Raw genomic sequence first — 57,671 nt, 5'->3', positions numbered from 1 at the left:
GTCAGGCTGCCAGAAGTGCACATAAGAGACTGCGCCAGGTGGAATACAGAACACAGGCACCGGATCACCCGATTCTCTGGGCATCTGATGAATCTTATTATCTGAAATTCTATATCTTCCAGGTATGCGATGAGAAATAGTCGGATGAACAGACAGAAAGAAGGACTTAAATGAGAGACAAATTTAATAAATTTATGCAGGGACGTTATGGAGTGGACGCATTTGCACGTTTCACAATGGGAGTTGCACTTGTAGCAATCATTATTTCTATCTTTTTCCCGGGTGGAAACAGAATTGGCGCGTTATTTGACACGATAGGGCTTTTGGTGCTTTTATATACATATTATCGAATGCTGTCCAGAGACATTCAGAAGCGATATGCAGAGAATGAAAAATATCTTGCAGCAACAGCAAAATTCAGACAGAGATTTAACCGGGAAAAAAATATGATGAACCAGAGAAAGACCCATCATATTTATTCATGTCCGGGATGCGGTCAGAAGATCCGTATTCCAAAAGGCAAAGGCAAGATTGAAATCGAATGTCCGAAATGTCATACGAAATTTGTCAAAAGAAGCTGATAAACTGACAGAGAGGTATCTGTATGTTTGGGTATGTGGTGCTGAATAAGCCGGAAATTAAATTTAAAGATTTTGATATGTACCGTTCTTTTTACTGCGGACTGTGCAGGGAGCTGAGAGAGCGTTACGGGATAAGCGGGCAGATCACACTGAGCTATGATATGACATTTGTGATCCTTCTGCTCAGTGCGTTGTATGAGCCACCGACCAGAAAAGGTACGACCAGATGTATTGTACATCCGGTACGTAAACAGACGGTACGGAAAAATGCCATAACAGAATACGGAGCCGATATGAATATCTTTCTGACTTACTATAAGTGTAAGGATGACTGGAATGACGAGAAAAAAATCTTAAGTCTTGCATATGGGAAGCTTCTGGAGAGTAAAGAGAAAAAAAGCGAACAGCAATGGAAGAAAAAAATCGATGTGATCATTTCCTGTTTGAATGAACTTTCAGAGATGGAACAGAAGGGAGAGACAGATATCGATCGTGTTTCGGGCTGTTTTGGAAGAATTATGGCAGAAATCTTTGCATACAGAGAAGATTTCTGGGAACCAACACTTCGCCGCATGGGATTCTATTTGGGTAAGTTTATTTACCTGATGGATGCCTACGATGATGTGGAATATGATGTAAAAAAAGGAAATTACAACCCTTTTGCAAAAGATTATATAATAAAAGGGTTTGATGACAGGATAAAAAATATGTTGCTGCTAATGATGGCAGAAACCTGTCGGGAATTTGAAAAACTTCCTATTATAAAATATGCAGACATCCTGCGGAATATTTTATATTCCGGAGTATGGTGCAGATTTGAGAGTATATCGCGAAAGCGCAGGGAAGAGCGGGAGAAAGAAGATGTTTGATCCATACAGTGTGCTGGGTGTTTCGAGAGATGCATCTGATGATGAAATAAAGAAGGCATATCGTAAGCTGAGTCGTAAATATCATCCGGATGCCAATATCAACAATCCGAACAAAGCACAGGCAGAAGAAAAATTTAAAGAAGTCCAGCAGGCATATGAACAGATCATGAAAGAACGGGAATATGGTTCTTCAGGAAACTATAATTCATATGGTGGTTTTGGAGGCTTTGGTACACAGGGCCAGAATACGTATCAGGATGAAGAGGCAGTGCGCCGACAGGCAGCGGCAAATTATATCAACAGCCGACATTACAAAGAGGCAATGAATGTACTCTCATCACTTCAGCAGAGAAACGGCCAGTGGTATTATTTGTCCGCGATGGCGAATATGGGACTGGGAAATAATGTAAATGCATTAAATGATGCACGAAGTGCAGTAAATATGGAACCGGATAATATGCAGTACCAGATGTTGCTGCAGAGACTGGAAGGCGGAGGAACCTGGTATCAGGAACAGCAGAATCCATTTGGAGGAATGCCAAGTGACGGAAGCGATTATTGTATGAAGCTTTGCCTGGCCAATCTGGCATGTAATCTTTGCTGCCCGGGTGGTGGAATGTTCTGCTGCTGAGAAGAATCGTCAATAATGAAAAGAAATAACAGACCTTCTGGAATATCAATAAAATATTTTAGAAGGTTTTTTATAAAAAAATTGACAATTGTCGATTGGGATATTATGATAATGGGTGTGCTGTCATGCTAAAGCGATGTAGCGGCAAAGAACAGCATATGGGAAGCTGCTGTGAACAGAGCAGTAACTACCGAAGTGAAATAACAGGAGGAAATCACAATGAGTATTCGTATTGGTATTTTAGGATATGGTAATCTTGGAAGAGGCGTAGAATGCGCAATTAAACATAATCCGGACATGGAACTGGTTGCAGTATTTACACGTCGTGATCCTGCAACTGTAAAAATTCTTACAGATTCAGCATCTGTTTACCATGTAGATGAAGCAGAAAAGATGAAAGATAAAATTGATGTTATGATTCTCTGCGGTGGAAGTGCAACAGATCTGCCGGTTCAGACACCGAAATATGCACAGTGGTTCAATGTGGTAGACAGTTTTGATACACATGCCAGAGTACCGGAACATTTCGCAAATGTTGACAAGGCAGCATCTGAAAGCAATCATGTAGGAATCATTTCTGTTGGCTGGGATCCGGGAATGTTCTCCCTGAACAGAATGTATGCAAACGCAATCCTTACAAATGGAAAGGATTATACATTCTGGGGCAAGGGTGTAAGCCAGGGACATTCCGATGCAATCCGTAGAATTGATGGAGTAAAAGATGGAAAACAGTACACAATTCCTGTAGAAGCTGCACTGGAAGCAGTCAGAAACGGAGAAAATCCGGAACTGACTACAAGACAGAAGCATACAAGAGAATGCTTCGTAGTAGCTGAGGAAGGTGCTGATCTTGCACGCATTGAAAATGAGATTAAGACAATGCCGAATTATTTTGATGAATATGATACAACAGTACATTTCATTTCTGAAGAAGAACTGAAACGTGATCACAGTGGAATTCCGCATGGTGGATTTGTGATCCGTACAGGCAAAACCGGCTGGAACGATGAGAACAGTCATGTGATTGAATACAGCCTGAAGCTGGATTCCAATCCGGAATTTACATCTTCCGTAATCGTTGCATATGCGAGAGCTGCATATCGCATGAGCCAGGAAGGACAGAAAGGATGCAAAACAGTATTTGATGTTGCACCGGCATATTTAAGTGCACTGGATGGCGCTGAACTGAGAAAACATCTTCTGTAATATATGAAATGAAATTGTAAAAAATAAGGATCGGGTTTTTGACCCGGTCCTTTTTGCACTCCAGGAGGGGAATATATTGGCAGGTTTTTACTTTTTTATTGACGTTGTTACAAACATGATATATAATACCTACATAATATTGTAACAAGATTGTAAAAAATACGAATATTTATACTCGTAGAAAGAGGTTGACCGTATGGGAAAGGTGTGCAAAAAGTCATGGATCGCAGCCATATTTTTAGGAGTGATGCTTTTTGCTGCAGGCTTTGCGTTTCAGGCGTCCACGGTAGATGCGCAGGCTGCTACAACTGGTTTTCGAACCGTAAAAGGAAAAACATACTATTATAAAAACGGAAAGAAAGTTAAGGGATGGCTTACTTTAAATGGAAAGAAATACTTCCTTAATACAAGGACAGGCGTCTTGCTGAAAGGCTGGCAGAGAAGTTCCAGAGGACCAAAGCGCTATTTTAATAAAAAAAATGGTGTTATGTATACCGGAATGAAAAAGATCGGCGGTAAATATTATTACTTCGATATCAAGACCGGCTACACGAAGAGGGGATTTGTAAGATCTGCCAATGGCGCAGTTGTCCGTTATTTCCAGCCATCGAATTATACGATGGCAAAAGGCTGGCTGAAAAATGCAAAGGGGCAGAAGTGGTATTTTGCCAGCGATGGTAAGATGTATATGGGACTGAAAAAAATCGGCAAATATTATTATTATTTCAATCCAAGTACAGGAATTGCAGCCAGCGGTTATGTGAATACCGGAAATGAGACGAGATATTTCAATGCCAAATACAAAAGAATGGTTAGCGGCTGGACAAAATCTGCCAAAGGAGAATTAAGATACTTTGGCAGCAACGGTGTTATGGCCAAGGGACTTACAAAGGTTGGCAGTGCTACATATTATTTTGATCCAAGTACGGGAATCGCAGCGGGCGGCTGGGTAACGATCAGTGGAAATAAATATTACTTTGACAAGAGTAGTTTCAAGATGGTTACAGGTACCAAGTCGATTGATGGTGTGACCTATACATTCAGCTCAACAGGTATTATGACCTATTCATCTGCAAATGACAGCAGTACGACAAGCAATACCTATTTTGCAAATGATCCGAAACCGGTTGAGCAGACCGGGATCAAAACGCTCAAGAATTATCTTGCCGGGGCATTGAAACCGGTTGGACAGGCATTGTATATTTGGGGCGGCGGTTGGTATGATTCCACAAGGATCGGTGTCAGCCCGACCTGGCAGAGCTTTTATCTCAGCCAGACAAGTAGTTATAACTATAATAATTATCGTGATCTGAGTACTGCAAACAGAGCAAAAGGACTTGACTGTTCCGGATTTGTAGGATGGGCAGCACAGCAGGTTATGAGAAATGGAAATAGTTATACGGTTGTATCAGGAGAAATCGGCAGTTATTATAAGAATACATTAAAATGGGGAACCTATGTAAATCAGAATTACTTGTCCCAGACAGGCTGGAAGGTATATCCGGGAGACATCGGATATGATGACGGTCATACATGGATCGTTCTTGGACAGTGTTCCGATAAGAGTGCCGTGATCGTTCATTCCACTCCGAATGCAGGATGCCAGATTGCAGGAACCTGTACACCGGATGGTGATTATGACAGCCAGGCAGTAGCTCTTGCAAATAAATACATGTCCAGATATGCAGGATTTAAGAAGTATACCTATCGTCCATCCTGCGGTAACTACATCCGAAGAGGAAATTATATGAGATGGTACAGCTCCACTCTTTCTGATCCGGATAACTTTAAGAACAAGACTGCAGATGTAATTCTTCAGGAATTGTTTGGATTTTAAATAAGAATGAAATGTTACGGAGAAGTTTCCAGACACGGGAACTTCTCCTTTCTTTTGCGGAGTTTTTAATAAATGTTACAAAATATTAAATTTTTTATCGATTTACTCTTGCAATCAAAAGAACCTTGTGTTAATATGTATAAGAACTTAAGAAAGATATTTCACAATTGTTACAAAATAGAGTTAAAATGATTATGAGGTGAGAAACATGAAAAAAAGAATTGTTTGCCTGACGTTAGCATTAATGATGACAGCAACTCAGGTTGTCAGTGTAAGCGCGTCAAGAGAAGACGAACTGAGAGAGGAACAGGCAGCTACAAGCGCACAGCTTGATGCTACATATGCTCAGATTGATCAGCTCTACTCCGCTAAGCAGCAGTTACAGGATGAGATCAACTCCTTGGACGCAAATCTTGTGAATGTCATGGTTTCCATTCAGACCCTGGAAGGGGATATCAGTAATAAAGAAGCAGACATTCAGCAGACACAGGCTGATCTGCAGAAGGCACAGAATGCCAAAGACAAACAGTACGCAGCAATGAAACAGCGTATCCAGTATCTGTACGAAAAAGGTGGAAATGAAGCCTGGTTCCAGATGATGATGAGTGCAGATAATCTTTCTGATCTTCTTACAAAAGCTGAGTATACTCAGAAAATGTATGATTATGACAGACAGAGCCTTGAAAAATATGCAAACACAATTACACAGGTAACAAACCTTGGAAATCAGTATCAGCAGGAAAAAGCTGAACTGGAAGGTATGAAACAGGAATATGAAGCACAGTCTGTAGATCTTCAGAATCAGATTGATACAAAGAAAGCAAATTCTGCAGATTGTGATAATGAAATTGCATATGCACAGGAAATGGCAAATGAATATGCAAACCTGATTCAGGAACAGCAGGCGGAGATTGAACAGCTTGAAGCAGAACGTATTGCAGCCGAAGAAGAGGCAAGACGTCAGGCAGAAGCTGAAGCAGCAGCTGCAGCTGCTGCAGCAGCCGAGGAAGAAGCTGCACAGCAGGAACAGGAAGATCAGACAGTATATGATGAAGACGGTAACGAAGTTGATGCTTCAGAAGCAGCAGAAAACGGAGATACTGTATATGACGAAGATGGAAACGAGGTTGATCCGAGCCAGACTACAACAGAAACAACTACAGAAGACAGTGGAAGCAGTGATGTAGAATATGATGAATATGGAAATGTGATTGACAGTGACAACACAGTTAATCCGGATACAGTAGATACTTCATCCAGCTCTTCAAGCTCCAGCAGTTCTTCATCCAGTGGTTCAGGATCTTCAATCGTAGATTATGCTACACAGTTTGTTGGAAACCCATATGTATGGGGTGGCACAAGTCTTACAGGTGGAGCTGACTGCTCTGGATTTACACAGAGTGTATATGCTCAGTTTGGCTACAGCCTTCCGAGAACATCTTATGAGCAGCAGAACTGGGGAACAGAAGTTTCTTATGCAGATGCACAGCCAGGAGACCTGATCTGCTATGGCGGACATGTTGCAATCTACATGGGTAACGGACAGATCGTACATGCATCCAACTCCAGAGATGGTATTAAGATCAGCAACAACGCTGCTTACAGAACAATCCTGTCTGTAAGAAGACCTTCATAAATATGATTTCAGGGCAGTTCCTTCGGGAGCTGCTTTTTTTTCTTGACTTTTAAAAGAAAAAGTATTAATATGACTTAAAGCGCAACGGAGCACTTCATACTTCCGTGCGCTCTTTTTTTGTTATGGATGAAAAAAATATATACATTTCAGGAGGAAACGAAAATGAGAAAGAGTAAAATGTGGAGAATGTTGACAGTGGCTGCTGTAGCAGCATCTATGACCTGTGGCATTGCAGGCGTTCAGAGCGTCAGTGCGGATGATAAGAAAACTCTGAAAGTTGCGATGGAATGCGGATATGCACCTTATAACTGGACACAGCCGGATGATTCCAACGGTGCAGTGCAGATTTCAGGAAGCTCCGATTACGCATATGGATATGATGTTATGATGGCAAAGAAAATTGCAGATGAATTAGGCTATGATCTTGAAATCGTAAAGCTTGACTGGGATTCTCTTGTACCGGCAGTACAGTCCGGTCAGGTTGACTGTGTTATTGCAGGACAGTCTATTACAAAAGAACGTCAGCAGATGGTTGATTTCACAGATCCATATTATTATGCATCCATCATCACTTTGGTTAAGAATGATGGAGATTACAAGGACGCAGCAAGCGTAGAAGACCTTAAAGGAGCTACAGTGACATCACAGCAGAATACGATCTGGTATGATTCCTGCCTGCCTCAGATTCCAGATGCTGATATCCTTCCGGCACAGGAAAGCGCACCGGCAATGCTGGTTGCTCTTGAATCTGGCAAATGTGATGCAGTTGTCACTGACATGCCTACAGGAAAGGCTGCATGTGTAGCATATCCGGATTTCAAACTGCTGGACTTCAGTGGAACAGACGGAGCATTTGAAGTATCTGATGAAGATATCAATATTGGTATTTCAGTACAGAAGGGCAACGATGAACTTAAGGATGCGATCAATGGCGTGCTTAAAGATATGACCGAAGATGATTATAATAAAATGATGGATGAGGCTATTTCCGTACAGCCACTTTCAGAATCATAAAGGAGGAGCGAAATGCTGCCTGAGAGTTTTGGAGGAAGAATTATATATCTTCTTCAGCAATATGGTCCTTCTTTCCTGAAGGGAGCTGGTGTCAGCATGTGGCTGGCGCTGGTAGGAACACTTTTTGGATGTATCATTGGTTTTCTGGTTGGTATCGTGCAGACGATCCCGGTGGACAAAAATGATTCAACAGCCAAAAAAGTAATTATCAAAGTTGTCAAATTTATTATGGCCTGCTATGTGGAGTTCTTTCGTGGGACTCCAATGATGGCCCAGGCAATGTTTATTTATTTCGGAAGTGCCTATCTATTTAACATCAATATGTCTATGTGGTTTGCAGCAATCTTTATTGTATCGATCAACACAGGGGCATACATGGCAGAGACAGTTCGAGGTGGTATTCTTTCCATCGATCCCGGACAGACAGAAGGCGCCAAGGCAATCGGCATGACACATGTTCAGACGATGATAAATGTAATACTTCCGCAGGCCCTGCGAAATATCATGCCGCAGATCGGAAATAACCTGATCATCAATATCAAAGATACCTGTGTACTTTCAATCATTGGTACAGTAGAGCTCTTTTACACGACTAAAGGTGTTGCAGGAGCACTGTATACATATTTTGAGTCCTTCACAATTGCAATGGTTATCTATTTTATCATGACATTTACCTGTTCCAGAATCCTGCGTGTGATCGAACACAAGATGGACGGACCGGATAATTATGATCTTGCAACCGCTGATACCCTGACACATACCAGCGGAATGTACTCTTATAAAGAAAGGAAGGACAGCAGAGAATGAGTGAGACAATTCTGAAAGTACAGCATCTGGGAAAATCTTTTGGAAATAATGAGATTCTGAAAGATATCGATTTCTCAGTGAAGCCGAAGGATGTTACCTGTATCATTGGCCCTTCCGGTTCCGGTAAATCCACGCTGCTGCGCTGCATGAATCTTCTGGAAACACCTTCCTCTGGAGAAATACGATATCATGGAACGAACATCATGGATAAGCATGTAAATGTGCCGGAATATCGTTCAAAGGTTGGTATGGTGTTTCAGAACTTCAACCTGTTTAATAATATGACAGTTCTTAAAAACTGTACGGTGGGCCAGGAGAAAGTCCTGAAAAAAAGCAAGGAAGAAGCCCGTAAAAACGCAATGATGTACCTTGAGAAGGTAGGGATGGCTCCATATATCAATGCAAAGCCGAAGCAGCTTTCCGGAGGTCAGAAGCAGAGGGTAGCAATTGCCAGAGCTCTTGCCATGGAGCCGGAGATCCTGCTCTTTGATGAGCCAACTTCAGCTCTTGATCCACAGATGGTCGGAGAAGTCCTTGAGGTTATGCGAACGCTTGCCAAAGACGGACTGACAATGATCATTGTCACACATGAGATGGCATTTGCCCGGGATGTGGCAAAGCATGTAATCTTTATGGGTAATGGAGTTATTGTAGAAGAGGGAACTTCACAGCAGATCTTTGAAGATCCACAAAATGAGATGACAAAAGACTTTTTAAGTCGTTTTAGAAATGCATGATGCCGGGAACTGTCCGGCGCCCGCCTGTTTGGCAAACAAAACGCTGCATTAAGTGAATTAAAATTCATTTTTTGCAGCGTTTTTGTTATGTATAAAAAATATCAGATTTCAATGAGAAGGCTCAGTTGTTTTTCGATTGATCAGGATCGGTGGAATGATCTTGTGAACCGGTTCAGAAGACAGAGCCGGTTTTCTTTTGTGTCTTTCTGTAATCTGTTCATGCAGGATTTCCATGGCAGATGCGGCAATCTTGTCAATCTGCTGTCCAACAGTACTGATCGGAACAATAGCTTCACTGGAAACTGGAGAATCATCAAAACCAATAATCTTGTAGTCATCTGGAAGCTGTCCATACTTTTGAATCAGATGATTGAGCATGATGTTGGCAAATGTATCATTTGGAAGAAAAATTCCCTTTGTTTTGCCTTGATATTTAGAATCAATTGTTTCCAGTAAATCTTTGAGAATCAGAGAACTTTCTTCATAACTGTGGCCGGTATCTGTGAGAATCAGTTCATGTGGAATCTGATATTCTTCACAGATATCAGAAAAGCCTTTTATACGTCCATAGGATGGAACCTGTGGAGATAATTCAACATTGATATGGATCAGAATATCTGCTCCGGTCTTTGCAAGGAGACTGGTTGCCTGCACCGCACCCATATAGTTATCCGTATTGACACTGCTCACAAACTGATCTTCACGCTCGATCGTTACAATTGGGAGATTGTAGGAGGCGAGCTCTCTGGAAGGAATGGTATGGCTTAAAATAACCATTCCTTCTATTTTATAAGAAAGAAGTTCCTGAATATACTCGCGTTCAGTTGATTTATGATCATCACCGGTAAAAACAAGAAATTTGTAGCCATAGGTATCATAAGTTTTCAGTATCTGGTTTAGCATTTCAGAATAGTAATGTAAATAAAGGTTTGGAATGATAACACCGATAAATTCGGTTTTCCCGTTTGCCAGGATCCTGGCAACTTTATTCTCCTGATAGTTTAGTTTATCAAGTGCATCCGAGATAATCTGCTGATTCTTCAATGTGAGGGAATCAGGATTGTTGAAATATCTGGAAACAGTGGTTTTTGAGAAACCAGTATATTTGGCAATGTCATTGAAGGTTATATTTTTTTTGCCCATGGTAGTTTCCTTTCAGTAAAACTCAGTAATAATTGTAATTTTAGTATAACAGAAAAAGAGAGTCAGAACAAGGTTAACCAGTAACAGAATTGGTAAAGTAACCGGTTCTGTACAGATTTTACAAAACTTATATATTAAAATTGTAAAAATCAATGAAATGCAAGAGAATACTTGACGTAAAAATGAGTATATGCTATTATCAATACATAAAGTAACCGGTTACTTTACCGGTCACGAAGAACGGAAAGATGGAAAAGGAGGAGAACATGAAAAAAGCAAAACTGATTCTTCTTGCCGGCCTGGCTATGGCAGTCAGCCTGACAGGATGTCAGAAAAAAGAAGTAAAGCCTGGCGATGTAGCAGGCTATGATGAAGGAGAACAATATCTTTCAATCTGGGTGCATAGTATTGAAGATACTCCGGAAGGACAGGTGTACAGAGAATCTGTAGACAGCTTTAATGAGAAATATAATGGTAAATATTTTGCAGATATTGAATTTATTCCTAGAAACGACAGTGGTGGCGGCTATTCAGATAAGGTAAATTCATCAGTGCTCTCAGGTGGCCTTCCGGATGTTCTTACTCTGGACGGACCTAATGTAGCAGCATATGCAGAGAACGGCATCATACAGCCGTTAGCAGATCTGACAGAAGATGAGAGAGGTGAATATCTCGAATCTATTCTTGAACAGGGAACTTATGATGATAAGCTGTATGCACTTGGAGTAATGGAATCCAGTGTAGGTCTTTATTACAATAAAGATATTCTTGAGGAAGCCGGAATTGAGGTGCCAGATGCCGATCATCCATGGACACAGACTGAATTTATGGATATTCTGAAAAAACTGAAGCCATTGATGGATGAGAAGAAAGGCTACCCGATCGACATGACATTCCCGGTAGGTGAATCAAGTATTTATTATTATGCCCCATTTATCTGGGCAAATGGTGGAGACCTGGTAAGCGAAGACGGACTGACAGTGGACGGATATTTCAATTCAGAAAAGAATGTTGAAGTTATGAATTATTTCCACCAGATCGTAGAGAACAAATACATGTCCGAAGCTCCGATCGAGAATTTGTTTGAAAGTGGAAGAGCAGCTTTCAAATTTGACGGTGCGTGGGAAGTCAACACAATCTACGAGAACTATCCGGATGTGAATCTTGGCGTTGCACCTTATGTAGTTGGTGATGACTGGGATGGTGAAAGATATACACCGACAGGCTCTTGGGCATTTGCAGCATCTTCAGAAACAGACAATATTGAAGGTGCAACAGAGCTGGTCAAATGGATGAGTGGTGTGGAAAGTGGTGTAAGGATCTGGAATGAAGCAAAATCACTTCCGTCTACATATAAAGCATTTGAACAGATCGATGTATTCCAGACAGACGAAAATTACAAAGCACTGTACGAGCAGCTGAGTAAATATGGACACCCAAGACCAAAGACTCCTGTATATCCACAGGTAAGTACATCTTTCCAGCAGGCACTTGAAAGTGTTGGACTGGGCGGTAAAGATGCGCAGGCAGAACTGGATAAATCTGTAGAAAGGATTAACGCGAAACTGGAACGTTATACGAGAGAATAATGAAGAAAAAAGAATCAATTTTAGGAATGGCTTTCTTTGGCCCGGCACTGGTACTTCTTACGTTGTTTTTATTTCTGCCGATGGTGCTGACACTGGTGTTCAGTTTTACCGATTACTTTGCACTGAATCCGGATATGACACACTTTGTAGGCCTGGAAAACTATATAAACATTTTTAAAGACGAATTATTTGTAAAATCATTTTTTAACACGGTAAAATTTGTACTTATTATTGTACCGTGTCAGTGCATCGGAGCACTTGTTCTGGCACTTGCGATAAACAAAGTCACACATTGTAAGAAATACTTCAAAGTGGCATTTTTTATTCCGGTTGTTATGTCGCTGGCGGTTGTATCCACACTCTGGATGGATATCTACAGTCCGGAAGGAATCCTGAATACACTGCTTGCTCATCTGGGGATCAGTGCACAGCCATTTATTCACAGTGCGAAACAGGCACTTCCATCCATCGCAGTTATGAGTGTATGGCAGGGTGTCGGATATCAGATGATCATTTTCCTTGGTGGACTCCAGAACATTAACCCGGCGCTTTATGAAGCAGCTGAGATGGATCATGCAAGCGCATGGCAGAAATTTAAAGATATCACACTTCCAGAATTGAAACCACTTTGTGTGTTTGTATTTATCACGGTTACAATCGGTGCGTTCCGTATGCTGGTACAGCCGATGGTCATGACAGGTGGAGGACCGGATCACTCAACATACACACTTGTATATGATATTTATGAAACCGGTACAATGAACTGGGAGATGGGACTTGCATCAACAATGGCAATTGTCTTCACTATATTTGTTGTCATACTGACAATTATACAGAATGTACTGACCAAAGGAAAGGAGGAGAAAAAACATGTTAACAAAAAAGCAAAAAACAATTAACTGGATACTGGCAGTTATTTTGCTGGTACTTTCCATATTCTTCCTGTTTCCGGTGATCTGGATGCTTGCAAATTCCTTTAAACCAGATGCAGCGATCACAGCAGATATGAATTCCATAGCAGCATTTATTCCTCCTGCTTTAAATGGAAATTATTTTGAAAACTATATTACGATTCTGACAGATACCAATTTCCTTCGTTACATGCTTAATACTCTGGGATATGCGGCACTGCTGATCGTACTTGGGGTTATTGTAAACGGACTTGCAGGCTATGCACTTGCAAAGATCAACTTTCCATTCCGTGACCAGTGGCTTTTGATCATCATGATGCTTCTGATCGTACCGACAGAAACCGTTATCACGATACACTTTCTGATCATTGCAAAAGCAGGACTACTGAATACCGTGATTGGATATGTACTTCCAATGATCGTGAATCCGTTTAATATCTTTCTGTTCCGACAGGTTTTCGTAAGTCTGCCGGATGATGTTTATGAGGCGGCACAGCTTGACTTCTGCAGTCCGGTAAAATATTTCTTTACCATGGTATTGCCAATGTCAAAGACAGTCGTTGCAACTGTTAGTGTGTTTACATTCCTTGGAGTATGGAATGACTATCTCTGGCCGTCACTTGTATTTACATCCAGTGATCTTCTGACCGCGCAGATTGGTCTGAACTCCATAACATCCAATGACAATACAACAATGGGACAGACACTTGCAGTAATCACACTGATCACAATCCCTGTTATTATTATTTATGCACTGTTCTCCAAACAGATTGTAGAAGGTGTAACATCAACTGGTTCCAAGGAGGGTTAATGAATTATGAGTTTTATAGAATTTAAACATATCGGAAAAAAATATGCAGGAGCAGAACACAAATCTGTAGATGATTTTAATCTTAATATAGAAGAAAAAGAATTTATCGCATTTGTAGGACCGTCTGGATGTGGAAAATCCACAACACTTCGTATGATTGCCGGATTCGAAGAGATTACAGAAGGAGATCTGTATATTGACGGCAAAAGAGTGAACGAGACAGCACCGAGAGACCGTGGTATTGCGATGGTATTCCAGAACTATGCCCTGTATCCTCATATGACCGTAGAAAAAAATATCGGATACGGGCTGAAGAACATGAAGATGCCAGCAGACCAAATCAAGAAAAAAGTAGACTGGGCAATTGATATCCTGGGACTGCAGGAATTCCGTTACAGAAAACCGAAGAATCTTTCTGGAGGTCAGAGACAGCGAGTGGCACTGGGGCGTGCAATCGTAAAAAATCAGAAGGTATTTCTGATGGATGAGCCACTGTCCAATCTGGATGCAAAACTTCGTGTCAGCATGAGAACAGAGATCAGCAAGCTGCATCGTGAAATGGGTGCAACGACGATCTATGTTACACATGACCAGGTTGAAGCCATGACTATGGCTGATCGTATCGTTATCATGAAAGAGGGCGTGATCCAGCAGGTTGGAAAACCAATGGAATTATATGATCATCCGGTAAACAAATTTGTTGCAGGATTTATAGGATCTCCTCAGATGAACTTCTTTGATGTTACCTTAAAAGGAAACGAAGTAACATTTGAAGACGGAAATAAACTGATGCTTCCGGAAGCTATTCTTAAGAAACTGAATGGTAAAGAAGGCGAGATGACACTTGGTATCCGTGGAGAGGATCTTAAAATGGATGCGCAGAACCTGGAACTTTATAAAGAAAATAAAATGAAAGCTGTGATCACAGATACAGAAGTCATGGGAAATGAGAATAACCTGTACTTCCAGTTCGGAGGCTGCCAGGCAGTTGCACGAGTTTCTAAATATGAGATCAGCCAGGTTGGAGATGAAATTGAATTTGTATTTATGCCATCCAAAATTCATTTCTTTGATAAAGAAACTGAGATGAATTATTTATAGGAGTGACGTTGATAATGAGAGAAGTAAAGATTTTTTTAGGAACAATAGAAAGAGTAAAAGATTTTGTCAATGCTGTGACACGTCTGGACTGTGATATGGATATTGTTTCCGGAAGATATGTGATTGACGCGAAATCAATCATGGGAATTTTCAGTGTGGATCTGTCAAAAGCGGTAGATCTGAGAATTCATGCAGAAGGTGCAGAAGCAGAAAAAGCGATGGAAGTAATTAATCCATTCATAGAAAAATAAGAAAGTGAGCAGAATATGCAGAAAATATATGTAAAAGCGAAAGACTACTGGATGAATGACCCGAATGGCTTTATATATTATAAAGGCATGTACCATCTGTTTTACCAGTGCTTCCCGTATGGGCCGCGCTGGGGACGGATGCACTGGGGACATGTTGTCAGCAGAGATCTGGTGAACTGGGAAGAACAGGGAATTGCACTGTTTCCGAGCAAAACGGATGATCGGAGCGGATGTTTTTCCGGAAGTGCGATTGAAGAAGACGGAAAAATGCAGCTGTATTATACAGGTGTGAATTATCTTACAGAAAATCCGGAGGATATCAATTTATGTGTGGATGAACATTTTGTATCTGCACAGCTCATGATCACTTCTGAGGATGGTATTCATTTTGATAACATCAAAGACAAAAAGACCGTGATTCCGGTTATTCACGATGCAGATATCGGAGATGCACGCCATACAAGAGATCCAAAAGTCTGGAAAGACGGGGACAGATGGTACATGGTACTTGGAAGTACCATCAATGATAAACAGGGAAAACTTTTGTTCTTCACAAGTACAGATGGAGAAGAATGGAAATTTGAAAATTCTGTAACCAGAGAAAACTTTGGCTGGATGTGGGAATGCCCGGATTATTTTGAAGTGGATAACAGCCAGGTAGTGATCTTTTCACCGATGCAGTTGTTTAAAGATGGTAAGGCAGACGATGCACAGACAGTATGCATGCAGGTAACATTTGATAAAGAAACCTGTGATATGAAACTGCCGGAAAAATACCAGTTCCTTGATTATGGAACAGACCTTTATGCACCACAGAGCACTCTGGATGAGAGTGGCAGAAGAATCCTGACAGCATGGCTCCGTATGCCGGAACCGGTAGATGGAAAATGGCAGGGAATGATGTGTATTCCGCGTGTTGTGGAAGTGCAGAAAGATCACATTTATTTCCGCGTTCATCCGAATGTACAGGCAGTATATACAAAGGAAATCTCTGAACCATCCGAGGCAGATGAAAGTGGATATCGTCTGCGCTTTTCTCTGGAGGATGGGGATAAAGTAAATGTCGGTGGATATGTGATTTCCAGAGAAGGGAATAAAATCTGTACCGACAGAAGTGCCTTTTTTGAAAAATTCCCGAATCACAGAGTGAAATTTGAGACACCGGAGCTGAAAGACGGGTTCGAGATTGAGGCATATGTGAACCCGAACCAGATCAGTGTTTTTGTAAACAATGGTGAAGCGGTGATCACGAATACAGTATATGATCTCAAAAAAGAAATAAATACAAATGTAAAAGTGAAAATAGAAACTCTGTAAAAATAAAGAACTCCGGTCATGAAGAAATTTGTGACCGGAGTAATTGTTTACAGGTAATATTCCGCAGTTTTTGACTATAACAAAGACTTTCATGTCACGAATCTGATATTTTCAGCTTGTATTTTGTATATTCAAAATATGATATAGGGTATAGTGTAAGAAAAATCAGGCGAAGAATAGCTGGAGCAGGAGATGAGAGATATGAGATATGGATATTTTGATGAAGTAAAAAAGGAATATGTGATCACACGTCCGGATACACCGGCACCGTGGGTAAACTATCTTGGCTCACCAGAGTATGGGGCAATCGTTTCAAATAACGCAGGGGGATACAGTTTTGCAAAATCCGGAGCAAATGGAAGAATCCTGAGATATATTTTCAATCAGTTTGATCAGCCGGGACGGTATATTTATCTTCGTGATAATGAAAGTAAGGATTACTGGTCTGCATCCTGGCAGCCGGTAGGCAAAGATCTGGAGACGTACAAAAGTGAATGTCATCATGGAACAGCATACACAAAAATGATGGCAGACTACAGTGAAATTCACTCAGAAGTAAGATATTATGTGCCGTTGGAGCAGTCTTATGAAGTATGGAGTCTGGCAGTAACAAACTGTTCTGAGAAAAAACGTGAACTCACAGTAACAGGATATGCGGAATTTACCAACAACAGTAACTATGAACAGGATCAGGTAAATCTTCAGTATTCTCAGTATATCACACAGACGGTTTTCAGAGGGAATCGTGTACGTCAGATGATCCACGCAAACCTGGATCGTCTGGAAGAAGGTGAAAACATTGATAACAAAAATGTATTCAACAGATTCTTCGGACTGGCAGGAGCTGACGTGAATTCCTGGTGCGGAGACAAAGAAAGCTTTCTCGGAAGATATCACGGATATAACAATCCAGAGGGCGTAATCACGGGAAAACTCAGCAATAAGGGAAATTATAATGAGAATAGCTGTGGAGCACTTTCAACAGTTTTAAGCCTTGCTCCGGGGGAAACAAAAGAAATCACATTTCTTGTTGGAATGAAAGGTGATGCAGAAGCGGGCGAGATCGTGGAGCATTACAAAAACTGCCAGGATGTATGTAAAAGAGAACTGGAAGAACTGATCGAATACTGGCATGGTCAGCTTTCTCACTTCCAGATAAGAACCCCAAGTCCGGAATTTAATACCATGATCAATACATGGAATGCATACAACTGTTTTATGACCTTTATCTGGTCACGGGCAGCTTCTTTTACCTACTGCGGACTCCGCAATGGATATGGATATCGCGATACAGTTCAGGATATTCAGGGAGTGATTCATCTGGCACCGGAGATGGCGGTGGAAAAAATCCGATTCATGCTTTCAGCACAGGTGGATAACGGCGGTGGACTTCCGCTTGTAAAATTCACACATAATCCGGGACATGAAGATACTCCGGACGATGCTTCCTATGTACAGGAAACAGGTCATCCGGCTTATCGTGCAGATGATGCACTGTGGCTCTTCCCTACAGTCTATAAATATGTTTCAGAAACAGGCAATGTGGCATTCATGGATGAAGTGATTCCGTTTGCAAACAAAGGTGAGGCAACCGTATATGAACATCTGAAACGTGCAATTGCATTTTCTGAAAATCATCTTGGAAAACATGGAATGCCGGCAGGTCTTTATGCAGACTGGAATGACTGTCTCAGACTTGGAAAAGATGGAGAATCAACTTTTGTAGCACTGCAGTATTATTACGCAATGACGATTCTCAGAGAATTTGCAGAATACAAAGAGGATAAAGAATATATTGAATATCTTAACGAAAGTCAGAAGAAACTTGGAAAACTGATCCAGGATCTCTGCTGGAATGAAGACCGCTTTATCCGTGGATTTACAGAAGATGGAGCTGTGATCGGAAAGCGCACAGATCCGGAAGCTAATATGTGGCTGAATCCGCAGAGCTGGGCGGTGATCAGTGGTCTTGCAGACAATGCACAGGCAGATCTTGCACTGGATATGGTTTATAAGAGACTGAATACGGAATATGGAGCAATCCTGATGGATCCTCCATACCATGCTCATGCATTTGAGGGTGCGCTGGCTGTGATCTATAATGCAGGAACCAAGGAAAATGCAGGGATTTTCTCACAGTCACAGGGATGGATCATTCTTGCAGAAGCTCTGAGAGGACATGGAGAGAGAGCTTTTGGCTACTTTATGGAAAATGCGCCTGCGGCACAGAATGACAGGGCAGAGATCCGAAGACTGGAACCATACTGCTATGGACAGTTTACAGAGGGAAAAGCAAGCCCGAATTTCGGACGCTCACATGTACACTGGCTGACAGGAACAGCATCTACCGTTATGGTAGGGTGTGTAGAAGGTATCCTTGGTATGCGTCCTGACTTTGGCGGACTGCGAATTGCACCATCTATTCCGAAAGAATGGGATAAATTTGAAATTGATAAAGATTTCCGCGGATGTAAACTTCATATCACAGTGCATAATCCGGGACACGTGGAATCTGGTTTCAAGAAGATGATCGTCAATAGAGAAGAACTGGGAGAAAATTATATTCCTCAGGAAAAGCTTACAGAGATTACAGAAGTAGAACTGTTCATGTCATAAAAAGGAGACAGCATGAAATATATAAAATTTCAGGATAAAAAAGGAACGTTTACCATTCAGAGTCCGGAAAACTACAGTGGTCTGTATTTTCCGCTGGCGGGTGATGGAGGACTGAAATCCAGTATCACGCCGAACCTTGGAGGAGACAGCAAGACAGATCAGAACCATTTTCTTTTGGAACCGGTAAGTATTGAAAATCTTCACAATAATCGCAGTACCAGAAATTTCTGGTGCCGTACAGAAGGTAAGGGATGCTGGTCTGCAACGGGAATTTCAGCAGAGCAGGAATTACAGAAATTTACAGAAGCTCAGGATAAAAGCATTCTGGAAGCCGGTTTTATGTGGCAGAAAGTGACCAGAACTTCTGCAAAATATGGTCTTCAGTCAGAAATCACTTCTTTTGTTGATGTGGACGGAGCAGTAGAGATTGAACTGGTCAGAATAAAAAATATATCTGAAGAAGTGACAAAAATAACTCCGATTGCTGCAATACCACTTTATGGAAGAAGCGCGGACAATATTAGAGATCATCGTCATGTGACATCGCTTCTTCACAGAATCAATACAACAGAATATGGTGTGGAAGTCACACCGGTTCTGTCTTTTGATGAAAGAGGTCATCAGAAGAATCATACCACCTATTTTGTATATGGATATTCAGAAAAAGGCGATACGCCGGAGGCGTTTTATCCTACTGTGCAGGAGTTTATAGGAGAGGGCGGTACTTATCTGAATCCAGAAGCTGTAAGAAAGAACAAGCCAGGCAGAAAGGCAGGAAGCAGAGCTGAGGGAAAAGAGGCAATGGGAGGCATCCGCTTTGCGGATGTTGAGCTAAAGCCGCAGGAAACAGCAGGTTTTATCATACTGGCAGGACTGACAGAGAAGAAAGAGAGTATTTCCAAAACTGTCGCAAAATACAGAACAGAAGAGCAGGTGGAGAACGTTCTTGAAGAGGTGAAATCCTACTGGCAGAAAAAAGTAAATGTATCTTATGAAACCGGTGATGCAGATGCTGATAACTATATGAAATGGATCAGCTTTCAGCCGGTACTGCGAAGAATCTATGGTTGTTCTTTTCTCCCATACCACGACTATGGAAAAGGCGGACGGGGATGGAGAGATCTCTGGCAGGACTGTCTTGCACTCCTGATCATGAATCCGGCTGTAGTGCGTCAGATGATTGTTGCCAACTATGGCGGTGTCCGTATTGACGGAACAAATGCCACGATTATTGGAAATAAACAGGGAGAATTTATCGCGGACAGAAATAATATTACCCGTGTCTGGATGGATCATGCATTCTGGCCGTTTGGAACGACGAAGCTGTATATCGACCAGACCGGTGATATGGATATTCTGTTTGAAAAAGTTCCATATTTCAAAGATCTTCAGTCAGGAAGAGGAACAACACACGATGAAGAATGGAATACAGCTTACGGAAAACAGCAGAAAGCAGAGAACGGAGAGATTTATTTCGGAACAATTCTGGAGCATATTCTTCTGCAGAATTTAACTGCTTTTTATGATGTAGGTGAGCATAATGAAATGAAACTCCATGGAGCTGACTGGAACGATGCCATGGATATGGCGTGGGACAATGGTGAGAGTGTGGCGTTTACCTGTGCCTATGCAGGAAATATGAATAACATTGCAGACTGCCTGGAAAACCTGGAACGCATAAGCGGAATTAACCGGGTTGAGATTGCCAGTGAAATGGAATGTCTGTTTTCCTGTGGAAGAGATCTATATGAGAATGCAGACAAAAAAAGAAAACTGCTGGGTTCTTACACCAAAAAGTGTGCACACAACATCAGCGGCGATACAGTGATTGTCAGAATTGATGAGATAGTCAGAAATCTGCGTGAAAAAGCAGACTGGATGATGGAAAATATCCGAAAGAATGAATGGATCACAGATGGTGGAGACGGATGGTTCAATGGTTATTATGATGACCACAAGAATCCGGTAGAGTGCTGTGAAAAAGATCGTGTACGCATGATGCTGACCAGCCAGGTATTTGCGATCATGAGCGGAACTGCAACAAAAGAGCAGACTGCCGCGATCAGCAGAAGTGCAGATAAATATCTGTTCGATGAGAAAGCAGGCGGTTATCGACTGAATACAAATTTCAGAGAAGAGAAATTTGATCTCGGCAGAATGTTCGGCTTTGCCTATGGTGAAAAAGAAAACGGAGCTGTTTTCTCTCACATGGCAGTCATGTATGCAAATGCTCTCTACAGTCAGGGCTTTGTAAAAGAAGGATATAAAGTGCTCAATACACTTCTTCATGCGGCAATGAACTTTGAAAGCAGCTATATGTATCCAGGACTTCCTGAATATTTTGACAGTGATGGAAGAGGGCTGTATGCATATCTTACCGGTGCAGCAAGCTGGTATATGCTGACCATGATCACAGAAGCTTTTGGAGTAAGAGGAGAGATTGGCAATCTTGTGATCGCACCAGCACTTATGGCAGAACAGTTTGATAAAGAAGGAAATGCATCACTCTATCTGGAATTTGCAGGAAAGAAATTTGAGATTCACATTTCCAATCCAGACAAAAAGGAGTATGGAGAATATCAGATCGTTCAGGCGTACTGTGACGAAAAGGAAATAGAAAAAAGAGCATGCGGAAGTGCCTGCATGAAAAAAGAGACGATTGAACAGTTGTCTTCAGATGAGACACATAATATTACTATAGTATTACAATAAAAACAACCCGACATTATGTAGTAAAATGACATAATGCCGGGTTGTTTTCTGTTTTTCTCAATGCCGGGGAGAGACAGTGGCATGTCTGTTGGTCTACCACATGGATTTGTAGTATTTGTCGCGGTATTTCTTTGGTGTCAGTCCTGTATATCCTTCAAAAATCTGTATAAAGTGACTCTGTGAGGAAAAGGAAAGATACGCTGCAATATCCACGATAGACTGATCAGAATATCTGAGAAGATGAGTGGCTTTTTCTATTTTCTGTTCACGGATATAGTCACTGATCGATACACCAAGATTCTGCTTGAATATACGGGAAAGATAATTGCAGGACAGCCCTGTATGGTCAGCCAGATCCTGAATGGTGATTCTTTCTTTTATGTGAACGTAGATATAGTTGATGCATTCAATGACAGGTTTGGACAGAACAGAACTTTTTTTCTGAAGAAGCATTTTTCCGGTAAAATCTTTTGCCATAATATGGTGGAGGTCTGCAACTTCACGGACTGAAGTGCAGGAATCCATTTTTAAGATATAAAAGTCGCTGAGGCGATAGGCCTGCTCCGGTTCCAGCCCTCCGTTAATGCAATAACGGGTCAGCATGGCGGCAGTTACCACAAAATGATATTTGATATTGGTCAGAGGATTTCTTGAAAGGACACCAGTTCCTTCGAGATGAAGAAAGGAATCTTTTTTGCAGTTTGCAGTGACCGTCTCCATGTCTCCGCTTCGGACTGCGTTATAAAAAGAGTATTCTATGGAGGGAGAACGGTGCAGGATTTCCATCTCATTGTTTTCCATTTCAGTGTGGTACCAGTCTTTTGAAATTGCCATAAACATTACTCCTTAATGTGTTGATTTTTTATATTATGACATGAATCTGACATTTTGTTAAGATTAATAATATATTTTGAATGTAAAAAATGATATAGTATCATCATCAAAGAGAAAGCAGTGAAAAATGCTTTGAATAAGGAGGAATTTTTAATGAAAAGAAAATTTGTATCTGTAATCCTGACAGCAGCAGTTGTTGCAGGAACATTCTCAGCAGCAACTGTAGTAAGTGCGGATTCCGGAGAAGGAAAAGTGATCAATATTTATTCCTGGAATGATGAATTTCGTCAGAGATTGGAAGCTGTATATCCGGAAGTAGAATCTACATCAAAGGATGGAACAGTTACAACACTGAAAGATGGAACAGAGATCCACTGGGTCATTAACCCGAATCAGGATGGCGTTTACCAGCAGAAACTGGATGAAGCACTGATGAATCAGGCGGATGCGGCAGACGATGACAAAGTAGATATTTTCCTGTCAGAGACAGACTATGTAAATAAATATACAGACAAAGATGCAGATGTGGCAATTCCGCTTAAAGACCTCGGAATTGATCCTGACAAAGATCTTGCAGATCAGTACGATTTTACAAAAACAACAGCATCTGACACTGATGGAGTACAGAGAGGTTCTACATGGCAGTGCTGCCCAGGAACTGTGGTATATCGTCGTGACATCGCAAAAGATGTATTTGGAACAGATGATCCGGAAGCAGTAGGCGAGAAATTAAAGGACTGGGATACAACAAAAGCAACAGCAGAAGAACTGAAAGCAAAAGGATACTACACATTTGCCTCTTATGCAGATACATTCCGTCTGTATGGAAACAGCATCGAAAATTCATGGGTAGAGCCGGGAAGCACAACGGTCAAAGTTGACCAGAAGATCATGGATTGGATAAGTGATTCAAAAGAATGGCTGGATGCAGGATATCTGAACAAAACTGTAAAAGGTCAGTGGAACGATGACTGGAACAAAGCTATGAGCTCTGACTCCAAAGTATTCGCATTCCTGTTCCCGGCATGGGGAATTGACTTTACCCTGAAACCAAACTGGGATGGCGAAGACGGTGCCTGGGCTGTTACAAACCCACCGCAGGAATACAACTGGGGCGGATCCTATATCCATGCAGCAACAGGAACAGACAACATGGAACATGCAAAAGATATCATCCTTGCTATGACTGGAGACAAAGACACCCTGTTAAAGATTTCCCAGGACTATGCTGACTTTACAAATACAAAATCCGGTATGCAGGAGGCTGCTTCTGACGATGCATTCGCTTCTGATTTCCTCGGTGGACAGAATCCATTTGAATATTTTGCACCGGTAGCAGAAAACATCAAAATTGCCCCGCTTTCCGCTTATGATCAGGGCTGTGTAGAGCTGATCCAGAATGCTTTCAGCGATTATTTCCAGGGAAATGTTGAGTTTGACAAAGCAAAAACAAACTTTGAAACAGCAATTATGGAACGTTATCCGGAAATCACAGAAGTACAGTGGCCGGAATAAATGATCAGATCAGCAGGGTACAGAGTGCCCTGCTGTTTATTGGAAAGGAAAGGCATTTATGAAAAAAAAGAAAAAAAATATTGATTACGGAAAATGGGGCTTGTTATTTATTCTTCCATTTTTTATCGCGTATCTGATATTTTCTCTTATTCCTTTGATCGATACTGTAAGATACAGCTTTTTCGAATATTATCGTTCGGGTATCAAGGTAGTAGGTCCGAATTTTGTCGGCATGAAAAACTACATCAGTCTTTTGGGATCAGATATGTTCCTGTATGGAAAAAACACATTGATCCTGTGGTTGATCGGTTTTGTTCCGCAGATCGTGGTTGCACTTGTACTTGCCTGCTGGTTTACAGATCTTCGAATGAAGATCCACGGCAAACAGTTCTTTAAAGTAGTTATTTATCTGCCGAACCTGATCATGGCGTCTGCATTTGCCTTATTATTCTTTACGATGTTCTCTACCAATGGTCCGGTCAACTCTATTCTGCTGTCTCTGGGTGTTCTGAAAGCACCGATTGATTTCCTGGGTTCTGTTCTGGGAACAAGAGGACTGATCGGATTTATGAACTTTATGATGTGGTTTGGAAATACAACGATCATGCTGATGGCGGCAGTTATGGGTGTAAGTGTGGAGGTCTATGAGGCTGCTGATCTGGATGGATGCAATGGAATTCAGAGATTTTTCTATATTACACTGCCAATGATTCGTCCGATCCTTGCATACACACTGATCACATCTATCATCGGTGGTCTTCAGATGTTTGATGTTCCTCAGATCCTGACAAACGGACAGGGTAACCCGGACAGAACATCCATGACACTGATCATGTTCCTGAACAGTCATCTGAAGAGCAAGAATTATGGAATGGCAGGTGCATTATCTGTTTACCTGTTCATCATCAGTGGTATCCTCTGCTTCTTTGTTTACAGAATGACCAATGACAACGATCCAGATGGTTCAAAAAAGGCAGCTAAGAAACGTGCAAAAGAAGAAAGGAGAAGAGCGAGATCATGAAAACAAATTCAGGAAAACGTGTGATGAGCATTTTCGCACATATTGTACTCATTCTCTTATCTTTTATGTGTCTGTTTTTCTTTGCGATTCTGCTTATCAATGCAACGCATTCACATGCAGAACTGCAGAAAGGCTTTTCTATCATTCCGGGTAAACATTTTCTGGATAACCTGAGAAGTGTGGCAAATGATGGAAGCTTTCCAATGTTCAGAGGAATCATTAACAGTGTGATCGTGTCCGGATGCTCTGCAGCATTATGTACATACTTTTCTTCCCTGACTGCATATGGCATTTATGCTTATGATTTCAAGGGAAAGAAAGTTGCTTTTACTTTTATAATGGCAATCCTTGTTATGCCGACACAGGTAACTGCAATGGGATTCCTGAGACTGATCACAAAGATGGGAATGTATGATTCACTTCTTCCGTTGATTATTCCGTCCATTGCTTCACCGGCAGTATTTTACTTTATGTACAGTTATTTACAATCTTCTCTTCCGCTGTCACTGGTGGAAGCTGCCAGAATTGACGGATCTGGAGAGTTCCATACATTCAACCGTATTGTACTTCCAATCATGAAACCGGCGATCGCAGTTCAGGCAATCTTTACCTTTGTTGGATCATGGAACAACTACTTCGTACCGGCATTGGTCATCCAATCCAAGAACAAGATGACGGTTCCGATCCTGATTGCAACATTACGAGGTGCTGATTACATGAACTTTGATATGGGTAAGATTTACATGATGATCACTGTTGCTATCGTACCGATCATTATTGTTTATCTGCTCCTGTCAAAATATATCATCGCAGGTGTTACGCTGGGTGGCGTAAAAGAGTAAAAAATAAAAGTTATCATCAGTCAAAAGAACGCGGCAGGATATTCTTGCATAAAGGATAAAGAATGCTGTCGTTCTTTTGTTGTATAAAATAAATTCAAACGTTAGCAGGAGGATTATATATGAAAGATGTATGGGGACACAGTGGAAGTATGGATCAGAGTCTGTCTGAATTTGAAATCAGACACCGGACTCTGGCAAGAGAAGCGGCTGTGGAAGGTATTGTACTTCTGAAAAACGAAGGAGTACTTCCTCTTTCCACAGCTTCATCTATTGCACTGCTTGGAAGTGGGGCAGAAAAGACTATTAAAGGCGGAATTGGTTCCGGTGATGTAAATAACAGAGAAAATATTTCCATTTATCAGGGAATGAAAGAAGCAGGTGTGACTATTACCAGCGAGGACTGGCTGGAGGATTATGAAGAACGTTATAAAAACGCACGAAATGTCTGGAAAGAAAAAATCCTTGAGGATGCAAAGCACGTAGATAATCCATTTGATGCATACGCAAGCAACCCTTTTATTCTTCCGGAAGGACGGGCTGTTGAAGCAAAGGATATCGCAGATGCAAAAGCAGCTGTGTATGTGCTCAGCCGTATTTCCGGAGAGGGTAAAGACCGCCGCAAGGTAAAAGGAGACTATTATCTGAGTGAAAGAGAAGCAGCAGATCTTTTTTTCCTGAATGAAAAAAAGATTCCGGTCATCCTGCTTCTGAATGCGGGTGGTCCGATCGAACTGACTGACATTCTGGAAAATACAGAGAACATAAAGGCAATCCTTAATATTTCCCAGCCGGGGCAGGAGAGTGGATATGCGGTTGCAGACATCCTGTTAGGCAACTGTGTACCAAGTGCGAAGCTGACGGCAACCTGGGCGAGAAGATATGAAGACTGCCCTTTTGCAGAGGATTACAGTTATCTGAATGGAAATCTGGATACCGAAGAGTACAAAGAAGGGATTTTTGTCGGATACCGTTATTTTGACAGCTTTGGCAAAAAGCCACTGTTTCCGTTTGGATTCGGACTGTCCTATACAGAGTTTAAAATAGAATTCAAAGGGATTGAGACTTCGGAGAAAGAACTTGCAGTTGAAATGAAAGTTACTAATATCGGAGATACTTATGCAGGAAAAGAAGTTGTGCAGATTTATGCATCTCTTCCTCAGACAGAGGTAAAGAAAGAATACCGCCGTCTCGTTGGGTATGCAAAAACTAAGCTTTTGCAGCCGGGAGAAGCTGAAACATTGAGGATCACAGTTGGACAGAAAGAACTGGCATATTTTTCTGAGGAAAAACATCAGTGGATCGTAGAAAAAGGAACCTATGGTATCTGGACCGGAAACAGTTCTGTATCTCTCGAATACAGTAGCACTGTAAAAGTAGAACAAAGTGTATCATTGGAGGATACCTGTGTTCTGGAAAACACAGCAGAGATAGAAGAAGAACTGTGGAAAACGTACGAATGCAGAAAAACAACAGCAGATAACAGCCATTGTATTATTTTTACACCGCATCCAGAAGAGAAAAAAATATACAGATCAGCTTATGCCACGGAACAGATGACAGAAGATCTGCTTCCGCTTCTCTACGGAAATATTGCAGAAACAACAAGTACTCTGGGGGCAGCAGGAATCCGCGTTCCGGGAACCGCAGGTGAGACAACAGAAGGACTTCTTGACAAGTATGGTATTCCATCTCTGATCATGGCAGACGGACCGGCAGGTATCCGATTGCAGCAGCACTATGAAGTGGACAGGGCAACAGATACCGTTTATGGAATTGGTGTACTGGGTGCACTAGAGAATGGTTTCCTGGTAGACAGAGAAGAGCATGAGGGTGCTGACCAGTATTATCAGTACTGCACTGCATTCCCGGTAGGAACTGTAATGGCTCAGACCTGGAACAGAGATCTGATGCAGAGATTTGGAGAAGCGGTTGCGCTTGAGATGGAAGCATTTCACGTCAATCTGTGGCTGGCACCGGGTCTGAATATCCAAAGAAATCCTCTTTGTGGACGAAATTTTGAGTATTATTCAGAAGACCCGTTCCTCTCAGGAACGCTGGCAGCATCTGTAACAAAAGGTGTACAGTGCCATAAGGGATGCGGCGTTACAATTAAGCATTTTGCATGCAATAATCAGGAAGATAACCGTATGGGTGTGGATGTAAAGATTTCAGAGAGGACGCTCAGAGAAATTTATCTTCGTGGATTTGAAATTGCAGTGAAAGAGGGACAGCCGGCAGCAATCATGTCTTCTTACAATCTTGTCAATGGAGTGCATGCGGCGAACAGCAAAGATCTGTGTACCAGAATTGCCCGTAAAGAGTGGGGATTTGATGGAGTTATCATGTCTGACTGGAATACAACCGTACCGGAAGATGGAAGTGTTGCATGGAAATGTGCTGCGGCTGGAAATGACATTATCATGCCTGGAAATGCAGAAGATGCCGAGAGTATTCGTAATGCATACAGAAACGGAGATCTTACAGAAGAAGAAATCCGTTCTTGTGCAGGCAGGATTCTTGAACTGATCAGTCAGCTGGCATAGAATTGTTACATCTTCAATGCCAGATATAATCGCATGGCATCACAGGAAAAGTAAACACGAAGCAATTCAAAGTCTTCCGGAGAAAGCCTATCAAGGGTTTTCTCCAGGAAGGCCTTTTTCAGAGATCTTTGACAGTATTCACAATCTGTTGTGCGAGGGCTCTGGTGATATATGGTGTCATAGTAAAAACTCCTCTAAGTTATTGACGGGTTGCTTTGTGTTCTTTTTTCTCGGCATACATTTTTTCATCAGCAAGGTTGATATAATCGTTAAGCGAGAAGGCTGGATCATCGGCAACGACAAAACCAATGCTTGCTTCAAGCGGATTTGATGTGATGTATCTTTTGGAAACCTGGAGCTGGATTATTTCGGCTCCTTCCCGGCGGCGAAGACCATCATCATTTCATTGGTAAGGCTGCTGTCGGTGTCCTGACCGATAATTTTGTCACGGTCAAACCACTGTGCTACAGAAAGCTCTTCATGATCCACCGTGAGAGTATCGTCCCCGTCTACATCGCAGAAAAATCCAAAAAGTAATGTACCGGAGAAGGACCATGGCTGACTCTTATAATAACGGAGATTTTTCACTTTCAGACCGACTTCTTCCATGACCTCGCGATGAACGGTTTCTTCAATTGTTTCACCAATTTCCGCGAAACCGGCGATCAGGGCATATTGCTTAAAGCTTCTGCCCTCATATTTGGAGCAGATGATCTTATCTCCGTTAGTAATACCGACGATCACAGCCGGCATAAGTACCGGATATTCCTGACGGCCACAGGAAGGGCAGTACATCATACGTTCTTTTGTATCGTGTTTCATTGGGAACCCGCAGCATCCGCAGAAACGGCGGTTTCTGTACCAGAACCAGAGCTGATATCCGGTAATCGAAGCAAAAGCAAGATACTGTGGCTGTACATAACGAAGCTCTCTGTTTTCGTGGAATTCATAGCCTGGCAGCAGGGAAGTATCCAGTCCCGGAATCAGATAAAAACGTTCGTCATCTATCGAGAAAAGATAGATATAATTTTTGTACAGGTCGCTTACGTTTCCTTCCAGTTCGCGGAAACGGGGAAGCGTTATAGAATTGTCTGTATCATTTTTATGAAAGAAACTCTTTCCGTTTTCATAAGCGAGCACAAAACTGCTGCCATCCGGAGCAACCGGTCTGTATTCATTGTGATAAGTATGTGGTGCAATATCCTGTATCATAAGGAACCTCCTGAAAAATAGAGTGCAATTTATTGTCTGGCGATGAGCTGTATTATCGAAAAGTTGTATTTACTGCTTTATCAGACTGTATTCAGTATAGGTGAGGTGTTGGGAAAATGCAAGGGAGGAGTTTATATCAGATGTGAGATGACTCCCACCTCTGTAGGTGGCGAGCAACAAATCAGTATCAGTGGTGGGAGTCAATCCCACATCTGATATAGCCTCCGGCAGGATTGCAGAGGCATTCTTGAAACAGATGAAGTTACTGCGTGTTGGAAAGAAATGCGGTATGTAAATAAAATGATAAAAATTTGACAAAATGTTATGTGGGTTATTGACAGCATACTGACATCGTGCTATTATGATGTCAGTATAATTCCATATTGAACATATGAAGTGCTGACTGTAATCCGCGTAGCAGTCAGAAGAGGGAATCAGGTGAGAATCCTGAGCGATCCGGTCACTGTAACAGAGGAGCGACTTTTCGATATCCCATTGTACGATAGTATGAGAAGGGGAAAAGAAGTGATGATCCTGAAGTCAGGAAACCTGCTTTGTATGGCGAGGTTAAACTTCCGTGTAAAGTGTAACAACCAACTTAGGGTATCCGCAACCCAAAGTGTTGTCTGCTTGTTGGAAGCAGGCATTTTTTTATGGAATTCGCCTGTTCGTATGAATTATACCTATATGTATCGTGGTGGCCGCCACATACATACGACCCCTTAAAGGGTATGATTAAATGGCAGGCGATACTACTCCGGATGCATTCGTTCCCTCCGCATATTTGAACGGATTCATTGTCTACCCCGGAGCAGTATCGCAAATCCTCTGAAATATGTTTTGAAGATGACCAGTTCGGCAGTGCCGTGACTGGATTTTTTTATATAACGAGGTGAAAGTAAATGGAAAAACCATATTGGGAAGGGAAACACTATGCTTTTTTCAGCAATAAGGAATGTGAATATTTTCCGTGTCATGCAGGCGCAGATCCGGAGAACTTCAACTGTCTGTTCTGCTACTGCCCGCTGTATGCACTGGGCGATAAATGTGGCGGGAATTTTCGAATGACAGAAACAGGAATAAAAGACTGCACGAACTGCCAGTTGCCACATAAAGCCCAAAATTACGGATACGTAACCGGGAAATACAGCGAGCTGGCGGAACTGATGAAGAAGATACGAGAAGAAAAAGACGGGTTATGATATAGACATACATCCGATATTCTGGAACACGCTTCATTTTCGGGCTGCTCCCGTGCGCTTATTAGCGATTGCTCCGCATAACTCGCTGGCGCTCAGACAGATGCTCCACAACCGCCACTAGCACAGTCGCAGTCTCGAAAGCCTTGCTGGGTTCCTGAATATCGGATGCATGCTTTATCAGTTCAAAGCTTTTTATAGGACGATTTTCTTGCGACAGTTCCGCTTCCCCACAACCGGGAAGGCCTCTCGGGGCAGCGGCCGAAGGCCGTGAACCTCCGCCGGGGTGTGGTGGCGCCACAAAGATGATACGGAAAATGAGAGAAGAGGAATTAATAGTATACATATATTTAAAAATTTATAATAATGTAGAAAACATCTTACTTTAACTTTATATTTCTATATACAGAAAAAAGAAACAGCTATCCATGCCAAGCTGACTCAGCAAATTTTCGTTAATTTTGCTCATGCTAGCGATGGCTGCGTTGCATTGTCTGAGCACCGTAAGGTGCGAGTTTGCAAAAGCAGTCATCAATAAGCGCATGAGAAAAATTAGAAAATGCAGCGTGTCAGACTGGTGGGATAGCTGTTTCTTTTTTCGTTATAATATATTATAATATATAGTTCCTACCTCTCACTCAGTATCATCTTCAACCGAGGAATATCATTATTCAATATCATTTTTTCGGGAAACATCATCTCATGCACAAACTCCGCCGCACACGTAAAATCCCCGATATGCTCCACTCCATGGCTGTCACTCGACAGCACGATCGGAATTTCATACTTCATACAATACTTCAGGATCTCCCGATTATTCGCCCGTGTATCCCCACGATACCCATACGGTGCGAGTGAAGCTTCATTGATCTCAAAAATAACACCATTCTCCTTAGCACCGACTGCCAGAGTCTCATAATCGACAGGAAATGCCGGATTGTCACAATGTCCCAGAACCTTTACACACGGATGCGTCATGGCATTCAGATAAGCACTTGTATTTTCCTTCACGCTTCCGCTCTTATAATTCTGCGCATGCATACTCGCAATCGCATAATCCAGTTCTCCAAGCAATTCGTCATTCAGATCCAGATGCCCGTCAATATCCAGAATATTCAGTTCCACTCCAAAAAGCAGTTCGATTCCAAATCTCTTCTTAGGAGCATAAGTCAGACTCCTGAAATAAGAAGAAGTACCTGCAGCAAGAGTGCCTGGACCATGATCCGTGATTCCGAGCAGTTTTAACCCTTTTTTTGAGGCAGCTTTTGCCATATCAGAAATTGTGCAGATGGTTCCGTGGCCACTTGCGATGGAATGTGTATGTATGTCAGAAAGATACATGATGATCCCTCCTTAAACTCAAAAAATCAGCGTCTGTCAGCAATGATTGCGGCAGCAGATCGTTCTGTATCTCCAGTATGGCAGTCTGTTTTGCAAAAGTCAACTGAAAAATCATCTTCCAAATAAAAACCAACACAAAACAAACAAAAACCACAACAAAAACCGCATAAAAAACAGACGAATAATGTTGGATTTCGTTGACATATAAAAGCCTGTAAGGTATAATGATTTTATATGAATCGTGGGGCCAAAGCGCCTTTTGATTGCATATGAGCTATGGTGCCAGAGACACCATAAGAAAGGAGAAGCGTGGAGATGTTTAATACCACAGATGTTCCAAAGTCATCCAGGATTCCGAAGCTGGTCGAGGCACTTTATGCCAATATGCCGGTTATTGAATCTGCCAGAGCAAAGCTGCTTACTGAATCATATAAGGCTACAGAAGGTCAGCCGATGATCACAAGGCGTGCGGAAGCTTTTGCCCATATTCTCCGTAATATCCCGATCATTATTCGTGATAATGAACTGATCGTTGGAAGCAGTACGATTGCACCGAGAGGATGTCAGACTTTCCCGGAATTTTCCTTCCAGTGGCTGGAAGATGAACTGGATACCGTTGAAACGAGGAGTGCGGACCCGTTTTATATTGCAGAAGAAACCAAGCAGGAGTTGAGAGAAGTACATAAATACTGGAAAGGTAAGACATCCAGTGAACTTGCTACATCCTATATGGCTCCGGAAGCAATCAAAGCTATCGAACATAACATTTTTACACCAGGTAACTATTTCTATAATGGGGTAGGACATGTGACCGTCAAATATGGCGAAGTACTTGCAATCGGTTACAAAGGAATCATAGATAAAGCACAGGCAGAACTGGAAAAATGCCAGGTTGGAGATGCAAATTATGTTACAAAGAGTCATTTCCTGAATGCGGTGATCCTTTCCTGCCAGGCTGTTATTGAATATGCGGAGCGTTATGCCGAACTGGCTTCCCAAATGGCAGCAGAGTGCACAGATCCTGTACGTAAGCAGGAACTGCTTCAGATTTCGCAGAACTGCAGTCGCGTGCCTGCAAACGGAGCGACCAGCTTTTACGAGGCATGCCAGTCCTTCTGGTTTGTACAGCAGCTGCTCCAGATGGAGTCCAGCGGACATTCTATTTCACCTGGACGTTTTGATCAGTATATGTATCCTTATTATAAAGCAGATCTTGACAAAGGCCTGATCACAAGAGAAGCGGCACAGGAACTCATCGACTGTGTCTGGGTTAAGCTGAATGATCTGAACAAGTGCCGTGATGAAGAGTCGGCAAAGGGATTTGCAGGATACAGCCTTTTCCAGAACCTGATCGTCGGTGGACAGAACAAATACGGTGAGGATGTGACAAATGACCTTTCTTTCATGTGTATTGAAGCATCCAAACAGGTATTTCTGCCGCAGCCGTCACTTTCCATTCGTGTATGGAACGGTTCACCACATGAACTTCTGATCAAGGCAGCAGACCTTACAAGAACAGGTATCGGATTACCGGCTTATTATAATGATGAAGTGATCATTCCGGCACTGCAGAACAGAGGACTGACACTGGAAGACGCCAGAGAATATAACATCATCGGATGTGTAGAACCTCAGAAGTCCGGTAAGACAAATGGCTGGCATGATGCAGCATTCTTTAATATGTGTCGTCCGCTGGAAGTTGTTTTTGCAAATGGAATGGACAAAGGTGAACAGATCGGCGTTCAGACCGGCGATGTCACACAGATGACAAGCTTTGAAGAATTTTATGATGCCTATAAGACACAGATGGAATACTTTATTTCACTTATGGTCAATGCAGATAATGCAATCGATGTGGCACATGCAGAAAGATGTCCGCTTCCGTTCCTGGCTTCTATGCTGGATGACTGTATACAGCGTGGACTTACTGCAGAACAGGGCGGTGCTGTTTATAACTTCACCGGCCCGCAGGGATTTGGTATTGCCAATATGGCAGATTCTCTGTATGCGATCCGCAAACTTGTATACGAGGATAAGAAAGTTTCCATGAAAGAATACAAAGAGGCTCTGGCATGGAATTATGACAAAGGACTGGATGAGAAGTCCGTATCTGATATGACTGAGATGATTCTGAAAGGAATGCAGGAAGGCGGTATGGAAATTGATACAGATACTGCCAAAGCAGTTCTTCAGACTGTAATGCGCCTGAAACCTTCAGAGGAACAGCTACGTAAATTTACAGAACTGCATCATATGATCGATGAAGTTCCGAAATTCGGAAATGCGATTGATGATGTGGATTATTTTGCGAGAGATGTTGCCTATACATACACCCGCCCGTTACAGAAATACCATAATCCACGAGGCGGACAGTTCCATGCAGGACTTTATCCGGTATCAGCGAATGTCCCGCTTGGCGGACAGACCGGTGCAACACCGGACGGACGTTATGCACATACACCGGTTGCAGATGGTGTATCACCATCTGCAGGTAAAGATGTCAACGGACCGACCGCAGCTGCGACATCTGTTTCCAGACTGGATCATTTCATTGTATCCAATGGAACGCTGTTTAACCAGAAATTCCATCCATCTGCACTTGCAGGAAGGGAAGGACTGGAAAAATTCGTTGCACTGATCCGTACGTTCTTTGATCAGAAGGGAATGCATATGCAGTTCAATGTTGTTGACAGAGAAACACTGCTTGATGCACAGAAACATCCGGAGAAATATGCACATCTGGTTGTTCGTGTTGCCGGTTACAGTGCATTGTTTACAACACTGTCCAAATCTCTTCAGGATGATATTATCAGAAGAACGGAGCAGGGCTTCTAAGAGGTAAAGTATGAACTATTTACAGACAAAAGGCCGTATTTTTGATATCCAGCGGTATTCGATCCATGACGGACCGGGAATCCGTACGATCGTTTTTCTGAAAGGATGCGTGCTGAGATGTAGATGGTGCTGTAACCCGGAATCGCAGGAATACAAGATCCAGACGATGAAGGTTCTCGGTGAAGATAAGGTGATTGGCAGAGATGTGACAGTAGAGGAGGCGATCGAAGAAGTAGAAAAAGATCGTCCATACTACTGGCGCTCCGGAGGAGGACTTACTCTTTCGGGAGGCGAGAGCCTCTGTCAGCCGGAATTTGCCAGAGACCTTCTTCGTGCAGCGAAAGAACGAGGAATCAATACGGCACTTGAAAGCATGGCGTGTGCACCATTTGAGACGATCGAGACAATTTTACCGTATCTGGATTTGTATCTGATGGATATCAAACACACCAATCCGGCAAAACACAAAGAATTTACCGGCAGACCGAATGAGCTTATGATGGAGAATGCGCGTAAGGTTGCACTTTCTGGCAAATGTAAGCTGATCATTCGCGTTCCTGTCATCCCGACATTTAACGATACGGTAGAAGAGATCCAGGGAATTGCTGAATTTGCCAATACTCTTCCGGGAGTAGAACAGCTTCATCTGCTTCCATACCACAGACTTGGTCAGGATAAATATGTTGGACTTGGAAGACCATATTTAATGGAAGGAATTCTTCCACCTACCAATGAACATATGCAGACGCTGAAAAAAGCGGCAGAATCCGCAAGCTCACTGCATGTTCAGATTGGTGGTTGATAAAGAAAACAACAAAAACAACATTTTTGTTGGGATAAAAACAACATAAAACAACGATAAATTCTTGACAATCATGTTTATAAGGAGTAAAATCTCCTTAGAAATACAATAAAACCAAAGTGGCTGTCCAGGGACTGAATTTCAGCTGACGGGCAGCTGCAAAAAACCAAATTGCTTTAGGAGGAAAATAAGCATGGTAAACGAATTTGAAATCAAAAAACAGATCTGTGACATCGGAAGACGTATCTACAACCGTAACATGGTTGCAGCTAACGACGGAAACATTTCCGTAAAGCTGAATGACAACGAATTCCTTTGCACACCAACAGGCGTATCCAAAGGATTTATGACTCCAGAGTTCATCTGTAAAGTAGATGCTCAGGGTAACGTAATCCAGGCTAACCCGGGATTCAAACCATCTTCTGAGATCAAAATGCATATGAGAGTATATCAGAAGAGACCAGACGTAGGATCTGTAGTACATGCTCATCCGATTTATGCTACATCCTTTGCAATCGCTGGTATCCCGCTTACACAGCCGATCATGCCAGAAGCAGTTATCGCTCTTGGATGCGTTCCGATCGCTGAGTACGGTACACCTTCCACAATGGAAATTCCGGATAACCTTGAAAAATATCTTCCATACTTTGATGCAGTTCTTCTTGAAAATCACGGAGCTCTTACATGGAGCACAGATCTGAACGCTGCATACATGAAGATGGAATCCGTAGAATTCTATGCACAGCTGCTGTATCAGAGCAAACTGCTCGGTGGCCCGAAGGAATTCGATAAAGAAAACATCAAGAAACTGTATGAAATCCGTCGCAAATTCGGTATGCCAGGAAAACATCCTGCAAACCTCTGCCAGAACAAAGACGGCATTAACTGTCATAACTGCGGTGGCGCTTGCCACAATCAGGATTACAAACAGTTCCCGGGATATCAGTATGATTTCGTAGGAAGCGATGCAAAAGCAGAAGCTCCTGCAGCAGCTGCCGGAAACACTGATGCAGAACTGGTTGCAAACATCACAAAACAGGTTATGGCACAGCTTGGAATGAAATAAGATATCTGAACTTCAGATAATCGGTAGACATTAAAGGAGGACAATCTCATGCCAATAAGTGAGAGCATGGTACAGGATATTGTACAGGAAGTAATGGCAAAAATGCAGATTGCAGATGCTCCGACCGGAAAACATGGTATCTTCAAAGATATGAACGATGCAATTGAGGCTGCTAAGAAGTCTGAACTGATCGTTAAGAAGATGTCCATGGATCAGAGAGAAAAAATCATCACCTGCATCCGTAAAAAAATCAAAGAAAATGCAGAGATCATGGCTCGTATGGGTGTTGATGAAACAGGAATGGGTAACGTTGGAGACAAGATTCTGAAACATCATCTGGTAGCAGACAAAACACCTGGTACAGAAGACATCACAACAACTGCATGGTCAGGAGACAGAGGACTTACTCTGATCGAGATGGGACCATTTGGTGTAATCGGTGCGATCACACCTTGTACCAACCCGAGTGAAACAATCCTCTGCAATACAATGGGTATGCTGGCAGGCGGAAATACAGTAGTATTCAACCCGCATCCGGCAGCAATCAAAACTTCTATTTTTGCGATCAATCTGGTAAACGAAGCTTCCCTTGAAGCTGGCGGACCTGACAACATTGCAGTAACAGTAGAAAAACCTACCCTTGAAACAAGTAATATCATGATGAAACATAAAGATATCCCGCTTATCGCAGCAACAGGCGGCCCTGGAGTTGTTACAGCAGTTCTTTCCTCCGGTAAGAGAGGAATCGGAGCTGGTGCAGGTAACCCACCGGCAGTTGTTGATGAAACAGCTGATATCCGTAAAGCAGCTCAGGACATCGTAAACGGATGTACATTCGATAACAACCTTCCATGTATCGCAGAGAAGGAAGTTGTTGCCGTATCTTCTGTAGTGGATGAACTGATGCACTACATGCTGACAGAAAACGACTGCTACCTGGCTTCCAAAGAAGAACAGGACAAATTAACAGAAGTTGTTCTGGCAGGCGGTAAACTGAACCGTAAATGTGTAGGTCGTGATGCAAGAACACTTCTTTCCATGATCGGAGTAAACGCACCGGCAAATATCCGCTGCATCATCTTCGAAGGACCGAAGGAACATCCGCTGATCACAACAGAGCTTATGATGCCAATCCTTGGAATTGTAAGAGCAAAAGATTTTGATGATGCTGTAGAACAGGCTGTATGGCTTGAACATGGCAACCGTCATTCAGCACACATCCATTCCAAGAATGTTGATAACATTACTAAATATGCGAAAGCAATCGATACTGCAATCCTTGTTAAGAATGGCCCGTCCTATTCAGCACTTGGATTTGGTGGAGAAGGTTACTGTACATTCACAATTGCAAGCCGTACAGGAGAAGGTCTTACAAGTGCAAGCACATTCACCAAGAGACGTCGCTGCGTAATGTCTGACAGCCTTTGCATTCGCTAATCAGGAGGAAAGTTTAAAATGGATATGAACAATGTAAATATCGAAGAAATCGTTAAACAGGTACTTTCCGGAATGACCGGAAACGCACCGGCTGCACAGGCAGCTCCAGCAGCAACAGCAGCTCCTACAGCTGATCCGGTTATCCCGAAAACAGCTCACGTTGCTATGCTGACAGCCCTGGAACACTATGAAATCAAGGAATTCCCAATGCCGGAAGTTGGAGATGACGATATCCTTGTTAAAGTTGAAGGATGCGGTATCTGCGGAACTGACGCACACGAATTCAAGAGAGATCCATTTGGTCTGATCCCGGTAGCTCTTGGTCACGAGGGAACTGGTGAAATCGTAAAAATGGGTAAAAATGTTAAAGTTGATACAGCTGGAAAACCGGTTAAAGTCGGTGACAAAGTTGTTACATGTATGATCTTCAAAGATGATCCGGAAATCACAATGTTCGACCTCAACAAGAAAAACGTTGGTGGAGCAGACGTATACGGACTTCTTCCGGATGATGATGTACATCTTAACGGATGGTTCTCTGATTACATCCTGATCAGAGGAGGATCCTTCGGATCTACATTCTTCAACGTAAGTGATCTGGATCTGGATTCCCGTATCCTGATCGAGCCATGTGCAGTACTGATCCATGCAGTAGAAAGAGCAAAAACAACAGGAATCCTGAGATTCAACTCAAGAGTTGTTGTTCAGGGATGCGGACCGATCGGTCTTATCTGCATCGCTATCCTTCGTACTATGGGTATCGAAAACATCTGTGCAGTAGACGGAAACGCAAAACGTCTTGCCTTTGCTAAGAAGATGGGCGCTGATGTATCTGTTGACTTTACACAGCATAAAGGTATCGAAGCTCTTACAGAAGCTGTTAAAGAAGCTCAGGGCGGACATCTTGCAGACTTTGCATTCCAGTGCACAGGTAACCCGCATGCGCATGCAAACATCTACAAATTTATCCGTAACGGTGGCGGACTTTGTGAACTTGGATTCTTCATCAATGGTGGAGATGCAACAATCAACCCGCACTTCGATCTGTGCTCCAAAGAGATCAACTTGGTTGGTTCCTGGGTATACACACTGAGAGATTATGCAACAACATTTGATTTCCTTAAGAGAGCAAAAGCAATCGGACTTCCGATGTCTGATCTTATCACAGACAGATTCCCGCTTGAGCAGATCAACGAGGCACATCAGACAAACCTTGCAATGACAGGTCTTAAGATCGCGATCATCAATAAATAATTCCGGAATCCGGAAATAAAGGAGAAGCAAAATGGCAGAAGCTGTAGGAATTTTGGAAGTTTTTGGGTTGGCAACAGCCTTTGTAGCGGCAGATGCAGGATGCAAGGCAGCAAATGTCCGCCTGGAGGTGTTCGACAAGAACAAACCTGCAAATGCTGACAGCCTGCCAGTACCGCTTCTGGTATGCATCAAATTCCGCGGAAGCGTTGAGGACGTGACCGCCGCTGTGGAAGCAGGAATGGCAGAAGCAAACCGGAGAACTGGTGTAGTGCAGCACTACGTAATACCTAATCCGACAGAGGATACGGTAAAGATGCTGAAAATCAGCGCCCTGGATAAAAGCTGACAGCTGATATCCCTGGCATAGATATTTGAACAATGAACAGACAATGATTCAGGAGGAAGAAACAATGGCACAGGAAGCTTTAGGAATGGTAGAAACCAGAGGACTGACAGCAGCAATCGAAGCAGCAGATGCAATGACAAAAGCAGCAGAAGTAGCACTGGTAGGAACAGAAAAAATCGGATCCGGACTGGTAACAGTTATGGTTCGTGGAGATGTCGGAGCAGTTAAAGCTGCAGTAGAAAGCGGAAGCGCAGCAGCATCCAGACTTGGTGAACTGGTTGCTACACATGTAATTCCGAGACCACACAACGACGTAGAAAAAATTCTTCCAAAGATCTGATAAGCTACATAATCTTATCTGAAGGAGTTCGCTCATGAGTAAAGCATATGGTTTTATCGAAATCACAGGTGTCGTAGCTGCGATCAATGCACTCGATATCATGTGCAAAACTGCAGACGTTGAGCTGGCGTCATGGGAACGTAAGCTGGGCGGACGACTGGTAACTCTTATTATACAGGGCGATGTGTCAGCGGTGAACGAAGCAGTCGAAGCCGCTGTAGCAGGCGCAATTAAGAAACCGGCGAGTTATGCAGTAATCGCACGACCACACGAGGAAATCGTTAAACTCGTAGAGTTAAGTGCAAGCCGTTGGAAGAAAAAAACTGACGAAACAGAAAATAAATAATTTAATTTTCATTTATCCATAAGGAGGAAACAATCATGACACAGGAAGCTTTAGGAATGGTAGAAACAAGAGGACTTACAGCAGCAATCGAAGCAGCTGACCAGATGTGCAAAGCAGCTAACGTAGCACTCGTAGGAACAGAAAAAATCGGATCCGGACTGGTAACAGTTATGGTTCGTGGAGATGTAGGAGCTGTTAAATCTGCAGTAGAAAGCGGAAGCGCAGCAGCATCCAGACTTGGAGAACTCGTTGCTACACACGTAATCCCGAGACCACACACAGACGTAGAAAAAATCCTTCCGGTACTGAAATAATTTATTTTCCAATAACGGAAGAAAGCAGGTGTAATCTTGGAATCAAAAAACATCGAACTGATTACAAAGATGGTTATCGATGCCATCAATAAATCAGAAGACAAAGGCAATGGCTTCATGGTTCCAATCGGTGTTTCTGCAAGACACGTTCACCTGACACAGGAGCACGTTGAAGCTTTATTCGGACCAGGATATCAGCTCACAAAGAAAAAAGATCTTATGGGTGGACAGTTTGCATCAAACGAAACTGTTACGATCATTGGTCTGAAGCTTCGTGCAATCGAGAACGTACGTGTCCTCGGACCTGTCAGAAGCGCAACTCAGGTTGAAGTATCTGCTACAGATGCTATCAAACTTGGAATGAATGTTCCGGTACGTATGTCCGGCGACATTGCAGGAAGTGCACCGATCGCAATTGTTGGACCGAAGGGTGCTATCTATCTGAAAGAGGGATGTATTGTGGCTATGCGTCACATCCATATGTCTCCGAAGGATGCACAGGCAGCCGGAGTGAAAAACGGCGATATCGTATCTGTTAAAGCAGATAACGAGCGCGGAACAATCTTTAATCAGGTAGCTATCCGTGTAGACGACAGCTTTACACTGGAAATGCACATTGATACAGATGAAGCAAATGCAGCAAAGATTGCCACAGGCAATACAGTTACCATCATAAAGTAAATAATTCCTCAGAATCAGCCGGTGGCAGATACGCCACCGGCATAGAGGGATTACAGATATAATCAATGCGGAGGCACACACATGATAGTAGGTAAAGTAGTTGGAAGTATTGTTTCCACACGAAAAAGTGACAAGTTGATAGGACAGAAATTCATGATCGTGGAGCCGGTGCATCATATGAAGAATGACTTATCCCAGATCGTTGCAATCGATATTATCGGAGCAGGAATCGGGGAATATGTGTTGGTGGCACAAGGAAGCGCAGCAAGAATAGGCTGCGGCGAAGAAACAGCACCGATCGATGCGGCAATAGTCGGAATCGTCGATGATGGTGCAGGATTGGAGTAACGCCATGGAAATCAAAGATTTACAGAAAATTATGCAGGACAATGGTGTTGTAGGTGCAGGTGGTGCCGGATTCCCGTCATATGCCAAGCTTACAGACAAGGCGGACACAATTCTTATGAACTGTGCCGAGTGTGAACCATTGCTGAAACTTCACAGACAGCTGCTTGAAAAACATGCATATGAGATCATGAAAACATTCCATACAGTTATGGAGACCGTAGGAGCTTCTCAGGCTATCATCGGAATCAAAAGATCTTATGTACAGACGATCAAAGCGCTGCAGCAGCACATTGAAGAATTCCCTGGTCTGAAACTTCATCTTCTTGATGAAGTATATCCGATGGGTGATGAAGTTGTGCTGATCTATGAAGCTACCGGACGTGTATGCAGACCTGGCGGACTGCCGATTGAGCAGGGCGTCATCGTATTTAACGTAGAGACGATCTACAATGTATACCAGGCAATGGAATCCCAGAAGCCTGTTACAGAAAAATACGTATCAGTCGTAGCAGAAGTTGAACATCCGGTTACAGTTAAAGTACCGCTTGGATGTACTTTAGACGAAGTAGTAGCACAGGCTGGTAATATTACTACCAAAGATCCTGTTTATTTTGTTGGCGGACCTATGATGGGACGTATCGGCAGCGGAGCAGATCCGGTGACCAAAACAACAAACGCTGTTCTCGTTCTTCCAAGAGATCATCAGATCGTAATGAAAAAACAGAGAACATCAGCAATAGATTTAAAACGTGCAGCATCTATCTGCTGCCAGTGTAATACCTGTACGGACCTTTGTCCGAGACATAATCTTGGACATCCGATCGATCCGGCCCGCTTTATGAGAGCAGCATCTGCCGGAGATTTCAGAGATGTAAATCCATACATCGATTCTGCATTCTGCAGTTCCTGCGGTGTATGTGAAATGTATGCCTGCCCGCAGAGTCTGGCACCAAGAACACTTCTTGCAGACATGAAGGGCGGACTTCGCAAAGCAGGTATCAGACCTCCTCAGGGAGTACAGCCGGTACCGGTACAGCCTTCACGAGAATATCGTAAGGTTCCGGAAGAACGTCTGATGGCTCGCCTTGGACTGACCAAGTATGATAAGGATGCACCGATGGATGAGAACGTAGTTCCGGTATCCAAGGTTAAGATCCTTTTAAGCCAGCATATCGGCGCACCGGCACAGGCAATTGTGAAAACAGGCGACATGGTAACCAAGGGACAGATGATCGCACAGCATGCAGACGGATTAAGTGTCAGCATTCATGCAAGTATCTCTGGTAAAGTAACTGAAGTAACAGACCGCCACATCATAATTGCAGCAAAGTAGAAAGGACGTGCAGAAAATGAGTAAAGCAATCGGAATGATTGAATTTAAAACCACTGCCACAGGTATCACAGCAGCGGATGCCATGGTTAAGACATCTGAAGTAGAGATCGTCGAGGCACAGACCGTATGTCCGGGAAAATATATTGCAATTATCACAGGCGATTTAAGTGCAGTAAAAGCAGCAGTTGACGCTGCAGTAACTACTTACGAGGACAAATGCATCGACAGTTTTGTACTTGGTAATCCTCATGAGTCTCTCTTCCCGGCTATGTATGGAACAACACAGATCGAGGGGATCAGCGCTCTGGGAATCCTTGAAACCTATGATGCAGCTTCTATCATCGAAGCAGCTGACCAGGCAGCAAAAACAGCAATCGTAGACGTTATCGAATTACGTATTGCAAAAGGTATGTGTGGAAAATCCTACATGCTTCTTACCGGAGAAGTTTCAGCAGTAGAAGCTTCCATCGAAAAAGCAAAACAGCTCGTAGCATCCAAGGGAATGTATCTGGATTCTTCAGTAATTGCTCATCCGGATCAGAGAATGATCGATTCTATTCTTTAATGAATTGAAAGAAATAAAATAAATGTTCTCAAAAGGGGGCAAAGTAAATGCTGGCATTAGAAAGACGAAATTTAATTCTTGAGAAATTACAGGCTGAGAAACGGGTCGTTGTAAGCGAACTCAGTCAGCTTTATGAGGTTTCTGAAGAAACAATTCGCCGTGACCTCGACAAGCTTGAAAAAGAGGGACTGGCCACCAAAAGTTATGGTGGTGCTGTTATAAATGAGGATGTAAGCATTGACTTGCCCTTTAATATTCGAAAAAACCAGAATGTAAGCGGCAAACAGCAGATGGCTGATATAGCAGCCTCTCTGGTGCAGGAAGGTGATCATATTTTTCTTGATGCGAGTACCACTGCAGTATTTATTGCAAAGGCACTGAAAGAAAAAGAAAGACTCACCGTGATCACCAATTCCATGGAGATCCTTCTGGAATTATCTGATGTTTCGGGATGGAATATCATTTCCACCGGTGGCGTTATGAAAGAGGGATATCTTGCTTTTCTTGGGTCAAAGACAGAAGATGCGATTCGTTCCTATTATGTGGACAAAGTAATCATCTCCTGCAAGGCACTGGATCATGAATGGGGGATCATGGAATCGCAGGAAGCTTTTGGCACGACCAAAAAAGCAATGATTGCGTCCGGCCGTGAGAAGATTCTGGTAGTAGACAGTACAAAATTTGATCAGACCGCATTTTCCGTTGCAGGAAAACTGCGGGATATAGATGTGGTTGTAACAGACAGGAAGCCGTCTGAGAAGTGGCTGGCACATTTTGCCGAAGAAGGTGTAGAGTGCCGTTATCCTGGTATGCAGCCATAGAAAGGAAGCAACAGATATGAAGACCTTTGGAATGAAAACAGTCATTCATTTTGGAGATAATGCTCTGGATCGTCTGAGAGAGATTCCATACAAACGAGTACTCATCATTACAGATCCTTTTGTAGTACAGAGCAAAATGATTGATCTGATCACAGAGCCTTTGGCAAAAGGCGGCATTGAATATGATATTTTCAGCAACGTAGTACCGGATGCGCCTGTAGATAAGATTGCAGACGGAGTTAAAAAGTTCCTTAGCTATCAGCCGGAAGCAGTTGTCGCTGTTGGCGGCGGTTCAGCTATCGACTCTTCTAAAGCAATCCGTGAGTTTGCACTGAAGATCAATAACTACGGTAAAGTAGGACTGATTGCCGTTCCAACTACCAGTGGAACTGGTTCAGAGGTTACATCCTTTGCGGTCGTAAACGACACAGAAGCAAAAGTTAAATATCCGCTTGTTTCACCTGACCTTACAGCAGATGAAGCAATCCTGGATGCAGAATTAGTTAAGAGTGTACCACCGGCTATCACAGCAGATACAGGTATGGACGTATTTACCCATGCGCTGGAATCCTATGTGAGCACAGGCCACAATGAGTTTTCAGCAGCACTTGCAGAAAAAGCAATGGAGATCTGTGGTGTATTCCTTTTAAGAGCTTATCTTGATGGAAGTGATATGCACGCAAGACAGAAAATGCACGTAGCATCCTGTCTGGCAGGACTTTCCTTCAATACAGCAGGTCTTGGAATCACACACAGTATGGCTCATCAGCTTGGTGCACAGTTCCATATTCCTCATGGAAGAGCTAATGCAATGCTTTTACCTCATATTGTTGAGTTTAATGCAAATATCAACAAGAGAAGCAGAAGCCAGAAAACATATCTTCCTGCAGTAGAGAGATACGCATCTGTAGCACATATCCTGGGACTGAGCAATTACAACCAGGTAATGAGCGTTCGTTCTCTTGTAAACTGGATTCAGTTTATGCAGAAAGAAATGAATATCCCTATGACAATCCAGGAGATTGGAACAATCAGCCCGGACGAATACTTCGGAGCAATTGATAAGATGGCAGATGCAGCGCTTGCGGATGCGTGCACGCCAAGCAATCCAAGAACCCCGACCAAAGAGGATATTATGAAGATTTACAAGAAACTCTGGTCTTTCTAATTTTATAAAACATGACTTTTCCAGGAAGGTAGACCTATGAAAAGATCGAAAAGAATAGAGGTTTTGGATCATAGACCGGTCAACAAAGATGGATTCATCGATGAGTGGCCGGAAATGGGATTTGTGTCAATGCACAGCCCATACGATCCAAAACCTTCTGTAAAAATAGAAGATGGTATCATCACAGAACTGGACGGAAAGAAACGCGATGAGTTTGATTTCTTGGACCAGTTTATTGCTGATTATGCGATCCGTGCGGACCGGGCGGAAGCATTCATGGCAATTCCATCACTGGAGATTGCCAGAAAGATCGTGGACATTCATGTATCACGTAAAGAAATACTGGAAATCGTTTCCGGTATTACACCGGCCAAAATGGTTGAAGTAATTAATTATCTGAATGTTGTTGAGCTGATGATGGGTATGCAGAAAATGCGTGCCAGAAAAGTACCTGGAAATCAGGCCCATATCACGAACCTGAAAGATGATCCGGTACAGATCGCAGCAGATGCAGCAGAGGGAGCCCTTCGAGGTTTCAGTGAAGAAGAGACAACAATGGGTGTTGCCAGATACGCTCCGTTCAGTGCCATGGCACTTCTGATCGGATCCCAGACAGGTCGTCCGGGTGTCCTGACGCAGTGTTCTGCGGAAGAGGCAACGGAACTGGAACTTGGTATCCGAGGCCTGACAACGTATGCAGAAACACTTTCTGTATATGGTACCGAGAAAGTATTTATTGATGGTGATGACACCCCATATTCTAAAGCATTTCTGAATTCTGCTTATGCGTCAAGAGGTCTGAAGGTACGTTTTACCTCAGGTGCCGGATCTGAAGTCCTGATGGGAAGCAGTGAAAAGAAATCTATGCTTTATCTGGAATGCCGCTGCCTTTATGTTACAAAGGGCTGTGGAAGCCAGGGAATCCAGAATGGTTCAGTAAGCTGTATCGGTGTTGCTGCCGGTGTTCCGGCGGGTATCCGTGAAGTTATGGGAGAGAATCTGGTTGCAGCGCTTCTCGGACTCGAGTGTGCATCTTCCAATGACCAGAGTTTCTCAAACTCCGATATGAGAAGAACAGCAAGAACCATGCTGCAGTTTATGCCGGGAACAGACTTTATTTTCTCCGGATATGCAGCAGAACCAAACTACGACAATATGTTCGCGGGATCCAATTTTGATGCCGAGGACTTTGATGATTATAATGTTTTGCAGAGAGATATGCAGGTGGATGGCGGTCTTCGTCCTGTTACAGAGGAAGATGTCATCCGTGTTCGTCATGAAGCAGGCAAAGCTGTTCAGGCAGTCTTTAAATATCTGGGCCTTACAGAAGTGACAGATGAGCAGGTTGAAGCAGTTACCTATGCGCATGGAAGCAAAGATACACTCAAACGAGATGTGGCATCCGACCTTATGGCTGCAGATGACATGATGAAGAGAGGTATCACGGGAATTGATGTAGTCAAAGCGCTTGCGGAGAGCGGCTATACTGTTCTTGCAGACAATATTCTCAACATGTTGAAACAGAGAGTAATCGGTGATTATATGCAGACGGCAGCAATTCTGGATAAAAATTTCCAGGTAATGTCCGGAGTAAATACACCAAACGATTACATGGGACCGGGAACCGGTTATCGGGTTTCAGGTAAGCGTTGGGAGGAGATCAAAGCGATTCCTCACAGAATCAACGCAAATGATATTTAAGGAGGTGCACCATGGAAGTAAATGAGCAGCTGGTACGTGCCGTAACACAGGCAGTCGTTGTACAGCTTATGGCATCCGGTGCACAGCCTCAGAATGTGAGCAGTACACCGGCACCGGCAGGAACAGGAAGTTTTGCCGGAAAAACAAGAATGCGTCCGAAACATTCTTATGAAGGTGCGGTAAGGGCCTCAAAGGGCACTGATCCGAAAGAAGTTGTGATCGGAGTCGGCGCAGCATTCCAAACAGAGATCACCAAGACGATGAGTGGCATTCCACTGGAGGAAGTTCTTCGCAATATCTGTGCAGGAATCGAGGAAGAAGGTATGACATCAAGAGTTGTCAAAGTGCTGGATACCTCAGATGTAGGATTTATGGGACTGGAAGCAGCGAAGCTTTCCGGATCCGGAATCGGCATTGGTCTGCAGTCAAAAGGAACAACTGTCATCCATCAGAAAGATCTGTATCCACTGTCCAATCTGGAGCTTTTTCCACAGGCACCACTGATGGATCTGGATACCTATCGTAAGATTGGACGTAATGCTGCCAAATATGTAAAAGGCGAAAAGGTAACACCGATCGAATGTACCAACGATCCAATGGTACGTGCAAAATATCAGGTAAAAGCAGCACTTCTTCATATTATTGAGACAGAGCAGCTGGATCCGGAAAAAGGCATGATTGAATGGGAGGGTACAAAATGAGCAGCTATCCTTTAGGACAGAGTGAAGCGGATACCATTACTTCAAGAACCGGCAAAAAGCTTTCTCAGATCACGCTGGATGAAGTAAAAAAAGGAAATGTCACAGCCGATGACATTAAGATTTCCGCTGAAACATTAAAAAAACAGGGACAGGTTGCAAAGGAAGCAGATAACCCGACAATGGATGCAAATTTCCAGAGGGCAGCTGAACTTGTCAATGTACCTGATGATATTATTCTTGATATGTATAACAAACTGCGTCCGAATCGTTCAACCAAGAAAGAACTGATTCTGATGGCGCAGGAACTTCTTCAGAAATACAACGCTCCTCATTGCGCCAAACTGGTACTTGAGGCAGCAGAAATTTACGAAAAAAGGGGAATTCTTCGTTGAAACTGATTGCAGGTGTTGACATAGGAAATTCCACAACTGAAGTATGTATTGGAAGCGTAGGAGAGGATGGAAGTTTCCGTTTTCTCTCCAGTGCTTCACGTATTACCACGGGAACAAAGGGAACGCTTCCGAATGTTCACGGAATCAAGGCAGCTCTTGAGGAAGCCATGAGTGCGATTGGCATGCCACTGGAAAAGCTTGATCTGGTGAGGCTTAATGAGGCGGCTCCGGTCATTGGTGATACGGCGATGGAAACGATTACAGAGACGATTATCACAGAATCTTCTATGATCGGCCATAACCCATCCACGCCGGCTGGTGCAGGTGAGGCAGTGGGCAGGCTTCTTTTCATAGAAAATATGGACAGAGGTATGCAGAATACACCATATATTCTGGTTGCATCCTCACAATTTTCTTACGAAGAAGTAGCTGCGAAGCTGAATCAGTATGAAGAGAGACTGGATATCCGTGGACTGATTCTTCAGGCAGATGAGGCAGTCCTTGTTGAGAACAGATTAAACAAAAAAATCCCGATCGTCGATGAAGTAAGACATATCGACAAGGTGCCGGAGGAGAAACTGGCAGCAATTGAGGTCGCACTTCCGGGTACGAGTATCCGGATGCTTTCCAATCCATATGGAATTGCGACACTTCTGGGACTGGATGCAGATGAGACAAGAGCAGTCACACCGATTGCAAAAAGTCTGATTGGCAAAAGAAGTGCTGTTGTGATCCGAACTCCGAACGGGAACATAAAAGAGAATATTCTTCCTGCAGGTGAAATTGTTTTTCATGGACAGCAGGAATTATCCATAAATATAGATCGAGGCGCTGACGAGATCATGGACAGACTGGCAGAAGCCGGAGAAATCCGGGATATCGATGGTCAGCCCAATACAAATGTAGGAAATATGCTGACGCGTATCCGGACAAGTATGGCGGATGTCGCAGAATCTGAGAATCACGATGTGCGGATCACAGATATTCTTGCTGTTGACACACTTGCTCCTGTAGAAATTTCCGGTGCACTTGCCGGAGAAACCTGCATGGAAAAAGCGGTTGGTATTGCAGCAATGGTCAAAACTGCGCATCTTCCAATGCAAAAGATCGCAGAGCGGTTGGAACAGGAACTTCACATCCGAGCAGTTGTTGCCGGTGTAGAAGCTGTTATGGCATCCCTTGGAGCCATGACGACTCCTGGAACAAAACTTCCGCTTGCTATTCTGGATATGGGAGGCGGTTCTACCGATGCAGCAGTTCTGGAATCGGATGGCAGAGTACGTACTACACATCAGGCTGGTGCCGGTGAACTGGTAACTATGCTGATCCAGACAGAGCTGGGACTTAAAAGTCGGACAACGGCCGAACAGATCAAGAAATATCCGATGGGAAAAGTGGAAAGTCTTTTTCATTTACGGCTGGAAAATGGAGCTATGCAGTTCTTCGAGGAATCCATTGATCCAAGATATTATGGACATGTAGTTTTGCTGGCACCGGATGAAATGCTCCGTATTGAAGAAGATATTCCTATGGAGCGGATTCTGGAAGTACGAAGAGATGCCAAACGCAAAGTCTTTGTACGAAATGCAATTCGTGCGCTTCGTCAGGTCGCACCGGAGCATGATCTTCGCTCTATTCCGAATGTGGTACTGGTAGGTGGTTCAGCCGAAGATTTTGAGATACCGGAAATGCTGATGCAGGCACTTTCTGAATACCGTATTGTATGCGGACGCGGAAACATCCGCGGAACAGAAGGGCCGAGAAATGCAGTTGCAACGGGCCTGCTTTTGTCTTATATCGGAAGTACCCAGGAGGGATAAACGTGGTTGTAAATAAACCGACGATCATTATTTATACACAGGAAGCTGATTCAGATCTTCTTCACGAGGTCTGTTCAGGAATTGAAGAAGAGGGGCTGTTGTTTGAAGTGCATGAAAAATCCGGGGAGCTGGATGAACTGGCTCATGCGGCAGCAGAAGATTCCATGCTTGGATCGGGGATCGGAATGAGTGGTCAGAGGATTGCCATGCAGATGAGACGGCTTCCAAAAGGACATAACGTATTTGAACTGAATGCACCACGTTTCTGGCAGTGCCGGAATCTGGGGGCAAACAGTGCAAGAGCAGTTAAAAAGATGCCATTTAAAGCAATTTACAGGGGAGAATAACCTGTTGCATATTTTATTTTTCGAGAGTAAAATAGTTACCAGTAAACAATACAGGAGATGCCAAGATGAACATTTATACAAAAGGCGGTGACAAGGGAACGACAAGCCTTGTCCATACAAAAAATGTCTCCAAGTCAGATGACCGCATTCAGCTGGTGGGAACCATTGATGAACTGACCAGCCATCTGGGCCTGGTTAAGACCATGCTGAAGGATGAAGACACGATACAGTTTCTGGAGAAAATCCAGCGTACACTGATCACGGTCATGGCAGGGGTGGCAGATCCTTACAAGAGAGACTACAGGATTGACGACGTTAAAACAGAATATCTGGAAGACGAGATCAACCGGATGGAAGGCCTTTTTCAGAGACCGAAGGAATTTATCCTGCCGGGCAAATGTCGTCTGTCTGCTGAAATGGATGTAGCCAGAACGGTAGCAAGAAGGGCTGAGAGAGCACTTGCAACAGTCAGTGTGAAATTCGGAGCGGACAACGGAGCTAAGAAATATATGAACCGGCTGGCAGATTATCTTTATATACTTGCCAGATATACCGATGCAAAGATGGAGGAAATGTCTGCTGAAGAGGTGGATAAACCGACAGAAAAAACATCGGACGGTGGAAAAGATGAGGTCAGAACCATGCCAGAGAACCAGAATCAGACAGGAGCAGTCAATGAAGCTGTGATCCAGGAAGTTTTAAAGAGAATGGGCATTCAGGGAAGAATTACACTTGCCAGTGCCAAGCGTCTGATCGAGAAGATCGAACAGGAAGCAGAACGTCGCGGTAAGAAGGCTGTTATTGCAGTCTGTGGACCGGATGGAAATCCAATCGCCGTCCATGTAATGGATGGAGCGTTTCTTGTAAGCTTTGATGTGGCAACTAAGAAAGCCTATACATCTGTTGCGGTCAAGATGTCCACAAAAGAATTAAGCGTTCTGGCTCAGCCTGGTGGAACTTTCTATGGCGTAGACAAGATGGATAATGGCAAGATCGTAATCTTTGGCGGTGGAGTTCCACTTAAAGTGGGTGATACCATCATCGGCGGACTGGGAATCAGCGGTGGTACCGGTGAAGAAGATCACAGCCTTGCAGAATATGGATTATCTGTACTGAATGAGGTACTGTAATACAACTGTTTTAAATGTGATAATAAAAATAGAGCTTTGAAGATTCGCGCAGGTGTGAGTCTTCAGAGCTCTTTTTCTATACTATGCTTTTTTATATTTCCCGGGAGTGATCCCCTTATATTTCTTGAATGTCCGGATAAAATAGCTCAGATCGTTGAAACCATTTCGATATGCAATCTCCGTGATCGAGTCATCAGTGGTGGAAAGCTGATAACAGGCCTGTTCGATCCGCTGGTGATTCAGATAATCCATTGGAGTCTGATGTGTCATCTCGGAAAAGAAACGACAGAAGTATTTCGGTGACATGGATACAGAGGCAGAAAGCTGCTGCAGTGTCAGTGGAGAAGCATAATTGTGCTCGATGAAATCCAGGACCTGCTTCAGCTGCAGGATTCGTTTATAATCGCGGCGTGCGCGTGTGACACTCTCCAGATAGTAATGATTACCAAAAATCAGACCAAAAAAGTGGTAAAATTGTCCAAGCACAGACAGCTCATAACCAGAAGGTTTCTTCCATAATGCGTCAAAAAGACTGTTTACAGTTGCACAAATGTCCACATATTTCGGAGTGAAATGATGATAGATCAAAATCTCCTGATGAATGATCTTCTGCATGTATCCGGCGCAGACTGAATTATTTTTGAGAAAAGTGTTTCCATCAAAGACGATACACTGATAGACACAATCCTCAGGAATTCCACTGTGGAGGATTCCACTATGCACAAAAATGATATCTCCGGCAGTAGCAGTAAAACTTTTTTCGTCTAAAGTGACAGTGAGTGAGCCATCCAGAATACGAATAATCTCATATTCGACATGCCAGTGATAGGACATCACGTAGCGGGGATGATTGTGGTCGATATGATGAAATTCAAATGGAAAATCATAAGTTCCTCTTAAACGGTCCTCGTTGCGGTCCAGATCGTGCAAAATAAGTGCCTCCTTATCATAAGTTCACAGATTATTTACAAAATAATTAAAAAAAGTGAATATTGTACTGTTTTTTGCTATTATAACACAAGTAATTAACGTTTGGCAATTGTATACTATGAAATATAGGAAACAACGAGATTTTTTAGTAAAAACTTCTCGTATAATAAAGTACTTAATTAAATGGAGGTAATGAATCATGGCAAAGAGCAGATTAGTAGGTAGCTATCCGGTTATCGGTATCAGACCAACAATCGATGGACGTAGAGGAGCACTCGATGTCAGAGGATCTCTTGAAGAGCAGACAATGAACATGGCTAAATCCGCTGCAAAACTTTTCGAGGAAAATCTGAGATATTCCAACGGCGAGCCAGTTAAAGTTGTTATTGCTGATACAACAATCGGACGTGTAGGTGAAAGTGCTGCATGTGCTGACAAATTCCGTAAAGAAGGCGTTGACATTACACTTACAGTTACACCATGCTGGTGCTATGGCGCAGAAACAATGGATATGGATCCTCAGACAATCAAAGCTGTATGGGGCTTCAATGGAACAGAAAGACCAGGAGCAGTTTACCTTGCTTCCGTACTTGCTACACATGCACAGAAAGGTCTTCCGGCATTCGGTATCTATGGACATGATGTTCAGGAAGCTGATGACACATCTATCCCGGCAGACGTTGAAGAAAAATTACTCAGATTCGGACGTGCAGCAGTTGCAGCAGCTTCCATGAGAGGCAAATCTTACCTGCAGATCGGTTCCGTTACAATGGGTATCGGCGGATCTATCATTGATTCCGATTTCATCGAATCCTATCTTGGAATGCGTGTTGAATCCGTTGATGAGGTTGAGATCATCCGTCGTATGACAGAAGGTATCTACGATCACGCAGAATTCGAAAAAGCTCTCAAATGGGCGAAAGAAACATGTAAGATTGGTTGGGACAAGAACCCTGAAGAACTGCAGTTCTCACCAGAAAAGAAAGAAGAGCAGTTTGAATTTGTAGTTAAGATGGCAGTTATCATCAAAGAACTGATGAACGGCTGTGATAAACTTGATCCGAAATTCTCCGAAGAAGCAATCGGACACAACGCTCTGGCAGCTGGTTTCCAGGGACAGAGACAGTGGACAGACTTCTATCCAAACGGTGACTTCGCAGAAGCTATGCTGAACACATCCTTCGACTGGAACGGAGCTCGTGAGCCATACATCCTCGCTACAGAGAATGACGTTCTCAACGGTCTTGGAATGATGTTCATGAAACTCCTTACAAACAGAGCTCAGATCTTCGCTGACGTTCGTACATACTGGAGCCCAGAGGCTGTTAAGAAAGCTACAGGATATGACCTTGAAGGCGTAGCTAAAGAAGCTGGCGGATTCCTTCACCTGATCAACTCCGGTGCTGCTTGCCTCGATGCTAACGGCGAAGCTAAAGACGAAAACGGCAATGCTGTTATGAAACAGTGGTGGGATATCACAGAAGAAGACCAGAAAGCAATCATGGATAACACAGAATGGTGTATGGCCGACAACGGATACTTCCGTGGAGGCGGATACTCCAGCCGTTACGAAACAAAAGCTCAGATGCCTGCAACAATGATCCGTCTGAACCTTGTGAAAGGACTTGGACCGGTTCTGCAGATCGCTGAAGGATGGACAGTAGCTCTTCCGGCAGAAGTATCTGATAAACTCTGGAAACGTACAGACTACACATGGCCATGCACATGGTTCGCTCCAAGATGCGATGGCAAAGAAGGACCGTTCAAGACAGCTTATGATGTAATGAACAACTGGGGAGCTAACCACGGTGCTATCTCCTATGGACATATCGGAGCTGACCTGATCACAATGTGTTCTATGCTTCGTATCCCAGTATCCATGCACAACGTTCCGGAAAAAGATATTTATCGTCCGGCAGCATGGAATGCATTCGGAATGGACAAAGAAGGTGCAGATTTCCGCGCTTGCAAGAACTACGGACCTCTGTACAAATAATCAGACAAAATGCCATGATATAAGCAAAGACCTCGGAGATGACTCCGGGGTCTTTGTACTTTCCGTAAATTATGTCGAAAAACTTCCGCTTTTTGTTGATTTTTACATTTTTTTATGACAAAAAAAGATTATCATTATAACGGTACTGTGGTATGATGGTTTACGAAATACAGGAAAACACGCGAGTGAAGGGGATAAAAAGAAAATGAAAAAACTGACGAAAAGTTTTCTGGTTATGATACTGGGACTTCTGATGAGCGTCAATGTCATGGCAGATGTGCAGACCGGCAAGACAGGACCGGATTATCCGACAGACTATTATATGATCGTAGAATCAAAGGCAGGAGGAATCGATATTTATTCACAGCCGGATCTGGAATCTACGAGGCTGAATGATGAGCAGATTCCGAATGGAACGGCGCTTCATATAGAAGGAGAAGTAGAGGATACCGAGAATAACCGTACGTGGGGATACACAGAATATCATGGTATGTATGGATACGCCCCGCTTGACGAGTGCAGGCCGGCGGATTCCAGAAAAGAAGCAATTGATTCTGAACTTTATATCGCAGGTAAGGATCAGGTGAATTACAATGCTGATTATGATGTAAATGCATATGCAGAAGAAGGATCACAGAAGCTTTATCAGGGACCTGGAACAAAATATGGAGAAGTTCCGGGAGTGCGCGATATTGAAAATGGCGAGACTCTTCATATCACACAGGATGCCGAAATGGTGGATGGAAGCCATTGGGGCGTGACCACAGTTGACGGAACAGAAGGCTGGGTAGATCTGGAGAAAACAGAAGAATGGAAGAAGGAACATCCGGATACAGTAGAAGAGAGTGTGGATGCAGTGGCAGAAGTGAGTGTAACACCAACCGAAGTAGCTAAAGCGACCGAGACACCAGTCCCGACAGAGACTGCAAAGGCAACGGAGACACCGGCACCAACTGAGGCTGCAGAAGCGACTGAGACACCAACACCGGCAGTTACAGAAGAAGCAGATGAAGCTGAAAATACAGAAAAAGACTCCAAAGAGCCTGAAGCAGAAAACTCTGACACAAAGGACAGCCGTGAGGCATCCGGGCAGAATGTAAAAGCTGCAAAAACAAAATGGTATCAGAATCCGTTCACATGGATTATCGGAATTGCAGTACTTGCAGTGATTGGATTGCTGGTCTATCATAATAAGAAGAAATAAAATAATAAGAAGATTAAAATGAACGCAAGGCGAAGGACAGGGAATATTCTGGAAAGATATCCCCTGTCTTTTTCTGTGCAAAAGAGTTCTTGACAAAGCACAGAAGAAATACATGAAGAGCCTGAAAAGATGAAAATATACATGAAATTGAGAAAAATCAATGAGAATGACGCATTGATGAATAGAAGTGAATATGAGATGAAGCAGCGCTTAGCTCGTTAAAATTAAATTTGGATCAGGATTTGGAGAAAGTTCCGGCCGTTTTTTCTGATTATGTAGATAAACTTTCAGCATATTCTGTGACTCTGGTGTATTCGGACGGATCAGAAAAGTTGTTGGATGGAGAAGATTCGAATTACAGTCTGACGGTTAGCTATGAAGATTCGAAGGATGAGGAGCAAAACATTCACAAAATCTGTCATGCTGTTGTGAAGGAAGTCTCAACAGGAAAAGAATTTGAAGATACGCAGGAGATCATTCTGGGAAGGGCTGCACCAGATGAGATCAGTACAGAGGCGATGACAACCCTGATTCTGCAGGGTAAAAAGAAATGGCTCATCGTTCAGTCAACTCCGAGTGTCAGCGGCAGTTATGCACTGAACAGTGACAGGACAATAAATAATATATGGTATAAATCGGAGAACGGAGAGATCATTTGCACGGAGGATATTCTGAAACTTCAGAAGGATACGACCTATCAGTTTCTGATTACACTGAAATAAGAAAACAGCAAAAAAGAACAGGGAAGATGAAATTTCATCTTCCCTGTTCCTTTTTGCTATTTAAAACTTTTTAATTTTTACCGTCCGGGATTTCTTCCAGAGTATTTTTTTGTATGCCTTGTATTTCTTTCGTGGAACGCATACGGTCATCTTGCTGGTGGACTGGTCGATCTTGGAGGAAACCTTCTTAAGCTTTAAGCTTTTGATCGTGATCGTGCATCCCTTTTTGACTCCGCGGAAAGCTCCGGAGTTTATCTGTGTCAGGCCGGTTCCGATGGTAACCTTTTTGAGCTTCTTGCACTTGTAGAAAGCATTCTTGCCGATCACGGAGACGTTGTTTCCGATGGAAACAGTGGTGAGCCGCGATTTGTTTTTGAAGGCATTAGCCCAGACTGAGGTGACGCGATAGGTGATTCCTTTGTAACGGATTATTGAAGGAATGCTGGCCCTGGTGATCCTTTTGTTTGTTGTTCCATAGCAGGTAACTGCCTGTTTTCCGACAACCCGGTAAATCAGCCTTGCAGATGAAACATAGGTGAAATTCCACTGGGCATAAAGTGTGAGATTCTGGTTTAATTGTATTTTCTGCCCCGGACTGTAGCTCTTTCCCCGTCCATCGGAGCGGGTATTCCATCCGGCAAAAAATCTGGTTTTACAATATGGTGCATTTCCAACTGTAATAGTCTGTTTTTCCTGTGCGGAAGATGCAGAAGGCATATTTCCGACCCCAAGACTGCTGTTTTTATTGTAATTAATCCGATGACTTACAGGAGTCGGTGTTGGTGTCATGGTAGGA

53 protein-coding genes and 1 riboswitch (2 of these 54 cut by a window edge) are annotated in these 57,671 nt (G+C 43.1%); of the genes, 47 read left to right on the top strand and 6 right to left on the bottom strand.

The annotated features are described in order from the left end of the window. The 10 genes from LI112_RS00500 to LI112_RS00455 all read left to right on the top strand — a co-directional run. A protein-coding gene (locus LI112_RS00500) for a class I SAM-dependent rRNA methyltransferase (RefSeq protein ID WP_005427803.1) crosses the window boundary here: on the top strand, window positions 1–140 show its 3' end. It extends 1,063 nt beyond the left edge of the window; the window shows 140 of its 1,203 coding nt (coding positions 1,064–1,203); its start codon lies off the left edge, out of view; its stop codon occupies window positions 138–140. A gap of 30 nt (window positions 141–170) precedes the next feature. Then, window positions 171–581 carry a hypothetical protein gene (locus tag LI112_RS00495; RefSeq protein ID WP_022389235.1) on the top strand — a complete coding sequence of 137 codons (411 nt, stop codon included), beginning with the start codon at window positions 171–173 and terminating at the stop codon, window positions 579–581. Between the two features lie 23 nt (window positions 582–604). After that, window positions 605–1,450, top strand: a complete 846-nt coding sequence (locus LI112_RS00490) for a DUF5685 family protein (RefSeq protein ID WP_129795513.1) — start codon at window positions 605–607, stop codon at window positions 1,448–1,450. Next, a complete protein-coding gene (locus LI112_RS00485; RefSeq protein WP_118036925.1) occupies window positions 1,443–2,081 on the top strand; it encodes a J domain-containing protein in 639 nt (212 codons plus the stop codon). Before LI112_RS00490 ends, LI112_RS00485 begins: the two co-directional genes overlap by 8 nt. A 219-nt stretch (window positions 2,082–2,300) precedes the next feature. Continuing rightward, a complete protein-coding gene (locus tag LI112_RS00480) occupies window positions 2,301–3,287 on the top strand; it encodes a diaminopimelate dehydrogenase (protein ID WP_005427792.1) in 987 nt (328 codons plus the stop codon). 196 nt (window positions 3,288–3,483) lie between these two features. Continuing rightward, window positions 3,484–5,124 carry an N-acetylmuramoyl-L-alanine amidase family protein gene (locus LI112_RS00475; RefSeq protein WP_070102260.1) on the top strand — a complete coding sequence of 547 codons (1,641 nt, stop codon included), beginning with the start codon at window positions 3,484–3,486 and terminating at the stop codon, window positions 5,122–5,124. A 208-nt stretch (window positions 5,125–5,332) separates the two neighbouring features. After that, on the top strand, window positions 5,333–6,760 hold the full coding sequence (locus tag LI112_RS00470) for a C40 family peptidase (protein ID WP_118045101.1): 1,428 nt from the start codon (window positions 5,333–5,335) through the stop codon (window positions 6,758–6,760). Between the two features lie 162 nt (window positions 6,761–6,922). Continuing rightward, complete coding sequence (locus LI112_RS00465; protein WP_117739038.1) at window positions 6,923–7,774, top strand: transporter substrate-binding domain-containing protein; 852 nt, start codon at window positions 6,923–6,925, stop codon at window positions 7,772–7,774. A 15-nt stretch (window positions 7,775–7,789) separates the two neighbouring features. Continuing rightward, complete coding sequence (locus LI112_RS00460) at window positions 7,790–8,581, top strand: amino acid ABC transporter permease (protein ID WP_171030228.1); 792 nt, start codon at window positions 7,790–7,792, stop codon at window positions 8,579–8,581. Beyond that, entirely contained in the window at window positions 8,578–9,318 is a 741-nt protein-coding gene (locus LI112_RS00455; protein ID WP_227190068.1) for an amino acid ABC transporter ATP-binding protein, read from the top strand. Before LI112_RS00460 ends, LI112_RS00455 begins: the two co-directional genes overlap by 4 nt. A gap of 108 nt (window positions 9,319–9,426) precedes the next feature. Here LI112_RS00455 and LI112_RS00450 read toward each other — a convergent pair whose 3' ends face one another. After that, complete coding sequence (locus LI112_RS00450; RefSeq protein WP_173908604.1) at window positions 9,427–10,461, bottom strand: LacI family DNA-binding transcriptional regulator; 1,035 nt, start codon at window positions 10,459–10,461, stop codon at window positions 9,427–9,429. A gap of 266 nt (window positions 10,462–10,727) precedes the next feature. Here LI112_RS00450 and LI112_RS00445 point away from each other — a divergent pair, with 266 nt between their 5' ends. From LI112_RS00445 to LI112_RS00410, 8 genes are all read left to right on the top strand, one after another. Further along, window positions 10,728–12,050, top strand: a complete 1,323-nt coding sequence (locus LI112_RS00445; protein WP_055065782.1) for a sugar ABC transporter substrate-binding protein — start codon at window positions 10,728–10,730, stop codon at window positions 12,048–12,050. Next, a complete protein-coding gene (locus tag LI112_RS00440; RefSeq protein ID WP_055065781.1) occupies window positions 12,050–12,949 on the top strand; it encodes a carbohydrate ABC transporter permease in 900 nt (299 codons plus the stop codon). The genes LI112_RS00445 and LI112_RS00440 overlap by 1 nt, the downstream gene beginning before the upstream one ends. Next, window positions 12,921–13,772, top strand: coding sequence for a carbohydrate ABC transporter permease (locus LI112_RS00435; protein WP_005427759.1), 852 nt, complete (start codon window positions 12,921–12,923; stop codon window positions 13,770–13,772). Before LI112_RS00440 ends, LI112_RS00435 begins: the two co-directional genes overlap by 29 nt. Before the next feature lie 6 nt (window positions 13,773–13,778). Continuing rightward, complete coding sequence (locus LI112_RS00430) at window positions 13,779–14,873, top strand: ABC transporter ATP-binding protein (RefSeq protein WP_005427758.1); 1,095 nt, start codon at window positions 13,779–13,781, stop codon at window positions 14,871–14,873. Window positions 14,874–14,887: 14 nt separating this feature from the next. After that, window positions 14,888–15,124: an HPr family phosphocarrier protein gene (locus LI112_RS00425; RefSeq protein ID WP_022389243.1), complete on the top strand. Its 237-nt coding sequence runs from the start codon at window positions 14,888–14,890 to the stop codon at window positions 15,122–15,124. Window positions 15,125–15,139: 15 nt separating this feature from the next. After that, entirely contained in the window at window positions 15,140–16,441 is a 1,302-nt protein-coding gene (locus LI112_RS00420; RefSeq protein ID WP_227190067.1) for a glycoside hydrolase family 32 protein, read from the top strand. Between the two features lie 201 nt (window positions 16,442–16,642). Next, window positions 16,643–19,057, top strand: coding sequence for a glycosyl hydrolase family 65 protein (locus LI112_RS00415; protein WP_227190066.1), 2,415 nt, complete (start codon window positions 16,643–16,645; stop codon window positions 19,055–19,057). A 12-nt stretch (window positions 19,058–19,069) separates the two neighbouring features. Next, a complete protein-coding gene (locus LI112_RS00410) occupies window positions 19,070–21,769 on the top strand; it encodes a cellobiose phosphorylase (protein WP_227190065.1) in 2,700 nt (899 codons plus the stop codon). Between the two features lie 93 nt (window positions 21,770–21,862). On the opposite strand, the gene LI112_RS00405 is transcribed toward LI112_RS00410, so the two are convergent. Continuing rightward, on the bottom strand, window positions 21,863–22,603 hold the full coding sequence (locus LI112_RS00405; RefSeq protein WP_227190064.1) for a helix-turn-helix domain-containing protein: 741 nt from the start codon (window positions 22,601–22,603) through the stop codon (window positions 21,863–21,865). A 153-nt stretch (window positions 22,604–22,756) separates the two neighbouring features. Here LI112_RS00405 and LI112_RS00400 point away from each other — a divergent pair, with 153 nt between their 5' ends. From LI112_RS00400 to LI112_RS00385, 4 genes are all read left to right on the top strand, one after another. Continuing rightward, window positions 22,757–24,118 carry an ABC transporter substrate-binding protein gene (locus tag LI112_RS00400; protein ID WP_227190063.1) on the top strand — a complete coding sequence of 454 codons (1,362 nt, stop codon included), beginning with the start codon at window positions 22,757–22,759 and terminating at the stop codon, window positions 24,116–24,118. 58 nt (window positions 24,119–24,176) lie between these two features. Continuing rightward, a complete protein-coding gene (locus LI112_RS00395; RefSeq protein WP_227190062.1) occupies window positions 24,177–25,139 on the top strand; it encodes a carbohydrate ABC transporter permease in 963 nt (320 codons plus the stop codon). Continuing rightward, window positions 25,136–25,981 carry a carbohydrate ABC transporter permease gene (locus LI112_RS00390; protein WP_118697955.1) on the top strand — a complete coding sequence of 282 codons (846 nt, stop codon included), beginning with the start codon at window positions 25,136–25,138 and terminating at the stop codon, window positions 25,979–25,981. Before LI112_RS00395 ends, LI112_RS00390 begins: the two co-directional genes overlap by 4 nt. 119 nt (window positions 25,982–26,100) lie before the next feature. After that, window positions 26,101–28,524 carry a glycoside hydrolase family 3 N-terminal domain-containing protein gene (locus LI112_RS00385; RefSeq protein WP_227190061.1) on the top strand — a complete coding sequence of 808 codons (2,424 nt, stop codon included), beginning with the start codon at window positions 26,101–26,103 and terminating at the stop codon, window positions 28,522–28,524. Window positions 28,525–28,887: 363 nt separating this feature from the next. Here the strand turns inward: LI112_RS00385 and nudC are convergent, their stop codons facing one another. Further along, window positions 28,888–29,736, bottom strand: a complete 849-nt coding sequence (nudC, locus tag LI112_RS00380) for an NAD(+) diphosphatase (RefSeq protein ID WP_195967777.1) — start codon at window positions 29,734–29,736, stop codon at window positions 28,888–28,890. A 377-nt stretch (window positions 29,737–30,113) separates the two neighbouring features. Further along, a riboswitch (cobalamin riboswitch) is annotated at window positions 30,114–30,308 on the top strand. Between the two features lie 330 nt (window positions 30,309–30,638). Here nudC and LI112_RS00375 point away from each other — a divergent pair. After that, window positions 30,639–30,938 carry a cysteine-rich small domain-containing protein gene (locus LI112_RS00375; RefSeq protein WP_005427739.1) on the top strand — a complete coding sequence of 100 codons (300 nt, stop codon included), beginning with the start codon at window positions 30,639–30,641 and terminating at the stop codon, window positions 30,936–30,938. A 624-nt stretch (window positions 30,939–31,562) separates the two neighbouring features. Here LI112_RS00375 and LI112_RS00370 read toward each other — a convergent pair. Further along, the gene (locus tag LI112_RS00370) at window positions 31,563–32,276 is read right to left on the bottom strand and encodes a phosphatase (RefSeq protein WP_195967904.1); all 714 of its coding nucleotides are present in this window, start codon (window positions 32,274–32,276) and stop codon (window positions 31,563–31,565) included. A 315-nt stretch (window positions 32,277–32,591) separates the two neighbouring features. On the opposite strand from LI112_RS00370, the gene LI112_RS00365 reads away from it, so the two are divergent. From LI112_RS00365 to LI112_RS00265, 21 genes are all read left to right on the top strand, one after another. Continuing rightward, window positions 32,592–35,111, top strand: a complete 2,520-nt coding sequence (locus LI112_RS00365) for a glycyl radical protein (RefSeq protein WP_227190060.1) — start codon at window positions 32,592–32,594, stop codon at window positions 35,109–35,111. Window positions 35,112–35,121: 10 nt separating this feature from the next. Further along, the gene (locus LI112_RS00360) at window positions 35,122–35,913 is read left to right on the top strand and encodes a glycyl-radical enzyme activating protein (RefSeq protein WP_022388918.1); all 792 of its coding nucleotides are present in this window, start codon (window positions 35,122–35,124) and stop codon (window positions 35,911–35,913) included. A 193-nt stretch (window positions 35,914–36,106) separates the two neighbouring features. Next, window positions 36,107–36,979 carry a class II aldolase/adducin family protein gene (locus tag LI112_RS00355; RefSeq protein WP_022388919.1) on the top strand — a complete coding sequence of 291 codons (873 nt, stop codon included), beginning with the start codon at window positions 36,107–36,109 and terminating at the stop codon, window positions 36,977–36,979. A gap of 48 nt (window positions 36,980–37,027) precedes the next feature. Then, window positions 37,028–38,416, top strand: a complete 1,389-nt coding sequence (locus LI112_RS00350) for an aldehyde dehydrogenase family protein (protein WP_144368882.1) — start codon at window positions 37,028–37,030, stop codon at window positions 38,414–38,416. An 18-nt stretch (window positions 38,417–38,434) separates the two neighbouring features. Further along, a complete protein-coding gene (locus LI112_RS00345; RefSeq protein ID WP_227190059.1) occupies window positions 38,435–39,670 on the top strand; it encodes a zinc-binding dehydrogenase in 1,236 nt (411 codons plus the stop codon). A gap of 31 nt (window positions 39,671–39,701) precedes the next feature. Continuing rightward, a complete protein-coding gene (locus tag LI112_RS00340) occupies window positions 39,702–40,016 on the top strand; it encodes a BMC domain-containing protein (protein ID WP_005427726.1) in 315 nt (104 codons plus the stop codon). A 64-nt stretch (window positions 40,017–40,080) separates the two neighbouring features. Continuing rightward, window positions 40,081–40,356: a BMC domain-containing protein gene (locus LI112_RS00335; protein ID WP_129795520.1), complete on the top strand. Its 276-nt coding sequence runs from the start codon at window positions 40,081–40,083 to the stop codon at window positions 40,354–40,356. 34 nt (window positions 40,357–40,390) lie between these two features. Further along, window positions 40,391–40,702, top strand: coding sequence for a BMC domain-containing protein (locus tag LI112_RS00330; RefSeq protein WP_129795522.1), 312 nt, complete (start codon window positions 40,391–40,393; stop codon window positions 40,700–40,702). A gap of 35 nt (window positions 40,703–40,737) precedes the next feature. Further along, window positions 40,738–41,016 carry a BMC domain-containing protein gene (locus LI112_RS00325; protein WP_005427721.1) on the top strand — a complete coding sequence of 93 codons (279 nt, stop codon included), beginning with the start codon at window positions 40,738–40,740 and terminating at the stop codon, window positions 41,014–41,016. A 36-nt stretch (window positions 41,017–41,052) separates the two neighbouring features. Then, complete coding sequence (gene pduL, locus LI112_RS00320) at window positions 41,053–41,697, top strand: phosphate propanoyltransferase (RefSeq protein WP_129795523.1); 645 nt, start codon at window positions 41,053–41,055, stop codon at window positions 41,695–41,697. Window positions 41,698–41,778: 81 nt separating this feature from the next. Continuing rightward, window positions 41,779–42,045 (top strand): EutN/CcmL family microcompartment protein, encoded by a 267-nt coding sequence (locus LI112_RS00315; RefSeq protein ID WP_129795524.1) that lies wholly within the window; start codon window positions 41,779–41,781, stop codon window positions 42,043–42,045. A gap of 4 nt (window positions 42,046–42,049) precedes the next feature. After that, window positions 42,050–43,378 (top strand): 4Fe-4S dicluster domain-containing protein, encoded by a 1,329-nt coding sequence (locus LI112_RS00310; protein ID WP_129795525.1) that lies wholly within the window; start codon window positions 42,050–42,052, stop codon window positions 43,376–43,378. A 16-nt stretch (window positions 43,379–43,394) separates the two neighbouring features. Continuing rightward, window positions 43,395–43,943 (top strand): BMC domain-containing protein, encoded by a 549-nt coding sequence (locus LI112_RS00305; RefSeq protein ID WP_005427711.1) that lies wholly within the window; start codon window positions 43,395–43,397, stop codon window positions 43,941–43,943. A gap of 47 nt (window positions 43,944–43,990) precedes the next feature. Then, window positions 43,991–44,764, top strand: a complete 774-nt coding sequence (locus LI112_RS00300) for a DeoR/GlpR family DNA-binding transcription regulator (RefSeq protein ID WP_117592459.1) — start codon at window positions 43,991–43,993, stop codon at window positions 44,762–44,764. 16 nt (window positions 44,765–44,780) lie between these two features. Beyond that, window positions 44,781–45,932 (top strand): 1-propanol dehydrogenase PduQ, encoded by a 1,152-nt coding sequence (locus tag LI112_RS00295; RefSeq protein WP_117627601.1) that lies wholly within the window; start codon window positions 44,781–44,783, stop codon window positions 45,930–45,932. A 36-nt stretch (window positions 45,933–45,968) separates the two neighbouring features. Continuing rightward, entirely contained in the window at window positions 45,969–47,633 is a 1,665-nt protein-coding gene (locus tag LI112_RS00290) for a propanediol/glycerol family dehydratase large subunit (protein ID WP_005427708.1), read from the top strand. An 11-nt stretch (window positions 47,634–47,644) separates the two neighbouring features. Next, window positions 47,645–48,334 (top strand): propanediol/glycerol family dehydratase medium subunit, encoded by a 690-nt coding sequence (locus tag LI112_RS00285; RefSeq protein ID WP_005427705.1) that lies wholly within the window; start codon window positions 47,645–47,647, stop codon window positions 48,332–48,334. Continuing rightward, window positions 48,331–48,726, top strand: a complete 396-nt coding sequence (locus tag LI112_RS00280) for a diol dehydratase small subunit (RefSeq protein ID WP_005427704.1) — start codon at window positions 48,331–48,333, stop codon at window positions 48,724–48,726. Before LI112_RS00285 ends, LI112_RS00280 begins: the two co-directional genes overlap by 4 nt. Next, window positions 48,723–50,546, top strand: a complete 1,824-nt coding sequence (locus tag LI112_RS00275; RefSeq protein WP_044926181.1) for a diol dehydratase reactivase subunit alpha — start codon at window positions 48,723–48,725, stop codon at window positions 50,544–50,546. Before LI112_RS00280 ends, LI112_RS00275 begins: the two co-directional genes overlap by 4 nt. A 2-nt stretch (window positions 50,547–50,548) precedes the next feature. Further along, a complete protein-coding gene (locus LI112_RS00270; protein ID WP_044926179.1) occupies window positions 50,549–50,893 on the top strand; it encodes a glycerol dehydratase reactivase beta/small subunit family protein in 345 nt (114 codons plus the stop codon). Between the two features lie 65 nt (window positions 50,894–50,958). Next, window positions 50,959–52,023: a cob(I)yrinic acid a,c-diamide adenosyltransferase gene (locus tag LI112_RS00265; RefSeq protein ID WP_005427701.1), complete on the top strand. Its 1,065-nt coding sequence runs from the start codon at window positions 50,959–50,961 to the stop codon at window positions 52,021–52,023. 81 nt (window positions 52,024–52,104) lie between these two features. On the opposite strand, the gene LI112_RS00260 is transcribed toward LI112_RS00265, so the two are convergent. Beyond that, the gene (locus LI112_RS00260) at window positions 52,105–52,953 is read right to left on the bottom strand and encodes an AraC family transcriptional regulator (protein ID WP_022388775.1); all 849 of its coding nucleotides are present in this window, start codon (window positions 52,951–52,953) and stop codon (window positions 52,105–52,107) included. 199 nt (window positions 52,954–53,152) lie between these two features. Between LI112_RS00260 and LI112_RS00255 the strand changes: the two genes are divergently transcribed. From LI112_RS00255 to LI112_RS00245, 3 genes are all read left to right on the top strand, one after another. Next, window positions 53,153–54,949: an L-fucose isomerase gene (locus tag LI112_RS00255; RefSeq protein WP_055055990.1), complete on the top strand. Its 1,797-nt coding sequence runs from the start codon at window positions 53,153–53,155 to the stop codon at window positions 54,947–54,949. Window positions 54,950–55,154: 205 nt separating this feature from the next. Continuing rightward, the gene (locus LI112_RS00250; RefSeq protein ID WP_055055989.1) at window positions 55,155–56,153 is read left to right on the top strand and encodes a hypothetical protein; all 999 of its coding nucleotides are present in this window, start codon (window positions 55,155–55,157) and stop codon (window positions 56,151–56,153) included. A gap of 242 nt (window positions 56,154–56,395) precedes the next feature. Further along, window positions 56,396–56,875, top strand: a complete 480-nt coding sequence (locus tag LI112_RS00245; protein WP_138343491.1) for a hypothetical protein — start codon at window positions 56,396–56,398, stop codon at window positions 56,873–56,875. 60 nt (window positions 56,876–56,935) lie between these two features. Here the strand turns inward: LI112_RS00245 and LI112_RS00240 are convergent, their stop codons facing one another. Then, window positions 56,936–57,671, bottom strand: partial view of a C1 family peptidase gene (locus tag LI112_RS00240; protein WP_227190058.1) — the 3' end only. 1,904 nt of this gene lie beyond the right edge of the window; the window shows 736 of its 2,640 coding nt (coding positions 1,905–2,640); its start codon lies off the right edge, out of view; it ends in the stop codon at window positions 56,936–56,938.

The organism is Blautia sp. 210820-DFI.6.14 (genome assembly GCF_020558815.1).
Classification (GTDB): domain Bacteria; phylum Bacillota; class Clostridia; order Lachnospirales; family Lachnospiraceae; genus Blautia_A; species Blautia_A obeum.
The sequence above is the reverse complement of the archived record's forward strand: the minus strand, read 5'-3'. Positions and strand labels throughout refer to the sequence as shown.

Excerpts from the sequence above, each read along its gene's own strand:
- LI112_RS00495 (WP_022389235.1), top strand. The coding sequence starts at position 171 with ATGAGAGACAAATTTAATAAATTTATGCAGGGACGTTATGGAGTGGAC.
- LI112_RS00490 (WP_129795513.1), top strand. The coding sequence starts at position 605 with ATGTTTGGGTATGTGGTGCTGAATAAGCCGGAAATTAAATTTAAAGAT.
- LI112_RS00485 (WP_118036925.1), top strand. The coding sequence starts at position 1,443 with ATGTTTGATCCATACAGTGTGCTGGGTGTTTCGAGAGATGCATCTGAT.
- LI112_RS00480 (WP_005427792.1), top strand. The coding sequence starts at position 2,301 with ATGAGTATTCGTATTGGTATTTTAGGATATGGTAATCTTGGAAGAGGC.
- LI112_RS00475 (WP_070102260.1), top strand. The coding sequence starts at position 3,484 with ATGGGAAAGGTGTGCAAAAAGTCATGGATCGCAGCCATATTTTTAGGA.
- LI112_RS00470 (WP_118045101.1), top strand. The coding sequence starts at position 5,333 with ATGAAAAAAAGAATTGTTTGCCTGACGTTAGCATTAATGATGACAGCA.
- LI112_RS00465 (WP_117739038.1), top strand. The coding sequence starts at position 6,923 with ATGAGAAAGAGTAAAATGTGGAGAATGTTGACAGTGGCTGCTGTAGCA.
- LI112_RS00455 (WP_227190068.1), top strand. The coding sequence starts at position 8,578 with ATGAGTGAGACAATTCTGAAAGTACAGCATCTGGGAAAATCTTTTGGA.
- LI112_RS00450 (WP_173908604.1), bottom strand. The coding sequence starts at position 10,461 with ATGGGCAAAAAAAATATAACCTTCAATGACATTGCCAAATATACTGGT.
- LI112_RS00445 (WP_055065782.1), top strand. The coding sequence starts at position 10,728 with ATGAAAAAAGCAAAACTGATTCTTCTTGCCGGCCTGGCTATGGCAGTC.
- LI112_RS00440 (WP_055065781.1), top strand. The coding sequence starts at position 12,050 with ATGAAGAAAAAAGAATCAATTTTAGGAATGGCTTTCTTTGGCCCGGCA.
- LI112_RS00435 (WP_005427759.1), top strand. The coding sequence starts at position 12,921 with ATGTTAACAAAAAAGCAAAAAACAATTAACTGGATACTGGCAGTTATT.
- LI112_RS00430 (WP_005427758.1), top strand. The coding sequence starts at position 13,779 with ATGAGTTTTATAGAATTTAAACATATCGGAAAAAAATATGCAGGAGCA.
- LI112_RS00425 (WP_022389243.1), top strand. The coding sequence starts at position 14,888 with ATGAGAGAAGTAAAGATTTTTTTAGGAACAATAGAAAGAGTAAAAGAT.
- LI112_RS00420 (WP_227190067.1), top strand. The coding sequence starts at position 15,140 with ATGCAGAAAATATATGTAAAAGCGAAAGACTACTGGATGAATGACCCG.
- LI112_RS00415 (WP_227190066.1), top strand. The coding sequence starts at position 16,643 with ATGAGATATGGATATTTTGATGAAGTAAAAAAGGAATATGTGATCACA.
- LI112_RS00410 (WP_227190065.1), top strand. The coding sequence starts at position 19,070 with ATGAAATATATAAAATTTCAGGATAAAAAAGGAACGTTTACCATTCAG.
- LI112_RS00405 (WP_227190064.1), bottom strand. The coding sequence starts at position 22,603 with ATGGCAATTTCAAAAGACTGGTACCACACTGAAATGGAAAACAATGAG.
- LI112_RS00400 (WP_227190063.1), top strand. The coding sequence starts at position 22,757 with ATGAAAAGAAAATTTGTATCTGTAATCCTGACAGCAGCAGTTGTTGCA.
- LI112_RS00395 (WP_227190062.1), top strand. The coding sequence starts at position 24,177 with ATGAAAAAAAAGAAAAAAAATATTGATTACGGAAAATGGGGCTTGTTA.
- LI112_RS00390 (WP_118697955.1), top strand. The coding sequence starts at position 25,136 with ATGAAAACAAATTCAGGAAAACGTGTGATGAGCATTTTCGCACATATT.
- LI112_RS00385 (WP_227190061.1), top strand. The coding sequence starts at position 26,101 with ATGAAAGATGTATGGGGACACAGTGGAAGTATGGATCAGAGTCTGTCT.
- nudC (WP_195967777.1), bottom strand. The coding sequence starts at position 29,736 with ATGATACAGGATATTGCACCACATACTTATCACAATGAATACAGACCG.
- LI112_RS00375 (WP_005427739.1), top strand. The coding sequence starts at position 30,639 with ATGGAAAAACCATATTGGGAAGGGAAACACTATGCTTTTTTCAGCAAT.
- LI112_RS00370 (WP_195967904.1), bottom strand. The coding sequence starts at position 32,276 with ATGTATCTTTCTGACATACATACACATTCCATCGCAAGTGGCCACGGA.
- LI112_RS00365 (WP_227190060.1), top strand. The coding sequence starts at position 32,592 with ATGTTTAATACCACAGATGTTCCAAAGTCATCCAGGATTCCGAAGCTG.
- LI112_RS00360 (WP_022388918.1), top strand. The coding sequence starts at position 35,122 with ATGAACTATTTACAGACAAAAGGCCGTATTTTTGATATCCAGCGGTAT.
- LI112_RS00355 (WP_022388919.1), top strand. The coding sequence starts at position 36,107 with ATGGTAAACGAATTTGAAATCAAAAAACAGATCTGTGACATCGGAAGA.
- LI112_RS00350 (WP_144368882.1), top strand. The coding sequence starts at position 37,028 with ATGCCAATAAGTGAGAGCATGGTACAGGATATTGTACAGGAAGTAATG.
- LI112_RS00345 (WP_227190059.1), top strand. The coding sequence starts at position 38,435 with ATGGATATGAACAATGTAAATATCGAAGAAATCGTTAAACAGGTACTT.
- LI112_RS00340 (WP_005427726.1), top strand. The coding sequence starts at position 39,702 with ATGGCAGAAGCTGTAGGAATTTTGGAAGTTTTTGGGTTGGCAACAGCC.
- LI112_RS00335 (WP_129795520.1), top strand. The coding sequence starts at position 40,081 with ATGGCACAGGAAGCTTTAGGAATGGTAGAAACCAGAGGACTGACAGCA.
- LI112_RS00330 (WP_129795522.1), top strand. The coding sequence starts at position 40,391 with ATGAGTAAAGCATATGGTTTTATCGAAATCACAGGTGTCGTAGCTGCG.
- LI112_RS00325 (WP_005427721.1), top strand. The coding sequence starts at position 40,738 with ATGACACAGGAAGCTTTAGGAATGGTAGAAACAAGAGGACTTACAGCA.
- LI112_RS00315 (WP_129795524.1), top strand. The coding sequence starts at position 41,779 with ATGATAGTAGGTAAAGTAGTTGGAAGTATTGTTTCCACACGAAAAAGT.
- LI112_RS00310 (WP_129795525.1), top strand. The coding sequence starts at position 42,050 with ATGGAAATCAAAGATTTACAGAAAATTATGCAGGACAATGGTGTTGTA.
- LI112_RS00305 (WP_005427711.1), top strand. The coding sequence starts at position 43,395 with ATGAGTAAAGCAATCGGAATGATTGAATTTAAAACCACTGCCACAGGT.
- LI112_RS00300 (WP_117592459.1), top strand. The coding sequence starts at position 43,991 with ATGCTGGCATTAGAAAGACGAAATTTAATTCTTGAGAAATTACAGGCT.
- LI112_RS00295 (WP_117627601.1), top strand. The coding sequence starts at position 44,781 with ATGAAGACCTTTGGAATGAAAACAGTCATTCATTTTGGAGATAATGCT.
- LI112_RS00290 (WP_005427708.1), top strand. The coding sequence starts at position 45,969 with ATGAAAAGATCGAAAAGAATAGAGGTTTTGGATCATAGACCGGTCAAC.
- LI112_RS00285 (WP_005427705.1), top strand. The coding sequence starts at position 47,645 with ATGGAAGTAAATGAGCAGCTGGTACGTGCCGTAACACAGGCAGTCGTT.
- LI112_RS00280 (WP_005427704.1), top strand. The coding sequence starts at position 48,331 with ATGAGCAGCTATCCTTTAGGACAGAGTGAAGCGGATACCATTACTTCA.
- LI112_RS00265 (WP_005427701.1), top strand. The coding sequence starts at position 50,959 with ATGAACATTTATACAAAAGGCGGTGACAAGGGAACGACAAGCCTTGTC.
- LI112_RS00255 (WP_055055990.1), top strand. The coding sequence starts at position 53,153 with ATGGCAAAGAGCAGATTAGTAGGTAGCTATCCGGTTATCGGTATCAGA.
- LI112_RS00250 (WP_055055989.1), top strand. The coding sequence starts at position 55,155 with ATGAAAAAACTGACGAAAAGTTTTCTGGTTATGATACTGGGACTTCTG.